Source organism: Metabacillus flavus (genome assembly GCF_018283675.1).
GTDB lineage: Bacteria > Bacillota > Bacilli > Bacillales > Bacillaceae > Metabacillus_B > Metabacillus_B flavus.
Window position 1 is genome coordinate 1,317,189 of record NZ_JAGVRK010000001.1, and the last position, 57,524, is coordinate 1,374,712.

57 protein-coding genes, 1 tRNA gene, 1 pseudogene and 1 riboswitch (2 of these 60 cut by a window edge) are annotated in these 57,524 nt (G+C 42.7%); of the genes and pseudogenes, 41 read left to right on the forward strand and 18 right to left on the reverse strand.

Features of this window, described 5'->3' with window-relative positions; all coding sequences use genetic code 11:
* A protein-coding gene (locus tag J9317_RS06835; protein ID WP_211557292.1) for a hypothetical protein crosses the window boundary here: on the reverse strand, positions 1 to 92 show its 5' portion. It extends 88 nt beyond the left edge of the window; the window shows 92 of its 180 coding nt (coding positions 1-92); its start codon is at positions 90 to 92; its stop codon lies off the left edge, out of view.
* Positions 93 to 497: 405 nt separating this feature from the next.
* Between J9317_RS06835 and ggt the strand changes: the two genes are divergently transcribed.
* From ggt to J9317_RS06850, 3 genes are all read left to right on the forward strand, one after another.
* The gene (gene ggt, locus J9317_RS06840; protein WP_211557294.1) at positions 498 to 2,240 is read left to right on the forward strand and encodes a gamma-glutamyltransferase; all 1,743 of its coding nucleotides are present in this window, start codon (positions 498 to 500) and stop codon (positions 2,238 to 2,240) included.
* A 624-nt stretch (positions 2,241 to 2,864) separates the two neighbouring features.
* Positions 2,865 to 4,292, forward strand: a complete 1,428-nt coding sequence (locus tag J9317_RS06845) for an alpha/beta hydrolase (protein ID WP_431190699.1) — start codon at positions 2,865 to 2,867, stop codon at positions 4,290 to 4,292.
* 147 nt (positions 4,293 to 4,439) lie between these two features.
* On the forward strand, positions 4,440 to 5,051 hold the full coding sequence (locus tag J9317_RS06850; protein WP_211557296.1) for a class I SAM-dependent methyltransferase: 612 nt from the start codon (positions 4,440 to 4,442) through the stop codon (positions 5,049 to 5,051).
* 300 nt (positions 5,052 to 5,351) lie between these two features.
* On the opposite strand, the gene J9317_RS06855 is transcribed toward J9317_RS06850, so the two are convergent.
* Genes J9317_RS06855 through J9317_RS06870 form a run of 4 tightly spaced genes read right to left on the reverse strand, consistent with a single transcriptional unit; the run spans position 5,352 to position 8,816 of the window.
* Complete coding sequence (locus J9317_RS06855; RefSeq protein WP_211557300.1) at positions 5,352 to 6,050, reverse strand: ABC transporter permease; 699 nt, start codon at positions 6,048 to 6,050, stop codon at positions 5,352 to 5,354.
* A 17-nt stretch (positions 6,051 to 6,067) separates the two neighbouring features.
* On the reverse strand, positions 6,068 to 6,982 hold the full coding sequence (locus J9317_RS06860; RefSeq protein ID WP_211562178.1) for an osmoprotectant ABC transporter substrate-binding protein: 915 nt from the start codon (positions 6,980 to 6,982) through the stop codon (positions 6,068 to 6,070).
* Between the two features lie 19 nt (positions 6,983 to 7,001).
* Positions 7,002 to 7,655, reverse strand: coding sequence for an ABC transporter permease (locus J9317_RS06865; RefSeq protein WP_035409113.1), 654 nt, complete (start codon positions 7,653 to 7,655; stop codon positions 7,002 to 7,004).
* Positions 7,656 to 7,673: 18 nt separating this feature from the next.
* Positions 7,674 to 8,816, reverse strand: a complete 1,143-nt coding sequence (locus tag J9317_RS06870; RefSeq protein ID WP_211557310.1) for a betaine/proline/choline family ABC transporter ATP-binding protein — start codon at positions 8,814 to 8,816, stop codon at positions 7,674 to 7,676.
* 548 nt (positions 8,817 to 9,364) lie between these two features.
* Between J9317_RS06870 and J9317_RS06875 the strand changes: the two genes are divergently transcribed.
* The gene (locus J9317_RS06875; protein ID WP_211557312.1) at positions 9,365 to 9,916 is read left to right on the forward strand and encodes a GbsR/MarR family transcriptional regulator; all 552 of its coding nucleotides are present in this window, start codon (positions 9,365 to 9,367) and stop codon (positions 9,914 to 9,916) included.
* A 95-nt stretch (positions 9,917 to 10,011) separates the two neighbouring features.
* Here the strand turns inward: J9317_RS06875 and J9317_RS06880 are convergent.
* A tRNA-Arg gene (locus tag J9317_RS06880) sits at positions 10,012 to 10,085 on the reverse strand.
* Between the two features lie 118 nt (positions 10,086 to 10,203).
* On the opposite strand from J9317_RS06880, the gene J9317_RS06885 reads away from it, so the two are divergent.
* From J9317_RS06885 to J9317_RS06920, 8 genes and pseudogenes are all read left to right on the forward strand, one after another.
* Entirely contained in the window at positions 10,204 to 10,830 is a 627-nt protein-coding gene (locus J9317_RS06885) for a metal-dependent hydrolase (RefSeq protein WP_211557313.1), read from the forward strand.
* 14 nt (positions 10,831 to 10,844) lie between these two features.
* Positions 10,845 to 11,288 (forward strand): GNAT family N-acetyltransferase, encoded by a 444-nt coding sequence (locus J9317_RS06890; protein ID WP_211557317.1) that lies wholly within the window; start codon positions 10,845 to 10,847, stop codon positions 11,286 to 11,288.
* Between the two features lie 221 nt (positions 11,289 to 11,509).
* Complete coding sequence (locus J9317_RS06895; RefSeq protein WP_211557319.1) at positions 11,510 to 12,157, forward strand: hypothetical protein; 648 nt, start codon at positions 11,510 to 11,512, stop codon at positions 12,155 to 12,157.
* A gap of 100 nt (positions 12,158 to 12,257) precedes the next feature.
* Positions 12,258 to 12,602 (forward strand): hypothetical protein, encoded by a 345-nt coding sequence (locus tag J9317_RS06900; RefSeq protein WP_211557321.1) that lies wholly within the window; start codon positions 12,258 to 12,260, stop codon positions 12,600 to 12,602.
* 198 nt (positions 12,603 to 12,800) lie between these two features.
* A complete protein-coding gene (locus J9317_RS06905; RefSeq protein WP_211557323.1) occupies positions 12,801 to 13,529 on the forward strand; it encodes an amino acid ABC transporter ATP-binding protein in 729 nt (242 codons plus the stop codon).
* A 21-nt stretch (positions 13,530 to 13,550) separates the two neighbouring features.
* On the forward strand, positions 13,551 to 14,354 hold the full coding sequence (locus tag J9317_RS06910; RefSeq protein WP_211557330.1) for a transporter substrate-binding domain-containing protein: 804 nt from the start codon (positions 13,551 to 13,553) through the stop codon (positions 14,352 to 14,354).
* A gap of 61 nt (positions 14,355 to 14,415) precedes the next feature.
* Positions 14,416 to 15,068: pseudogene (locus J9317_RS06915) on the forward strand (amino acid ABC transporter permease).
* Between the two features lie 14 nt (positions 15,069 to 15,082).
* Positions 15,083 to 15,796, forward strand: a complete 714-nt coding sequence (locus J9317_RS06920; RefSeq protein ID WP_211557332.1) for an amino acid ABC transporter permease — start codon at positions 15,083 to 15,085, stop codon at positions 15,794 to 15,796.
* 316 nt (positions 15,797 to 16,112) lie between these two features.
* On the opposite strand, the gene J9317_RS06925 is transcribed toward J9317_RS06920, so the two are convergent.
* The gene (locus J9317_RS06925; RefSeq protein ID WP_211557334.1) at positions 16,113 to 16,934 is read right to left on the reverse strand and encodes an MBL fold metallo-hydrolase; all 822 of its coding nucleotides are present in this window, start codon (positions 16,932 to 16,934) and stop codon (positions 16,113 to 16,115) included.
* 451 nt (positions 16,935 to 17,385) lie between these two features.
* On the opposite strand from J9317_RS06925, the gene J9317_RS06930 reads away from it, so the two are divergent.
* The gene (locus tag J9317_RS06930; RefSeq protein ID WP_211557336.1) at positions 17,386 to 19,518 is read left to right on the forward strand and encodes a YhgE/Pip domain-containing protein; all 2,133 of its coding nucleotides are present in this window, start codon (positions 17,386 to 17,388) and stop codon (positions 19,516 to 19,518) included.
* Between the two features lie 126 nt (positions 19,519 to 19,644).
* Here the strand turns inward: J9317_RS06930 and J9317_RS06935 are convergent, their stop codons facing one another.
* Both J9317_RS06935 and J9317_RS06940 read right to left on the reverse strand, forming a co-directional pair.
* Positions 19,645 to 20,097, reverse strand: coding sequence for a GNAT family N-acetyltransferase (locus J9317_RS06935; protein ID WP_211562179.1), 453 nt, complete (start codon positions 20,095 to 20,097; stop codon positions 19,645 to 19,647).
* Between the two features lie 78 nt (positions 20,098 to 20,175).
* Positions 20,176 to 20,697 carry a hypothetical protein gene (locus J9317_RS06940; RefSeq protein ID WP_211557337.1) on the reverse strand — a complete coding sequence of 174 codons (522 nt, stop codon included), beginning with the start codon at positions 20,695 to 20,697 and terminating at the stop codon, positions 20,176 to 20,178.
* A 292-nt stretch (positions 20,698 to 20,989) separates the two neighbouring features.
* Between J9317_RS06940 and J9317_RS06945 the strand changes: the two genes are divergently transcribed.
* The 14 genes from J9317_RS06945 (at position 20,990) to thiE (ending at position 36,545) form a co-directional block, all read left to right on the forward strand.
* On the forward strand, positions 20,990 to 23,221 hold the full coding sequence (locus tag J9317_RS06945) for a helix-turn-helix transcriptional regulator (RefSeq protein WP_211557339.1): 2,232 nt from the start codon (positions 20,990 to 20,992) through the stop codon (positions 23,219 to 23,221).
* Positions 23,222 to 23,469: 248 nt separating this feature from the next.
* Positions 23,470 to 24,441 (forward strand): ABC transporter permease, encoded by a 972-nt coding sequence (locus tag J9317_RS06950; RefSeq protein WP_249292034.1) that lies wholly within the window; start codon positions 23,470 to 23,472, stop codon positions 24,439 to 24,441.
* A 10-nt stretch (positions 24,442 to 24,451) separates the two neighbouring features.
* A complete protein-coding gene (locus J9317_RS06955; RefSeq protein ID WP_211557341.1) occupies positions 24,452 to 25,324 on the forward strand; it encodes a carbohydrate ABC transporter permease in 873 nt (290 codons plus the stop codon).
* Between the two features lie 58 nt (positions 25,325 to 25,382).
* A complete protein-coding gene (locus J9317_RS06960; RefSeq protein WP_211557342.1) occupies positions 25,383 to 26,957 on the forward strand; it encodes an extracellular solute-binding protein in 1,575 nt (524 codons plus the stop codon).
* 57 nt (positions 26,958 to 27,014) lie between these two features.
* Positions 27,015 to 27,626 (forward strand): YesL family protein, encoded by a 612-nt coding sequence (locus J9317_RS06965; RefSeq protein ID WP_211557343.1) that lies wholly within the window; start codon positions 27,015 to 27,017, stop codon positions 27,624 to 27,626.
* A 151-nt stretch (positions 27,627 to 27,777) separates the two neighbouring features.
* Positions 27,778 to 29,403 carry a M14 family metallopeptidase gene (locus J9317_RS06970; protein WP_211557345.1) on the forward strand — a complete coding sequence of 542 codons (1,626 nt, stop codon included), beginning with the start codon at positions 27,778 to 27,780 and terminating at the stop codon, positions 29,401 to 29,403.
* Between the two features lie 102 nt (positions 29,404 to 29,505).
* The gene (locus tag J9317_RS06975; protein ID WP_211557348.1) at positions 29,506 to 30,474 is read left to right on the forward strand and encodes a S8 family peptidase; all 969 of its coding nucleotides are present in this window, start codon (positions 29,506 to 29,508) and stop codon (positions 30,472 to 30,474) included.
* 163 nt (positions 30,475 to 30,637) lie between these two features.
* A complete protein-coding gene (locus J9317_RS06980) occupies positions 30,638 to 31,009 on the forward strand; it encodes a hypothetical protein (RefSeq protein ID WP_211557350.1) in 372 nt (123 codons plus the stop codon).
* A gap of 19 nt (positions 31,010 to 31,028) precedes the next feature.
* The gene (locus J9317_RS06985; RefSeq protein ID WP_211557352.1) at positions 31,029 to 31,406 is read left to right on the forward strand and encodes a hypothetical protein; all 378 of its coding nucleotides are present in this window, start codon (positions 31,029 to 31,031) and stop codon (positions 31,404 to 31,406) included.
* A gap of 267 nt (positions 31,407 to 31,673) precedes the next feature.
* The gene (gene rsgA, locus J9317_RS06990) at positions 31,674 to 32,729 is read left to right on the forward strand and encodes a ribosome small subunit-dependent GTPase A (protein WP_431190674.1); all 1,056 of its coding nucleotides are present in this window, start codon (positions 31,674 to 31,676) and stop codon (positions 32,727 to 32,729) included.
* Between the two features lie 1,012 nt (positions 32,730 to 33,741).
* A complete protein-coding gene (locus J9317_RS06995) occupies positions 33,742 to 34,029 on the forward strand; it encodes a DUF4282 domain-containing protein (protein WP_211557354.1) in 288 nt (95 codons plus the stop codon).
* Between the two features lie 251 nt (positions 34,030 to 34,280).
* The gene (thiM, locus tag J9317_RS07000; RefSeq protein ID WP_211557356.1) at positions 34,281 to 35,093 is read left to right on the forward strand and encodes a hydroxyethylthiazole kinase; all 813 of its coding nucleotides are present in this window, start codon (positions 34,281 to 34,283) and stop codon (positions 35,091 to 35,093) included.
* A gap of 1 nt (position 35,094) precedes the next feature.
* Entirely contained in the window at positions 35,095 to 35,901 is an 807-nt protein-coding gene (gene thiD / locus J9317_RS07005; RefSeq protein ID WP_211557358.1) for a bifunctional hydroxymethylpyrimidine kinase/phosphomethylpyrimidine kinase, read from the forward strand.
* The gene (gene thiE / locus J9317_RS07010) at positions 35,898 to 36,545 is read left to right on the forward strand and encodes a thiamine phosphate synthase (protein ID WP_211557360.1); all 648 of its coding nucleotides are present in this window, start codon (positions 35,898 to 35,900) and stop codon (positions 36,543 to 36,545) included. The genes thiD and thiE overlap by 4 nt, the downstream gene beginning before the upstream one ends.
* Positions 36,546 to 36,569: 24 nt before the next feature.
* Here thiE and J9317_RS07015 read toward each other — a convergent pair whose 3' ends face one another.
* Positions 36,570 to 37,247, reverse strand: coding sequence for a serine/threonine protein kinase (locus J9317_RS07015; RefSeq protein WP_249292036.1), 678 nt, complete (start codon positions 37,245 to 37,247; stop codon positions 36,570 to 36,572).
* A gap of 197 nt (positions 37,248 to 37,444) precedes the next feature.
* On the opposite strand from J9317_RS07015, the gene J9317_RS07020 reads away from it, so the two are divergent.
* From J9317_RS07020 to J9317_RS07035, 4 genes are all read left to right on the forward strand, one after another.
* Positions 37,445 to 37,768, forward strand: a complete 324-nt coding sequence (locus J9317_RS07020; protein ID WP_211557362.1) for a YnfA family protein — start codon at positions 37,445 to 37,447, stop codon at positions 37,766 to 37,768.
* 99 nt (positions 37,769 to 37,867) lie between these two features.
* Positions 37,868 to 38,047, forward strand: a complete 180-nt coding sequence (locus J9317_RS07025) for a hypothetical protein (RefSeq protein ID WP_211557364.1) — start codon at positions 37,868 to 37,870, stop codon at positions 38,045 to 38,047.
* 253 nt (positions 38,048 to 38,300) lie between these two features.
* The gene (locus tag J9317_RS07030) at positions 38,301 to 39,110 is read left to right on the forward strand and encodes a thermonuclease family protein (protein WP_249292037.1); all 810 of its coding nucleotides are present in this window, start codon (positions 38,301 to 38,303) and stop codon (positions 39,108 to 39,110) included.
* A gap of 460 nt (positions 39,111 to 39,570) precedes the next feature.
* Positions 39,571 to 40,230, forward strand: a complete 660-nt coding sequence (locus J9317_RS07035; RefSeq protein ID WP_211557366.1) for a YwaF family protein — start codon at positions 39,571 to 39,573, stop codon at positions 40,228 to 40,230.
* A 4-nt stretch (positions 40,231 to 40,234) separates the two neighbouring features.
* Here the strand turns inward: J9317_RS07035 and J9317_RS07040 are convergent, their stop codons facing one another.
* Positions 40,235 to 41,767 carry an FAD-dependent oxidoreductase gene (locus tag J9317_RS07040; RefSeq protein ID WP_211557368.1) on the reverse strand — a complete coding sequence of 511 codons (1,533 nt, stop codon included), beginning with the start codon at positions 41,765 to 41,767 and terminating at the stop codon, positions 40,235 to 40,237.
* 159 nt (positions 41,768 to 41,926) lie between these two features.
* Between J9317_RS07040 and J9317_RS07045 the strand changes: the two genes are divergently transcribed.
* Entirely contained in the window at positions 41,927 to 42,679 is a 753-nt protein-coding gene (locus J9317_RS07045) for a tryptophan-rich sensory protein (RefSeq protein WP_211557370.1), read from the forward strand.
* A 304-nt stretch (positions 42,680 to 42,983) separates the two neighbouring features.
* On the opposite strand, the gene aldA is transcribed toward J9317_RS07045, so the two are convergent.
* Positions 42,984 to 44,435, reverse strand: coding sequence for an aldehyde dehydrogenase (gene aldA, locus J9317_RS07050; protein ID WP_211557371.1), 1,452 nt, complete (start codon positions 44,433 to 44,435; stop codon positions 42,984 to 42,986).
* A 257-nt stretch (positions 44,436 to 44,692) separates the two neighbouring features.
* On the opposite strand from aldA, the gene J9317_RS07055 reads away from it, so the two are divergent.
* Positions 44,693 to 45,622, forward strand: coding sequence for a hypothetical protein (locus J9317_RS07055; RefSeq protein WP_211557373.1), 930 nt, complete (start codon positions 44,693 to 44,695; stop codon positions 45,620 to 45,622).
* 32 nt (positions 45,623 to 45,654) lie between these two features.
* Here J9317_RS07055 and J9317_RS07060 read toward each other — a convergent pair whose 3' ends face one another.
* Complete coding sequence (locus tag J9317_RS07060) at positions 45,655 to 45,984, reverse strand: hypothetical protein (protein WP_211557375.1); 330 nt, start codon at positions 45,982 to 45,984, stop codon at positions 45,655 to 45,657.
* A 230-nt stretch (positions 45,985 to 46,214) separates the two neighbouring features.
* Here J9317_RS07060 and J9317_RS07065 point away from each other — a divergent pair, with 230 nt between their 5' ends.
* Both J9317_RS07065 and J9317_RS07070 read left to right on the forward strand, forming a co-directional pair.
* Positions 46,215 to 46,943, forward strand: coding sequence for a Bax inhibitor-1/YccA family protein (locus tag J9317_RS07065; protein WP_211557377.1), 729 nt, complete (start codon positions 46,215 to 46,217; stop codon positions 46,941 to 46,943).
* Between the two features lie 83 nt (positions 46,944 to 47,026).
* Positions 47,027 to 47,185 (forward strand): transcriptional regulator SplA domain-containing protein, encoded by a 159-nt coding sequence (locus tag J9317_RS07070; protein WP_211557378.1) that lies wholly within the window; start codon positions 47,027 to 47,029, stop codon positions 47,183 to 47,185.
* Between the two features lie 33 nt (positions 47,186 to 47,218).
* Here the strand turns inward: J9317_RS07070 and J9317_RS07075 are convergent, their stop codons facing one another.
* A complete protein-coding gene (locus tag J9317_RS07075; RefSeq protein ID WP_211557380.1) occupies positions 47,219 to 47,857 on the reverse strand; it encodes an MOSC domain-containing protein in 639 nt (212 codons plus the stop codon).
* Positions 47,858 to 48,003: 146 nt separating this feature from the next.
* Positions 48,004 to 48,168, forward strand: a riboswitch (M-box (ykoK) riboswitch).
* Between the two features lie 212 nt (positions 48,169 to 48,380).
* On the opposite strand from J9317_RS07075, the gene mgtE reads away from it, so the two are divergent.
* A complete protein-coding gene (gene mgtE / locus J9317_RS07080) occupies positions 48,381 to 49,739 on the forward strand; it encodes a magnesium transporter (RefSeq protein ID WP_211557382.1) in 1,359 nt (452 codons plus the stop codon).
* 30 nt (positions 49,740 to 49,769) lie between these two features.
* Here the strand turns inward: mgtE and J9317_RS07085 are convergent, their stop codons facing one another.
* The gene (locus J9317_RS07085) at positions 49,770 to 49,970 is read right to left on the reverse strand and encodes an aspartyl-phosphate phosphatase Spo0E family protein (RefSeq protein WP_249292039.1); all 201 of its coding nucleotides are present in this window, start codon (positions 49,968 to 49,970) and stop codon (positions 49,770 to 49,772) included.
* 213 nt (positions 49,971 to 50,183) lie between these two features.
* Here J9317_RS07085 and J9317_RS07090 point away from each other — a divergent pair, with 213 nt between their 5' ends.
* On the forward strand, positions 50,184 to 51,884 hold the full coding sequence (locus tag J9317_RS07090; RefSeq protein ID WP_211557384.1) for a methyl-accepting chemotaxis protein: 1,701 nt from the start codon (positions 50,184 to 50,186) through the stop codon (positions 51,882 to 51,884).
* 586 nt (positions 51,885 to 52,470) lie between these two features.
* Here the strand turns inward: J9317_RS07090 and J9317_RS07095 are convergent.
* Positions 52,471 to 52,803 (reverse strand): MerR family transcriptional regulator, encoded by a 333-nt coding sequence (locus tag J9317_RS07095; RefSeq protein ID WP_211557385.1) that lies wholly within the window; start codon positions 52,801 to 52,803, stop codon positions 52,471 to 52,473.
* A gap of 196 nt (positions 52,804 to 52,999) precedes the next feature.
* Between J9317_RS07095 and J9317_RS21115 the strand changes: the two genes are divergently transcribed.
* Entirely contained in the window at positions 53,000 to 53,167 is a 168-nt protein-coding gene (locus J9317_RS21115; RefSeq protein WP_231889955.1) for a hypothetical protein, read from the forward strand.
* Here the strand turns inward: J9317_RS21115 and J9317_RS07100 are convergent.
* Positions 53,111 to 53,380: a hypothetical protein gene (locus J9317_RS07100; RefSeq protein ID WP_211557387.1), complete on the reverse strand. Its 270-nt coding sequence runs from the start codon at positions 53,378 to 53,380 to the stop codon at positions 53,111 to 53,113. The genes J9317_RS21115 and J9317_RS07100 overlap by 57 nt on opposite strands.
* 178 nt (positions 53,381 to 53,558) lie before the next feature.
* Here J9317_RS07100 and J9317_RS07105 point away from each other — a divergent pair, with 178 nt between their 5' ends.
* Complete coding sequence (locus tag J9317_RS07105) at positions 53,559 to 53,741, forward strand: Fur-regulated basic protein FbpA (RefSeq protein WP_211557389.1); 183 nt, start codon at positions 53,559 to 53,561, stop codon at positions 53,739 to 53,741.
* Positions 53,742 to 54,106: 365 nt separating this feature from the next.
* Complete coding sequence (locus J9317_RS07110) at positions 54,107 to 54,568, forward strand: MarR family winged helix-turn-helix transcriptional regulator (RefSeq protein WP_211557391.1); 462 nt, start codon at positions 54,107 to 54,109, stop codon at positions 54,566 to 54,568.
* 323 nt (positions 54,569 to 54,891) lie between these two features.
* On the opposite strand, the gene J9317_RS07115 is transcribed toward J9317_RS07110, so the two are convergent.
* Positions 54,892 to 55,734, reverse strand: coding sequence for a hypothetical protein (locus J9317_RS07115; protein WP_211557392.1), 843 nt, complete (start codon positions 55,732 to 55,734; stop codon positions 54,892 to 54,894).
* Positions 55,735 to 55,900: 166 nt separating this feature from the next.
* Here J9317_RS07115 and J9317_RS07120 point away from each other — a divergent pair, with 166 nt between their 5' ends.
* Positions 55,901 to 57,524 carry the 5' portion of a sensor domain-containing protein gene (locus J9317_RS07120; RefSeq protein WP_211557396.1) on the forward strand. Its footprint extends 68 nt past the window's final position, so only the first 1,624 of its 1,692 coding nucleotides appear in the window; its start codon is at positions 55,901 to 55,903; its stop codon lies off the right edge, out of view.

Below are 57,524 nucleotides of genomic sequence, written 5' to 3' on the forward strand. Positions count from 1 at the left end.
AAGCTGGTACAGCTGAACGTGTACAAGATGTTCCATTTTTTCCATTTAAACAGCTTCGTTTTTTTCTCCATATACCATTGAGCGATACTCATCGGCACACTCCACGTAAGGCCTTTTAACAGAATGCCTCACAGGTCATCCTTATAGGACTGCCTGACCCAAATGACACTAAGCAAAAGAAAGAAAAATAAATCAAACAGGATATTTGTACAAAGCAGTTCGAGTCGATAGTGCTGAAAAAACCAAAATACGAACAAATTGAATTATGTATGGCTATTTTTTTCATTTATTCACCAATTAAGCGTAAGAGTTTCATCCTTTAGCAAAGCCTATTTAATAAAACTAGTGTTTGTCTAATTTAGGAACTTATACATACGAGGCAGAGTCAAAGAGGGTATATACTCACAAAATTCAGAATATAAAGTCTTTTTGATTGAAATCTCTACCTCTTATTCATAAGGTTAAAAGGTAAATATTCGTATGAGGGAGGAAAAAAGATGGAAGATATTTTAAGGAAAAGCAAGTCCCTTTTCATTTGCTTTGCTTTACTTTTTGGTACTGCACCATTCACAGCTGCTGCAGCACCGTCTGGAAAAAACACTTCGCAGGTAGCGACAGGAAATAAAGGTATGGTTGCAGCAGCAACCCCTCAAGCTTCTAAAATCGGGGCAGATGTCTTAAAAGATGGGGGAAATGCAATCGATGCTGCAGTAGCCATTCAATTTGCCCTTAATACCACCGAACCGATGATGTCCGGAATCGGCGGGGGCGGATTCATGATGGTGTATGACGCAAGGACGAAGAAGACTTCTATAGTAGACAGCAGGGAACGTGCTCCAGCTGGGGCAAAGCCGGATATGTTTTTGGGCAAGGACGGTAAACCCATTCCATTTGCTGAAAGGCATACGCACGGAAATGCAGTAGGAGTGCCGGGAACGCTGAAAGGTCTTGAAGCGGCATTGGACCGCTGGGGAACTAAACCAATGAAAAAGCTCATCTCTCCTTCTGTGAAGCTTGCTGAGAAGGGCTTCCCGATTGACTCTGTTTTAGCAAAAGCCATCAGTGATAACAAAGAAAAGCTTCAGAAAACGGCGGCCGGAAGTGTATTTGTACCAAACGGCAGACCGCTTAAAGAAGGAGAAAAACTGAAGCAGAAAGACTTGGCGAAAACATTTAAAATGATTCAGAAAAACGGATCAGCTGCATTATATAAAGGGAAAATAGCAAGCGCCTTATCGGAAGAGGTTCAAAAGCGCGGAGGATCACTGACTGAAAAGGATTTAAAAAAGTACGGCATTACCTGGGACAAGCCAATCTGGGGAGATTACCAGGGCTATCAGATTGCAAGTATGCCGCCTCCAAGCTCAGGCGGAATATTCCTCCTGCAAATGCTTGAAACGCTTGACGGGTTTGACTTATCTCAATATCCTCAAAAATCATGGCAAAAATATCACCTCCTTGCAGAGGCTATGCATTTATCCTATGCAGACAGAGCCGTCTATGCAGGAGACCCGGAGTTTGTAAAAGTTCCAGCCAAAGGCTTGCTGGATCCTCAATACATCTCGGATAGACAAAAACAGATCTCATTAGATAATGTAAATTCATCTCCAAAAGCGGGAGATCCTTGGAAATATGAAAATGGACAGGCAAATTATGATCAGCAGCCAAAGCAGGATAAAAAAGCAGTGGGGCAGACCACCCACTTTACTGTAGCAGATCGATGGGGAAATGTTGTTTCATACACAACGACGATTGAACAAGTATTCGGCTCAGGGATTATGGTGCCGGGTTATGGATTTATGCTGAATAATGAGCTGACTGACTTTGATGCAATTCCAGGCGGCGCAAACGAAGTCCAGCCAAATAAGCGTCCATTGAGCAGTATGAGCCCGACCATCGTATTCAAAGATGGAAAGCCTGCGCTGTCTGTCGGCTCCCCGGGAGGACCGACCATCATCACCTCAGTGCTCCAAACCATCATTAATAAACTGGAATATGGAATGGAACTAAAGGCGGCAGTAGAGGAGCCGAGAATTTACACAAACAGCGTTACATCTTACAGCCAGGAGAATGGTGTCCCTAAGGAAATTCTTGCAAAGCTTAATGCTATGGGTCACAAATTCAACAAGCCTTCAGAAGAGATTGGAAATGTACAAAGCATTGAAATCAATGGACCTGAAGGAAGGTATAAAGGAGTCGCGGATTCCAGCAGGAATGGGGCTGCGATTGGGGTAGATTGATGGAGGAAGATGGAATTTTCTAAGCTGCCTCGTAATTTGAAATTGGATTGGTTTTGCTAAAAGCTGAAGGAGCGTGTGTTTGTAAAGAACGGGCAAATTTTTGTCGATAGCGGGCAGATTTGTGTCGATTACGGGCAAATTCGTGTCGATAACGGGCAATCACGTGTCGATTACAGCCAACTCGACTAAATGCGACAATATCATCCTGTAATAATCCTTTAATCTGCTGCTCCAGCAGGACAATTAGCAAAATCCATAATTTTGAAAGAAGTTATGTAATAGCCAAAACCCTCGGAATGCTTAAATGAAGCATCCCGGGGGTTTCATTTTTTTCAATCCACTCAGCAGGACTTAGTTTAAGACGACAATAAACAAATTTAACCGATCCGTTTCCTTTAAGAAGATGCTGTCAAATCCTCATGATTTTCAGTTTTGATTTAGGTGCCAAATACCCATGCGCAAGTAAAAAAATGGATATAGAATGAAAAGAAAATCGTAATTCTGTCAGGAGGAAGCGGATTGAAAAAGAAAATGGTAGCGCTTACGTTGGTGTCCTCTTTAGTTTTTACTGCTGGTCCTGTAATGAATGTGAATGCTGTTGCTCAAACAAAGGAAGAACAAGTGATGATAAAGGGTGCAGTGAATGTATCGGAAACTTATTTTGATGGGAAAAACGGCAGCTGGCTGACAACGAAGAATCCAAAGCAGTACGAGCAGGCTGTTTTGTATGGAAATCTAGGACTTGCCCCGTACAATTGGGGAAGTGCAGCAGGCGGAACGGGATGGCACCAAATGTATAAGCCTGCAGAAGTGACAGGTACTCAGGTAACGGGAATGTTTGATGACGCTAAATTTGTCATCCGTGTACCGGATCATTGGAATGGAAAACTAGTGACGGCAGGAATTCCAGCCACACGGAACGAAACGTCCACTGATTTGCTGTTTAGTGATTATGTTCTGGAAAAAGGATACGCTTTTGCAGCCATTGATAAAGGAACTCAAGGAGAAATTGATCTGGCAGATCCTTTTGCGAAGGTGAAAAATGCGCTGGTCAATGAAGATGACAGTGTCGCTGAATGGCATGTGCGCTTCAGACAAGTCACAAAGGCAGCTCAAAAATATTTGGCAGACAACTATCCGGACAAGCTCATCAAAGCAAGTGATAATAAGAACCCTGCGAGTGATTTAATTAAAAAAGACCATAAAGTGCCTACATATGCCATCGGAATTTCAAATGGAGGATATGTTGTAAGGTATGCCCTTGAGAACGACGGACCCGAAAAAACCGGAGAGCCCCGTCTTTTCGACGGCGGAGTAGATTGGGAGGGTGTTTTATGGACAGCAAAGGAGCCGAATTTAATCAGCTCGCTGACAACGGTGGTAAACAATGCAGATGAGGCACTTTACGGGCAGGGGGAAGAGAAGGAAAAAGCAATGAGGCAAATGTATAAAGCCGGGCTGCCTAAAGGCTCTGAAAAGCTTTGGACTTATCATGACCAGGTTTATTGGTTTGTGTCGCTGAATATATACCGTGACCATTTTGACCCGAATGCTCCCGGCAAAATTAATTGGAGAAACTATTTGAATTTTACGGCAGATTGGAAACGGGACCGCAGCTATGATTATATTTTCGAGGATTATGATTACAGCAGCCGGAAGAGAGAGGTTAAGGAAAACATCAGCAAAATTGCCAATACAGGAGATATTGAAGTGCCTCTAATCAGTTTTACAGGCTCTCTTGATTCCCTCATTTTCCCGGACATTCATGCAAAAGGATATGAAAAGATGGTGAGATGGCAGGACAAAGAAAAATTCCATCGTCTTTACACCATTGAAGGCGGCAATCACGTGGACAGCCTGGTTTGGAACAAGCAAACGGATCCGGAGCAAAAACTGCAGCCATTATTGCCGTATGCGCACCAATCCTTTGACCTGCTGATTGATTGGGTGGAAAATAAGAAAAACGCCCCTTCCAGCAGGAAAATTCCATTGCCAACAGACCCGGTCAAGGTAATTGATTTGAAAACAGGGAAGGAAACAGATCCTCGATAAAAATAGATGACAACAGCCTGGATTGCAAAAGAATCCGGGCTGTTATTTGTGGCTGGGTAAAGGCACTTAGTTTTGTTAAGGGGAAATATTGTGTAGTATAGGAGTATCGCAAAAAACGAGAATGTTAGCAGAGGAAGAAGGGAATACATGGAAGAAGATTACGAGCAGCTGATGAATATTCGGACAGGGATTCATTTAGAAGATATAAAGCAGAAAATGAATGTCCATTATAATCCCTATGAACCGACGCCCTACGCTGCTCTGGACATATTATTTCAGCAATATAAACTGAATAGCACTGATCAAATTGTAGATTTTGGGTGCGGGAAAGGAAGGCTTGTTTTTTACATCCATTACTTTTTTCAAGCAGCCGTGACGGGTGTTGAAATGAGTGAGGATCTTTACAATGAAGCAGTTGAAAATAAAGAATATTATTTGGAACAGGTTCCTGATGGGGGAGAGCAAATTCAATTCTGCTGCTGCCTTGCGGAAGAGTATGAAATTCATCCGCTGGATAACCGCTTTTATTTCTTTAATCCATTTTCCATCCAGGTTTTTTATAAAATTATTCGAAATATATTGCTCTCAATGGAGCAGTCAGATAGAGATGTGGAACTGGTATTATATTATCCTTCAGAAGAGTACATTATGTTTTTGGAAAACCAGACGATTTTTGAGTTGAAAGAAGAAATCCAGCTGCCTGGTTTATACGAAAATAACCCTTCAGAGAAGTTCTTGATTTATTGGATCCCATATTAAGAAGGGGAGGATTTTACTGCTGCTAAAGGTGGGGGCAGCCCTATAAGCTCCCTAAGCTTTTCTAAAAGCTCTGTTAAACTCGGCTGTTGATTTCCGTTGCGGGCGATCGCTTTCCGAGGGGCGGGCGGTGAGCCTCCTTTGCGCTTTGCGCCTGCGGGGTCTCACCTGTCCCGCTGCTCTTAGCACGGAGTCTCACGCCCTCCACTCCAATCAACAGGTGTTAATAATCAACATCCTTTTTAACTTAGCCTTTTTAAAAAAACGCTCAGCTGGGAAGCTGAGCGTTTTTGCTTATGGCGGTTAAGAAACTTTTGCCTCTGAGGATGCAGTTGCTGAACCGGTACTCCATATCTTTTTCTTTTTAGCCGGGGAAAGAACCTTTTCGAGCCAGCCTAAAAGCAAGTCAGCCAGAACAGCCATCAAAGCAGTCGGAATGGCTCCCGCCAATATGATTGCAGTCCCGTTTGTAGCATTCGTTCCTCGCACAATGATGTCACCGAGTCCGCCTGCGCCTACAAATGTTCCGATGGCGGTGATCCCGATTGCGATGACCAGTGCGGTACGAAGCCCCGCCATGATAACAGATAACGAAAGCGGTAATTCAACCATGGTCAGGATCTGAAGCTTTGTCATCCCCATTGCTTTCCCGGATTCTAAATATGCATTTTCGATGCTCACAATCCCTGTATATGTATTCCTGATAATCGGGAGAAGGGAATAGAAGAATAGAGATAGAATGACTGTATTGACTCCGAGACCCATTACAAGCATTAATACAGCAAGCATGGCAAGGGCCGGAATCGTTTGAATGACATTTGTTATGGAAAAAATCCACTTGCTGAGCTTTCTATATCGGGCAATGAAAATCCCAGTTGGTATACCAACAATGGCTGAGAAAAATACCCCGTAGGCAGACATTAGGAAGTGACGGTAAAATTCATGGAGCACATAGGCTCCATTCTGGGAATAATACGTCCAAAGCTGCTCCAGCACATTCATGTAAAACACCTCCAATTTCACTCAAAATAATTGTTCTTCTTAAGAAATTCCTCCGCTACAACAGATGGTTCTTTTAAATTCCCATCCACTTCATAGTTCAGTTCCTGCATAGTCTCCGTGTCAATCTTGCCAATCAGCTTGTTCACAATCCCTTCAAGCTCAGGATGTTCTTTCAGCACCTTTTTTGGTATGACAGGAGAGCAGTCGTAAGGAGGGAAATATTTTTTATCATCCTCTAAAATTTTTAGGTTATAGGCTTTAATTCTTCCATCGGTAGAGAAGGCGAGAACGATGTCCATTTTTTTGTTTTTGACGGCATCATAGACAAGTCCTATTTGCATGGGATAGGTTTGGCCAAACTCAATGCCATATGTATCAACAAATCCCTTATAGCCATCTCCCTTTCTCTTTAGCCAGGCGTTATCCACTCCAAGCTTATAGCTGTTCGCATCTTTCGTTAAATCGGATACCTTTTCCAGATTATTCTCTGCGGCCAGCTTATCCGTGACCGTAAAGGCATAAGTATTATCGAAACCAAAAGAGTCAAACCATTTGTATTCGAACCGCTTATCGAATTCATCCTGAACAACCTTTAAAGCTTTTTCAGGATCTTTAATTGCTTCCATTCCCAGGGTACTGGTCAGGTCTGTTCCGGAATAGCGTGTAGCGGATATGTCGACATCCCCGGACAGCATAGCTTGATGCTGAACATAATTGGATCCCAGATTTTTAATTAGCTCTGTATCTAAATCCGTATTTCGCTGAATTAATTGTGCAATCATGTTTGCAAGAATCTCAGATTCCGTGAGGTTTTGAGATCCGATTTTAATGGTTGTGTCTGAAGCTCCGCTTAAGCCGGGAAGAGAGCAGCCGGTTAAGATGATGGAGAAGGATAATAGAATGACCGTTATTACTCTTTTAGCTTTATTCATTTTCAAGACTGCCGCCTCCTCATGCAACTTCCTTCATCCCTTTGATTCCCTTAGGCGTTACTTTATCTTCGGTAATGGAAAGGATGTAATCAATTACTACAGCGAGTATCGTTACAGGCACCGCTCCGCCGATAATAAACTCAGGCTGATACAGGTTCAAACCTATGAATATATAATCTCCAAGTCCACCCCCGCCAATGAAGGATGCGAGTGTAGCCCAGCCAATCAGGTAAACGGTAGATGTCCGGATTCCAGCCATAATAATGGGAATAGACAATGGAATTTCAACGTACCTGATTTGTTCCCATACCGTCATGCCTACCCCTTTTCCAGACTCTAAAAGGTTCTTATTCACCCCGCGTACACCTGTATAAGTATTACGCAGGATTGGCAGGACGGAATAGAAAAACAGAGCCGCGATGGCTGGCACTTTTCCTATGCCAAGCAATGGAATAAAAAAGGCAAGGATCGCGAGACTGGGCAATGTCTGAATAATATTTACAAAACCGATAATTACGCCTGCGCCTTTTTTCATTCTTGTTAATGCCACGCCCATCGGGACAGCCACGATGATGCCGAATAGGACGGCAATTAATGAAATATAGAGATGCTCCCATGTTTTATAAAGCATTTCTACTCCGTTCGTTTGCAGAAATTCAATGATACCGTTCATGCGGAACCCTCCTTTCTATTAAGATGAAACAACATGGATTTCCTCATCACCCCAAATGGAGTCATAAACAATATCCACTAGGCTGGCTCTGGTCACAATTCCAACCAGGCGCTTATTTTCGTCCACAACAGGAACATATTTCATCCCTCTTTTTAATATTTTTCTTACCGTGTCCCGAACGAGTGTATCTTTCTGAACAGTAAATACTTCAGTGTTGAGAACATCACCGACGAAAGTTGCTGTTTTTCGGTTATAGTCAATGGATTCAACATCTATGTATCCTTTTAAAACACCGTTTTCCCCTACAACTAGCAAGGAATCTACGCGGTGCTGCCTCATAATTTGAATAGCATCAGAGAGTGTTTTGTCCGTCGTAACCGTAATCGGATTCGGATTCATCAGCTGCTCGACACGCTCTAGGTTCGGCCGTGCTTGAAGCAAACGTTCTTTTCCTATAAATTCTTCAACAAATTCATTCGCTGGATTTCTTAAAATTTCATCAGGCGAACCGACCTGGACAATTTCTCCATCGCGAAGGATCACAATCCTGTCAGCGAGCTTAATCGCTTCATCCATGTCATGGGTGACAAACACAATGGTTTTATGCAAGGTCTTCTGAAGCTTCTTGAATTCCTCCTGAAGAGCATCACGTGTAATGGGATCAAGCGCTCCGAAAGGTTCATCCATAAGGATCAATGGGGGATCAGCTGCAAGTGCCCGCAGCACGCCAATCCGCTGCTGCTGCCCTCCACTCAGTTCGTGAGGGTAGCGGTCTAAATATTCAGGTCCCATATCAACAAGCTTAAGAAGTTCTTCGGCCCGGGCTCGTTTTTTGTCTTCCGGCCATTTTAACAATTTTGGTACAAGGACAATATTCTGCTGGATAGTCATATGAGGGAATAATCCAATCTGCTGAATTACGTAACCGATTTCACGCCTGAGCTGAACCGGATCTTTATCCAGAATGTTTTCTCCTTCGATGAAGATGCTTCCTTTTGAAGGTTCAATCATTCGGTTGATCATTTTCATCGTTGTGGTTTTACCGCATCCGCTTGGTCCGATAAAGCAGATGAATTCGCCTTTTTCAATTTCAAGGTTTATTTCTTTTACTGCATGTTTTCCGCCTTTGTAGATTTTTGATAAATTAGTTAGTTTTAGCAAATGCCTGCACCTCCGTTTATTATCTGTTTTCTTTTTGATCTGTAGAAAAAATTAACCCTACACCGTTTATGTTTCTAGAGAGAAATAGCTTTGAAGAGAAAGCTCTGTTAAACTTAGCTGTTGATTGCAGCTAGCAGGCGTTCGCTTATCCTTGGGCGGGCGGTGAGCCTCCTCCTGGCTTCGCTACTGCGGGGTCTCACCTGTCCCGCTGCTCTTAGCTCGGAGTCACACGCTTTTCGCTCCAATCAACAGGTGTCATAAAATCAACACCATGCTTTAACGTAGCCCAAGAGAAAAAAGATTTTTAAGTATAATGAAACCTATTATAGAGTAAACTTTGTAAAATATAAAGTTTATGAACTTTATGTACAATTTTTATTGTATATTTTTGACGGTATTGGGTATATGATTTATACCCATACATAGGAAAAACTAAGCATAGTTTCCCGTTTTTTCGGCAAAATTCTAAATCTTTCAGTAATGATTATCGGAGAAAAATATGGTATTTTAAAAAATGAGTTCGTAATTGGATGAAGGGAAGAAGGATAATGAACGAGAGGGCTCTGAATAAAATCAAACACACTGAGGATCAGTTCATTGAAAGAACTGCTGAAAATATGGCTGCTTTTGGAGTATCCGGAACAGTTGGAAGAGTCTTAGGCATTATTTACCTGAATAAGGAACCATTAACATTAGATGAGCTATCCCAGGCTACCGGTATGAGCAAAACAAGAATGAGCCAGGTTGTGCGGGAAATGCTCGATTTAAATATTGCTGAAAAAGTTTTTGAAAAGGGTGCCCGCCGGGATAAATATAATGTGGAGCAGGATCATTATCAGACATTTATCTCTTTGTTTTCCGCCAATTGGAGTAAAATTGTCAGCAGAAATAAAATAACAGAAAAAAAAATCCGCAGAGAATTGCTGGAGGCTTTAGAGGAAGAAGGTCTTACGGAAGAGATTGAAGCCAGGCTGAACCTGCTTCTGACTGAGACGAAACGCTGGCTTGAATATTATCATTGGATGGATCACCTTATTGAATTTTTTGAAAGCGAAGAAATCTTTAAACATGTACCTAAACCAAATAGTGATAAAGACTGACTGATTTTTGCCGGAGCCAATTAACGGGTAAAGATTCTGGCAGCAAAAAAGCCTGGCATCCCTTATACAAGGGATGCCAGGCTTTTTTTGTTAGACGTCCCAGGCGAGATTCGAACTCACGGCCTACAGCTTAGGAGGCTGTCGCTCTATCCTGCTGAGCTACTGGGACACAGAACAATAGTATAATCGAAATTTCTTAGAACGTCAAAGAAAAAGCTACAGATGCGAGCGTATGTTTGCTATAATGATTGATGAACTACATAACAGCTAGAATAGGCGGATTGATGATGAGGGGAAGTTCACATGCCTTTATAGGCGGCGCAGCTGGAATGGCTGTCGCGTATACGCAGCAGGCAGATTCAATGACTGCTGCATCGTTAATAGGAATTGGGGTGCTTTCTGGGCTTGTACCTGATTTGGATGTAAATGGAAAGCTTTCAAACACCATTACCTCAAGGAAATGGATTTACGGGCTGCTGGCTCTAATTGGGGTGCTTTTGGCAAGCGACAGTGCATTTACTGAGAGAGGAACCGAGCAGTGGATCGGAATGATAATCGGTGCAGGGTTAATTGCTCTCCCAAGGATTTTTATGAAAAAAAGGACGATTCTTTTAATGACGGGCATTGTCGTAGCGGGTGCCGGTATCGTAACGAATGAAATCTGGATAATCATGATGGGCCTCTATATTTCAGCTGCATCCCGCCAGCCGCATCGGGGCATTACGCATTCACTGATCGGCCTCGTTTACTTTGGTTTTATTGGTTATTACCTGGAGCAGGATTTGCAGGTTCCCGGTGTTTTCTATGCATGTGCAGCAGGATATGCCAGTCATTTGATCGCTGACTTGAAAGTCCTTCCGGTAAACCGGAAAGGGGTAAAGTGGTTTCAGCCTTTTTCAAAGAAAGAATTTTAATGAGGTGACAGCTAGTGGGATGGGTAATTAAAAGCTTTAACGAATTGACAACCCGGGAACTTTATTCGATTTTAAAAGAGAGAACGCAGGTGTTTGTAGTAGAACAAAACTGTCCTTATCTTGAGGCAGACGGAAAAGATTTGGATTCCTGCCACTTATTTTATGAAATAGACGGAACTATAGCAGCGTACGCAAGACTGCTTCCTCCTGGAATTTCTTACGAAGAAGCATCTATAGGGCGGGTATTTGTGAAAGAAGAATACAGAGGACAAGGCTTAGCGGCAGAACTAATGAAAAAAGGATTAGAATTCGCCGAAAAAGTTCATAAAGAATTCTCCGTTAAAATACAGGCACAGGAGTACTTAAGAAACTTTTACGGATCCTTTGGATTTGAAGCTGTGACAGATACGTATTTGGAGGATGGGATTCCCCATCTTGATATGATTCTGAGAAAATGAGAGATGGTTTGATAATACTTACACAGATTGTTCTCCTGCAGGAATTCGTCTGGTCAGCTTTTTAAAAAGAGCTCTCTTTTGAAATTAATTGTTTAATATATGAAACCTTATGCTGCAGTGTTTCGACAAATTCAATGAAAGTTCTTCAATGATTTTCCTTTATTTCATTATTTTATGGTAACATTATTAATGCGATTTTAACTTGGGAGGTCTTATCCATCATGTTCAAGCAGATTATTACGTTAGCAGTAGCCAGCATGCTTATTTTCGCTGCAGGCTGCCAATCACAGGGAGCAAGCGAGAAAAAAGCAGAACCAGCAGCAGAGAATGAACAGAAACCTGAACAAAATGATCAAGCAGAAGAACCAGCTAAAGAGGAAACCCCGGATCAGGGTACAACAACCGAGGAAGAACCGGCTCCTGAACAGGAAGAGCCATCAGCACCTTCAGAGGGGGACACAGCTGCTGAAACGGACGAGCCCGCACAAGATGAGCCTGCAGAAGAACCAGCTCAAGAAGAAGATACACATTACGTTTCTCCTTTCGAAATGAGAGATGAAATTTCTATTGGTCTAACAAAAGAAGAAGCTGAGAGCGTCCTGCAAAACACACAGCCGGTTGAAGTTACAACTGAGGACGGCAAAGCTCTTCGCTACGATTATATGCCGCAGGATGGATATAAATCAGCTGCTGCAGATCCGGATGTAGAAGCTATTAAAGCGGGCAAACTTGAATCACAGGTATTCATTTACTATACTCCTGAAAATACGGTTGAACGTTTCCGTATCTATCATAAAACAGATGATGGCAAAGCAATTGAATACCGTGATGAGGGTAATGGAGAAGGAACAGAAACCATTCTGAATTAATAGAAGGCCGCAAATCCAAATGGATTTGCGGCTTTTTTTGGACATGTTTCACCCTTCAGCTGAATAGATTGATAAAAAGAAGAGAGGGAGAGAACCTCTTATGAGCCTGAAAAAAAGCTTTTTGCCGGCAGTGATGGCGGTTTGCATCATAGGAGCATCTGTTTATATGAGCTCCTGGGATGTCAGGAATGAAGAGACTCATAGTCCGGTTATGCTTAGCGGGGAAGAGACCATTTCCGTTCAAGGCAAGGCTGCCGGAGCAGCAGAAGATCCGTATGATTTGGAAAACAAGCTTGTAGGAACGAAGCAGGTAATGGATGATGGGATTGCCTATAAAGTGGAAACGTATCAGGAATTTGAAATCTTCAAAAGTGAAGACGGAAGTACAGTCAAAGAGATACCAACCTCCAACTTTAATTATTTGAGATATCGTATCGGAAAGTAGGACTTTGCATAATCTGCAAAGTCTTTTTTAGGGAGATTTCCTTACAGTTTATACAAAAAAATAAGAATTTTGTCAGTTAAGGCAGGAATTTAGGAAATTTAATGGAATTAATATTACCTAAGTCAGAAAATTCATATTTTTTAGTGCAGCAGATTTAAAACCCGAGCCGCATACATACAACCATAAGGGGGTGCAGGATTGATTTCTTTTCGCAAGGTTAATAAGCATTTTGGAGACTTCCAAGTACTGACCGATATCAATCTTGAGGTCGCTGAAGGAGAGGTAGTCGTCGTCGTTGGGCCTTCCGGTTCTGGCAAAAGCACGATGCTCAGGTGCATCAACCGTCTGGAAACTATTACAGATGGCGAGCTGGTTGTGAACAAGGAACCTGTTCATGACAAGAAGGTCAAAATTAATGAACTTCGAAAAAATATCGGGATGGTGTTTCAGCACTTCAATCTTTACCCGCACAGGACCGTTTTGGAGAACATTACGCTCGCTCCAAAAAAAGCACTCAAGGTTTCCGATGAAGAGGCGAAGAAAACGGCGATGTATTATTTGGAAAAGGTCGGCATTCCTGACAAGGCTGACTCTTACCCTGCTCAGCTGTCAGGGGGACAGCAGCAGCGGGTAGCGATTGCCAGAGGTCTTGCGATGAAGCCGAATATCATGCTGTTCGATGAACCGACTTCCGCATTGGATCCGGAAATGATCGGCGAGGTACTGGATGTCATGAAGACACTTGCCAAGGATGGCATGACGATGGTCGTGGTTACCCATGAAATGGGCTTTGCCCGAGAAGTAGCCAACCGGATTGTGTTCATGGATCATGGACACATTCTAGTAGACAGCAAGCCGGATGAGTTTTTTACAAATCCGAAAGAAGAACGCGCAAAAGTGTTCTTAAGCAGGATTTTAAATCATTAATACATACAGGGGGAATGTTAGATGAAAAAACAGGCTAGATGGATTCTTAGCGCTTTGCTGATTTTCGTACTTGCACTTGCAGCGGGCTGCGGAAGCAGCGGCTCATCAGGCTCGGAAAAGAAAAATACACTTGAGGCTATTAAAGACCGCGGCAAGCTGGTCGTCGGAGTAAAGTACGATACTAATCTATTCGGATATAAGGATCCTTCAAGCGGCGATGTTGAAGGATTTGATATTGATGTAGCGAAAGCTTTGGCAAAAAAGATCCTTGGGGATGAAAGCAAGATTGAGCTAAAAGAGGTTACATCGAAAACACGTGTGCAAATGCTTCAAAATGGTGATATAGATGCGATTATTGCGACCATGACCATTACGGAAGAACGTAAAAAAGAAGTGAACTTCTCAGATGTATATTTCGAAGCAGGACAGTCTCTTCTTGTGAAAAAAGGCAGTGATATTAAAAGTGTAGAAGATTTGAAAGGCAAGAAGGTTTTAGCAGTTAAAGGGTCTACTTCTGTAGCGAATGTTAAAGAGAAAGCTCCGGATGCAGAGGTTCTTGAATTTGAGAACTATGCAGAGGCGTTCACCGCACTGAAAGCCGGTCAAGGCGATACGCTGACTACAGATAATTCCATTCTTTATGGAATGGCTGCACAGGATTCCAATTATGAATTGGCAGGCGAGCCATTCACAGATGAGCCTTATGGAATCGCGATTGTCAAGGGTGACGATGAGTTCACGACGTATGTTAATGACTTCCTTAAGGAACTTAAGGACAGTGGTGAGTATGACAAGATCAAGCAAAAGTGGATCAAAGAAGAATAGAAGTGAAAGCGAGATGGGTGGGCTTCCTGCTCATCCATCTTCTGCTTGAAAGGAGACCTTCATGCTCGACTTCACCATACTGATAGATAATCTGGACGTTTATTTGCAAGGCTTCGGGAATACGGTAAAGACAAGTGTGATCGCTCTTATCTGCAGTTTTATTCTAGGGGTCATTATTGCCGTCATGAGAATATCCCCATTGAAAACCTTGAGTGCTGCGGGAACGGTCTACGTTGAATTTGTCCGGAACATTCCGCTGATTTTGATTGCTTTTTTCTTTTTTACGGCCTTCCGGCTTTGGGATTTAAATTGAATGGCTACCAATCGGGAACAGTAGCACTGACGATTTATACAGCTGCGTTCATAGCAGAGGCTGTCAGAGCAGGAATACAGTCCGTTTCTAAGGGGCAAATGGAAGCTGCTAGAGCTTCAGGACTTTCTTATATTCAGGCGATGAGGTACGTCATACTGCCGCAGGCAATCAAAATCGTCATTCCTCCCCTTGGAAATCAGTTTATTAATCTCGTTAAAAACTCATCCATTCTTGGTGTGATAACAGGACTGGATTTAATGTATTTCGGTGATTCAATTGCTTCAGAAACCTATGTTGTTTTTGATACCTACATTTTTGTAGCGATGTTTTATCTTGTGCTTACAATCCCGCTCAGTGTTTTTGTTGGATATTTGGAACGCCGGCTTGCGGTTAGCGGATAAGGAGGGAGCAACTTATGGATTTTATCGGAGCCTATTCAATCGGAAACATAAACTATTTGCTCGCAGGCCTTCTCAACACACTGCTAATGGCCTTGATCGCAATCATATTCAGTTTTATCATCGGCAGCGTGCTCGGCATCTTGAGATATGCTAAAGTTCCTGTTGTTTCACAGCTCGTTGTCGTTTGGGTTGAAACCATACGGAATCTGCCGCTGCTGCTCATTATTTTCTTTACGTATTTTGCGCTGCCGGAAGTAGGAATTAAGCTTGAGGTCATTGTTGCGGCCATTGTTGCTTTAATTGTTTTTGAATCAGCCATGCTGGCGGAAATTGTCAGAAGTGGATTAAATTCAATTGAAAAAGGGCAAATCGAAGCATCAAGGGCTTCCGGTTTATCATGGATGCAGACTATGTGGCATATCATTCTTCCTCAAGCACTGAGAAGAATGGTTCCTCCTATTGTGAGCCAGTTCATTTCTTTGTTAAAGGATACTTCTCTTGCGGTGGTTATAGCTATGCCAGAGCTTCTCCATAACGCTCAGATTATTAATGGAAAAAATGTTAACTACTTAATTCCAATTTTTCTTCTTACAGCACTATTGTATTTTGCAGTTAATTACACCTTGTCCATTGTGGCGAGGAGACTTGAAAATAAAGAGCGGTCCAGTAAAAAGACAACGGGGAAAACAATATTGCATCATAAAAAAGCAGGCGGGGAAGCAATGTAGGCTCAAAGAAGGGTTTTCTCTTTGGTGCTTTTTGCAGAAAGCTCTGTTAAACTTGGCTGTTGATTTCCGCTGCAGGCGTTCGCTTATCCCAGGCGGTGAGCCTGCGCCAGCGGAGTCTCACCTATCCCGCTGCTCCCGCAGTCTCACGCCTTCCCCTCCAACCAGCCTTACCAATTAGGGGTAAAGAATAATGTTAAAAAATATCCATAATCATTAATGGAAAACAAAAACCCGGAAATGCTCTGCTGCCAGCGTTTCCGGGTTTTCATATTATTGCACTTGGCAAGTCTTTTTGAGAGCCCTCTCCGTATTGATTTTATTTACTTGCGGGTACTGCTTTTTCTTCGAAATTCAGAGCCAGCTCCCGAAGTCCATCTGCAAGCTTTGCTCCTCTCATTGGCTTTCCATGACCGGTTATGGCAACTAATGGCTTTAGCTCTTCCAGAGTGAGTACAGAGTCCTTTGCTTCTTCCCATTGAAAAGTAAAATACTGAGGTGGACCGCTTACTTCCTGATCTTGGATCATGACGTGATAAAGAGATTCCTGTTTGACGGTAACGAATGCATCGCCTGCAATCAATACGCGGTCTTCCTCACGGAAAAGAGAAATGTGTCCGCGTGTATGGCCAGGAGTGTGAATCCAGCGCCACCCTCTTAAATGGGGAATCGATCCATCCAAAGGGAGTTCTCTTGCATGATATTCAAGATTGATTGCTTTGTTTGGATAAAATGCAGACAGTTTTGCCATTAATCCCTCAGGAAGAGTATTCCCTTCAGGATAATCCTCTTTTCCGGTTAAATAAGGAATTTCTAAAGGGTGGGCATAAACCGGTATGCTCCAATGCTCTACCAGTTCGATAATCGCCCCCACATGATCGAAGTGTCCGTGTGTCAGGATGATTGCTTTAGGTTTTACACCCACCGGAAGATGGCTTTCAGTGAATTCGATGATGGATTCAGCGGATCCTGTCATACCAGCATCCACAAGGAACCATGTATCATTTACAAACTGATCTTTAATGAGGCACACGTTCACAATCTGTATCGTTTTGCAAAAAACTCCGGGTGCGGCTTCTTCTTCATGACCGCTCGTGACGGAAGCAGCGGGAATATGTTTATAGTCTTTGCCGTATTCCAAGTAAGATCAGCTCCTTTGCTTTTCTTATTATGCTTATTAGCCGGTTTTGGCATGTATAAAAAAACCGGCACGCAATGCGCCCGGTCCTAAAATTCTTTCGATCTTTCTTTGTGAAGTTCGTCAAGCTTTGCCTCTATGCGGTCGAGCTGTTTTTTAGATCGAGAATTGGATTTGAAGAACCGCACGAAAATCGCCCCTGCGAAAAATAACAAGCCAAAACTAAAAATCTGAAACAAGAGATCCCCTAAATTAAAATGCATGCTTCCACCCCTTTTCCTTAGTATACACACTGGATTCTAAGACAAAAAGAGAGCAGGGAACTTTTCATTGCTGTCTTATGCAATTCCTCTTCCGCGCAGGATTATAAATCAGTTATGAAAGAAAATTGCCATGTGCGCATTCATCACTTGTTATCCGGCAAACTAACCATATACTAACTGCGGCGGTGAATATGATGAAAGCTATATTTTCTATTTATGGTAATGATCTTAAACGAATTGCATCCAATTGGGCAGCCTTGATTATGACGGCCGGACTTATTCTTCTTCCAAGCTTTTATGCCTGGTTCAACATTAAGGCATCATGGGATCCATATGGACATACGGACCAAATCAAAGTAGCCGTAACAAATTTAGATGAAGGTTCAGAATTTCAAGGAAAGGAAGTGAACCTTGGAGAGAGAATTCTTTCGACATTGCGAAAAAACGATGCCTTTCATTGGCAGTTCGTAAATAAGGAAAAAGCAATAAATGGGGTTCAGCACGGAGATTTTTATGCCAGAATGGAAATTCCTAAAGATTTTTCGGAAAAAATGGCCACAGTCGTTTCAGACCAGCCAGTTCAGCCTGAAATTATTTACTCGGTGAACGAAAAAATTAATCCAATCGCTCCTAAAATTACAAACAAAGGGGCAGAGACAATCATTGACCGGGTAAGCTCAAACTTTGTAAAAGAAGCAACAAAAGCCATTTTTAAAGAGTTCAACAAACTGGGCATCAAGCTTGAAGAAGAACTGCCAACCATTCAAAAGCTGGAATCTCTAATTTTTAAACTGGAGGGTGAATTTCCTGAGCTGAAAAAAATCCTTACTACAGCAGCAGAGGATGCGGATCAATCACAGCGGTTGGTGAATGATGCACAAAAACAGCTTCCCATCGCAGCAGATCTGTCTTCAAAAGGGCTGGAGGTAACGGAATCTGTTCAAGATGTTTTGAAAAAAAGCGAAAAAGTCTTCCAAGAGCTTCCGGAAGCGATAAAAAGTGATTTGGGCTCGCTGCAGGATCTTTTTACTTCATTGGAGGGCGGAGCAGATCAATGGAAGGATCGAGAGGCAGATCCTGCAGTACTGGAGGACGCGGGAAAAAGACTTTCTTCCGCAGCGTTATTGGCAGGTGCGCTTGCTGATATGCTAACCAGGCTAAACGAACAAGCAAACTCAACTTTACTTGATGTACCTATCAATCGGCTAAAGGAGATTCAATCAGAAAGCGAACAGGAAGAGGTACTTGTGAAAAAGCTTTCCGCTATTACAGATCAAGCGGGAAGAGAAAAGCAGGCAGAAGTGCTTAAAAACCGGTTAGCCGATACTCGTGCAAAAGCAGGAGAATTGAATAACACATTTGATTCGTCCATTCAGCCGAAAATTCAAGAAGCCCTGGATCAGGCACAAAAATCTGCAGACCAGGCTGATTCCATTTTGTTAGAGATCAACACAAACATACCGGACGTTAAGAAAATATTGAGTGATGCAGAGAAGGGTCTGTCGCTAGGCGAGAATAAAGTTGCGGAGTTTCAGAAAGAGCTGCCGCAGCTTGAAAAGAAAATTGGAAAACTAGCAGATGACATTCGAACCTTTAAAGAAACAAATAATATCAACAACCTCATTGAATTACTTCAAAACAACGCAGAAAAGGAAAGCAGTTTTTTCTCTAATCCTGTAAAGCTAAAGCAAGAGCGCATGTTTCCCATTCCGAATTACGGTTCTGCTCTGGCACCATTTTATACCGCCCTATCCTTATGGGTCGGCTGTGTTCTCCTCGTATCCCTGCTGTCAGTTGAAATACATGAAGAACACCATTACCGGAGCATGCACGTTTATTTTGGGCGTTTTTTAACGTTTTGGACAATTGGATTATTCCAGGCGCTGATTGTCGCAGCGGGAAATGTGTATATTCTTGGTGTATATGCGGTCCATCCCGGATGGCTCATTCTATTTTCGCTATTGATCAGTACCATATTCATGCTGATCGTTTACTCACTTGTTTCGGTTTTTGGAAATATTGGAAAAGCTTTCGCCATCATCATGCTGGTTCTGCAGCTTGCAGGGTCTGGAGGTACGTTTCCCATCCAGGTTACACCACCGTTCTTCCAAGCAATTAACCCGTTTCTTCCCTTCACTTATGCAATCAGTCTCCTTCGGGAGGCAATCGGAGGAATTCTCTGGGACATCGTCATAATGGATGCAGCCAGGATCATTATATATGGCGCAGCAGCCATTTTGTTCGGTGTATTTCTAAAAAAACCGATTAATAAGGCTTCAGAGGGATTTAGGAGAAAATTGGCGGAATCGAAATTGATTCATTGAGAGGGCGGGGGAACTGCCAGGTCAGTGTGGATGGGCAGAAAAGAATGAGGGATGGCTAAAAAGCCTTCATGATTAGAAACATTCAGAGTGACGATAAGTCTCAGGCCTGACAAATGGTACAGACGGTTATAAATCCATCGCCATCCGCACCATATCCTCACATTGAATTCCGTTTTCGTATATTTTCTCATCATAGTGGCGTATAAAAAAATCCCTGTCTACTCCGGTAATTCGAAATCCGCATTTTTGATAAAGGACGAGCTGGGAGATGCTTGAATTTCCTGTGCCGATTTCAAGTGTGACAGCACCTTCTATCCGAGCTTGTTCAATCGCATGCAGTACAAGCAATTTCCCAATACCACTTCCTTGGTGCGCTTCCGATACAGCTATGTTCCCAAGCTCGGCTGTACCGGATCTGGCGGGAAGCAAAACATACTCACCAATAACTGAATCATCCAGTAAAGCTATATAGCAGCTGCTTCGTTCAAGGTACTTCTTAATAAGATGTTCAGACGGATCAGCCTGTAATAGCAAATCCATTGGAGCATTTTCATGATTTTGCAGTTTTCGAATTTCTATAAGGATCACCAATTCTCTTTTTTTCTCAGGATACCACACGAAAGACAAAAAAAGGCTGCCTCATATTTAGAGGCAGTCTCAACCATTGTTCCAAATAATTTCTCCGCACTTATTGTCGCGATCCAAATCCACTTCAAACTGATGTTTCTTATAGAAATGAACGAGGCGGTCCACGTGATCCCAGTCTCGTTCTGCAATATCCCCGACAATGTATGGAATATTGTTTTGGCGTGCCTTTTGCTTCAAGTAGTTCATACAGATTGAGCCATATCCTTTGTTGGAAGGACCTTTAATATCGCCTATTTTAATGGTGTCGTCTGTTTTGTAGGTTGCCTGTATGGAAAAGTCCCACATGCCTTTGTAGGAAGTCTCGCAATCATTAATCATGATTTTGCAAGCATTCCCATCATCTACTGCGTGGACAATCACCCATTTATCCTCTTTCGTCTGGTCAATGCCGAGCACTTCGCCTCTGCCGTTCTTAGCGATATCCTTGATGTTTGCCTGCATTCTGAAAAGCTGCATCTCCAGCTCTTCTTTTTCCTCCAGTATCTCTTCTGCGTCCTTGTCCTGTTCAGGTCTGGTTTCCGCAAGAAGCATGGTATGCGCCTCCTCTTTTCCAAAATTAATAGTTATTCTTCATGGGAGCAGAGAGTTGTCTGAACCCATGCCGATTTATTTGCCGTTCGCTAACACACACAATTTGATATTTTACAAGAGATGGAGCAGGAATTCAAATCGCATGCAAAAAAGATTTTTATGCGGAAAACCTATACAGCATAAGCGATCAGGTCCATTTTTCCGGGTGAAGAGGATAAAAAATTGAAGGATTTGGAAGAAGAGGAATCGAAAATATAGAACAAAAGACAGAATGCAGAAGGGGGCAGCAGAGATGTGGAAAAATAAATTCTTCAGGACTCTTTTATATTCATTTTGCTTCATTATCTTAATCTATTCAGTTGGCGCTCTCGCTGTCTATTATTCGAAAAATATGGAAATCAGCAGGGTTGAGCGCAACAGCAGCCAAAAACTGCTTTTGCAGCAGGCACAGGAAATGATGGATCAGCGTATTCAAGTTGCCCTTAATGGTATGATTCAGCTGGAGACAAGTGAAGCCTTCAAGGATTATACGAGTCTCGCCCACTCTGATTTAAAGTATTACCACATGGGACGGGTTCTTCAGGAAATTCAGCGAAACAAAACAGCTTTTTCAAATTACGACTATGATATTGCCCTTATGCTGCAGGATGACAGCACCGTGATCACCTCCAATTACACAATGCCTGCCGATAATTTTTTCAGAGAGCTTTCTATGACGGATGAAGCAAAGCAGAAGTATGAAGCATTTGCAAAAAATCCGGGCTGGTCAAGCTATTTTGAAACGATTCCTCTATCGGGAGCGGAACATTCCGATACTCTCACACTTGTAAAAAAATATCGGGTCAGCACCGCTAAAACCGTTTTGTTCTTTCTTTCGTTTAAGAAAATGAATTTGCTGCCGGAAGCATTTGAAAATCAGAATGATGCACTGATGATCGTCTCCGGAGAAGAAGTGCTTTCGCTAGATCAAAAGAAGAAGAAAGGGACGGTTTTAAAGGGGAGCCTTACAAAAGAGATTAATCGTAAGAATGAGCAGGTTTCCGCTTATTCTAAATTTGAAAGGAACAACTATATGATCCATTCGATTGGATCGAAAAGCCTTAAGGATCTCAGCTACGTGTACATTACACCAAAAAATGCACCACAAACGGATCAGAATAGCCAGTGGCTTGCAGCTGCCCTTATTCCGGTTCTATTGCTTTTTGCGGGAATCCTGATGGCATGTGTTCTGATTTGGAATACGTATAAGCCGGTGCATAAAATGGTGGCAGCATTAAAAGAAGAGTATCCGATGAAAGCGGGGGAAGATGAATTTGTCTTTATACAGGAAACAGCTCAGCGGATGAAGGAAGTCAACCATGAACTGACAAGGGTAATCAAGTACAGCGAAGTGCCTCTTAAAATGAAATTTCTGTGGGATGTTCTTCACGGCATCGCTTCAGAAGAAGCTATTCAAAAAGGAATCGGCCAGTTTCGTTTATCCCATTATGGGGAGAAGACGGTTGTATCCATTATTGAATTTGATCACAGCAGTGTACGCTTGCTGAATGAGGGCAGAACAAAGCTTGGCATTCAGGCGGTTAAGCTTTTAAAGGATGTATTAGGGGAGGACATTCCTTGTGAAATGGTCGAGCTTGCCCCGGGTAAATTAGCTTTAATTACGGCAAGGCTTCCTGTTTCATCATTGAAAGATAAAATATACGCGGCTGTTACGATATTAGCCCATGAAATCAGTCAATACATAACCGTCTCTATCGGGAAGGAAGTAAAAAGCTTATATGAGCTTGATCAGTCATTTCAACAGGCGTCCGAGGTATTAGAGAACAGGCTTTCCGTGGAAAAAAAGCAGATTTTGAGCTGGGATGATTTATCTTTTAAACAAAAGCAATCCTTTTTCTATCCGTTAGAGGTCGAAAAAGAACTCATTCATTATTTTATCCAGGGAAAAAAGGAGGAAGCGTTCCAGATTCTAAACCGGATCCTTGAAGAAAATCTTGAAGAAAAGAATCTGGACAAAGCAGCCCTCTCTCAGTTTGTCTTTGCTATGGCCGGAACTGTTAACCGGATTGTTCAGTCATCGGCAAGGCTGCCGGGGGATGAGATGCTGCATTTGGAGCTGAGTGCCATTCGGGATCGGGAAACGCTGAAAGGTGAAATAGTGAAAACTTTCACAAGTGCGTCCGATCGAATCTCATCAGCACTGCCAGGTCCTTCGGCTGCGAGCCGGATTGTCCATTATATCCAAGAGCACTACAGCAAAGACCTTTCCCTTCAGGATTTATCTGAGCACTTTCAGCTTACCCCAAGCTATATCAGCACCATTTTTAAAGAGCATGCGGGGGAAAACTATAAAGAGTATTTAAATCGTTTTCGAATTGAGAAGGCGAAGGAACTTTTAGCAGACAAAAATATGAAGGTTAACGAAGCGGCCAGGATGGTTGGCTATAACAATGTAAATACATTTATCCGGATCTTTAAAAAATACGTAGGATTATCACCCGGGCAATATGAAAAATCAGAATGAAACAGGGCCTGGCTCCCTGTTAATTTTTGTTTTAAAAGAGCCTTTTAAACTTGTATGATGATTTCCGCTCCAATCAACATAGTCCTTAATCATATTCTTTTTATTAAATAAACCTCCATTTTTTTAACTTTTCCCTTTCTTTAAAAGAATTGAGTATCTCCTTAGAAAAATTGAGATAGAAGTGTAATCCCTCTTCCCTTTATGATAACAGTGTAGAAAACGCTTACAAAAAAGGGGGAGATGCACAATTGGAAACACCAGTTTTAGAAACTAAATCACCACAAGTAAAGACTGAACCCGCCAAAATATCCTTTCTCCTGTCAATAAGGAACAGCCTGATCCGCGATCGATATTTGTATCTGATGCTGATTCCATTTATTCTCTGGTACGTCATCTTTCAGTATAAGCCAATGGCAGGACTTCAAATTGCGTTTAAAGACTACAGCCTTTTTAAAGGAATTGCGGAAAGCCCCTGGGTCGGTTTTGAAAACTTTATCCGCTTTTTTGAGAGTGAGTACTTTATCCGGACTCTTACTAATACCGCACTAATCAGCTTATATGGTCTTGTTTTCGGATTTCCTGCACCGATTTTGCTTGCCCTTCTCATTAATGAAGTGAAAAACAAAGTTTTCAAAAATACGGTGCAGACGCTCACCTATTTGCCTCACTTTATATCCGTTGTGGTTATAACGGGAATCATCACCAACATGCTTGCTCCTACAAACGGTTTGGTTAATATTCTGATTGACAAGCTCGGCGGGGAAAAAACCTATTTTCTGACTGAATCCGAGTATTTTCGAACAATCTTTACAAGTATGAATATTTGGAAAGATGTAGGATTTAACGCAATCATTTATCTGGCAGCGATGGCTGGGATCAATCCAGCCCTTTATGAAGCTGCCAAGATGGATGGAGCAAACCGCTGGCGGCAAATGTCGCATGTAACCCTGCCGGGAATTCTTCCGACGATTATTATTTTGTTTCTTATCCAAATAGGTGCTTTCCTGGAAGTAGGATACGAAGCAATTATTCTTCTATATCAGCCGAGTACCTATGAAACCGCAGACGTTATTAACACCTATGTCTACAGAGCCGGACTTCAGGGCGGAGAATATGAGATTGGTGCTGCTGCGGGGCTATTTAACTCCATCGTCGGCTTGATTTTAGTAGTAACCGCCAACAAACTCAGCAAAAAATTCACAGAAAATAGTTTATGGTAGGTGTGGTGTGATGAAAAAGAGCAGAAGTGAACGATTGTCGGATGTTTTAATCTATGGATTTCTTGTTCTGTTAGCCATCGCGTGCATTTATCCATTTATCTATGTATTTTCAGCTTCTATTAGTTCAGCTCAGTCCGTCATATCTGGTGAAGTTATTTTATTTCCAAAGGATATTACATTCATTTCATACGCTAAGGTGCTTCAGGATCCGGCCATTTGGACCGCTTATGGGAACACCATTTTCTACACGGTAATTGGAACGGCTGTTAATTTGCTGTTAACCATATGCGGAGCCTATCCTTTATCGAAAAAACGGCTCCGCGGAAAAGCCTTTATTGCCTTTTTCATCGCGTTTACGATGTGGTTTCAGGCCGGCATTATCCCTACTTATTTAAATTTTAAAGAGCTTGGCCTGCTGGATACGAGAACCAGCATTATTATTGGATTTGCGATTTCTACCTTCCTGGTTTTTATTTTAAGAAGCTTCTTTCAATCAATTCCTGATTCATTAGAGGAATCAGCAAAGGTAGATGGAGCGAATGACCTTCAGATTTTGATGAAAATCTACTTGCCATTATCTAAGCCCGCGCTCGTAACAGTTGGCCTGTTTTACGCAGTAGCCCGCTGGAACGGTTATTTTTGGGCGATGGTTCTCCTAAATGATGAAAGCAAAATTCCGCTCCAGGTGATGCTTAAGAAACTGATTGTGGAAATGACGGTGAGTGAACAGGTTTTAGCTACTGCGGATGCGATGACTGAGTTTTCAAGGGAAACGATTATTTATGCCACCATTTTCGTCTCAATCCTGCCGATCATCATCATCTATCCGTTCCTGCAGAAATATTTCGTAAAAGGAACCATGCTTGGCGGAGTCAAAGAATAAACGGGTTTACTGATGGAATTCCATCATTTTTATAAGGAATATTAAAGGGGGAGAAACAATGGGAAAAGGGAGAAAACTATCACTCGTACTTGCTTCGGGAATGCTGGTTCTATCGGCTGCAGCCTGCAGCAATACAACGAGTGCGCCGAAAGAGAAAACAGAGCAAAATGGTGAAAGCAAGGAAACGAGCGGTCCTAAAGTAAGCGAAAAGCCGATGGAAATGACGATTCACCTTCATTATAATGATGGTCAGGTAATTTTCGATGACAATTGGAGCACATTTAAAAAAGCGGCTGAAGTGACGAATGTCTCTCTCAAAGGGGTCGCGCCTAAATCCTCTACAAAAAGCGAAGAAGCATTTAACCTTATGATTGCCTCCGGAAAAATACCGGACCTGGTTTTCGAGAAAAAAGAAAACCTAAACAAGTATGGAAAAGAGGGAGCTTTTATTCCCCTTGAGGATCTGATTAAAGAACACGCTCACCATATTCAGAGCTATCTTGATAAAATGCCTGAGATTATGAAGGTTTCAAAGGCTGCTGACGGCCACCTTTACTATCTTCCGTTTATTGCTGACGGGGAAGCGGCTGAAGGCTGGTTTATCCGTCAGGACTGGCTCGATAAGCTGGGCCTTAAAATGCCTCAAACGGTTGACGAATACTATGCAGTGTTAAAAGCATTTAAAGAAAAGGATCCAAACGGAAACGGCAAAGCAGATGAAGTTCCACTATTTACCCGTATTAATCAGCGCATTTTTGACCTGGCAAGTCTGTGGGGCGGGTACGGTGATTTCTATCTCCAGGGAGATAAGGTCGTATATGGGCCAATGGAAAAAGACTTTGGAAACGCCATGGAAAATCTGGCGAAGTGGTATAGTGAAGGGCTGATCGATCCGGAAATATTTACGCGCGGCGCTACATCACGCGATATTCTGTTTGGCAACAATACGGGAGGCTCTACTCATGACTGGTTCGCTAGCACGGTAACATACAATGATATTTCCAAAAAGCACACACCTGAATTTAATCTTGTTCCTATGGCGCCTCCTGAAAATTCAAAGGGCGAGCGAGTGGAACCTACAATCCGCTCACCATTTAATAATTACACTGGAGTCGCAATCGGCCATTCTGTTAAAGATCAGGTCGCAGCGATTAAGTATTTGGACTACTTCTTTACAGATGAAGGAAGAAGGCTTATGAATTACGGAGTAGAAGGGGAAACGTACACACTTGAAAACGGAGCACCTAAATTTACAAAAGAAGTACTTGGCAGTCCGGATGTCCCGGGAGCATTGCGAGCTGTAGGTGCCCAGATCATGTTTGCCTACCAGCAGGACTTTGAATATGAAAAACAGTGGATGGCTCCGCTCGCGCTTGAGGGAGTAGAGGACTACGTTAAAAACGATTACTTCCTGGAAGAAGTGCCTGCTCTTAACTTTACGGAAGAAGAAGAAAAAATCAAAAATGACATCGGTCTTCAAATCATGACTTATCGTGATGAGATGATTCAGAAATGGATGATGGGTGCTGAGCCTGTAGACTTTGAAAAATTCACGAAACGCCTGAAAGAAATGGGTGTTGATAAACTGATAAAAGTACATGAAGACGCGTACAAGCGATATACAAAAGGATAATGAGAATGGGGTCTGGCTGGAAATGGCCAGACCTGTTCAATTAAAGGAGGCTTTATTTTGACAACAGCACTTTATAGGGGAATGGAATGGACGATGAGGTTTGCTTATGTACAACTGCTGTGGATTGTATTTACGATAGCCGGATTGGGCATTTTTGGTGTCTTTCCCGCAACAGTGTGCATGTACACCGTGATGAGAAAATGGCTCCGGGGAGAATCTGAAGCTCCTATTTTGGAAACCTTTAAAAAGACTTGGAGAAGCGAATGGAAAAAGGCGAATCTGATCGGGTTATTCTTTTTACTGGCAGGCTTTGTCCTTTATTTTTATTTGAGATTTGCAATCAGTCTTGAAGGAATTGCAGGCATGGCTCTTTATTTGCTTCTTGCAATGGCAATTTTCATATATGGAATTACTTTTTTATTTGTATTCCCCGCATATGTCCACTTTCAGTCAGGAGTCCGGAAAGCCATTAAGCTGGCATTCATTCTTGCTCTTTCCTATCCTTTTCACTCTGTATCCATGCTTGCAGCTGTAGCAGGATTCTATTTTCTGGCAGGAGCACTGCCCGTATTGATGCTATTGATCAGCTTCAGCTTGCTTGGGTTTTCCATCATGGGGACAGCTAATCTTGCCTTTATCAGGGCGATGGAGAGGGCGGACATAGCTTAAAGCTTCTGCTAAGTGGCTTGTCTGAATAAATATTGCATTTCAAAATCTGTCTCCATGACCAAAGTCTCAACGAAAAATCACATATTTCATAATATTTAGATAATTATTTTATTTATATATAATGTACATATACACTGAGAGGAGTGGTGTCATGGAGAGAAGATGGGGTAAATTAGGAGTCGCTGCTGCAGCTGCCGGAATCATGATTGCAGGAGCGATGCCATCAGCACATGCAGAAGCGCCTTACTTTGGAAAGGAATACAGTCAGCCAAAACAGGTGCTCGATCTTTATCCAGAGCCAAAGCCTGAGGTTCTGACTCCGGCATTTTCCAGGAGCGGGGAAGCTTTTACTTCACAGGAAGAGCTGGAGGATTTTGTGGACGGTTTAAAAAAGGAAACAGATTTCTTATCCGTTAAGAAAATAGGAGAATCACAGGAAGGCCGTCCATTACTTGCCTTATATTTTTCAAAGGATCAAAAAATCTCTCCATCCGCTATTTCAAAAAAGCCTACTGTATGGCTTCAAGGGCAAATTCATGGAAACGAACCTGCGGCCGGCGAGGCAGTACTTGCAATGGCTAAAAAGCTTACAGGGGAATTTGGGAATGATGTGCTTAATCGAATCAATGTCATCATCGTGCCGCGAGTTAATCCAGATGGTTCTTTCCTTTTTACGAGACAGCTTGAAAATGGTCTAGATGGAAATCGCGACCACGTTAAACTTGAGTCACAAGAGGTACAAGCTATCCATAAGGAATTCAACCGTTTTATGCCGGAAGTAGTCATTGATGCTCATGAATATAGTGTAGGGCAGGAATTCAGCAAACTTGGGCTGTTAAAGTATCATGACTTGCTGTTGTTATCAGGAAAGAATCTAAATATTCCTGAAAAAATCAGAAAGATGTCCGATGACCTGTTTGTAGAAGATACAGAAGCTGCACTTGATCGAAAGGGCTTCTCAAATGAACCGTATTATACTTCTAAAGTGAACAGCAGCGGTGGCATTGAACTGGAAGAGGGCAGTACAGAAGCAAGAATAGGACGTAACGCATTTGGCTTGTCACCTGCGATATCCTTCTTGGTGGAAACAAGAGGAATCGGGATTGGACGCGAGAATTTTTCAAGACGAGTTGCAGCCCAGATTGCCACCCATGAAAACATCATTGCGCTAACAGCCGCAAATGCTGCGAAAGTAAAATTCGGGGTTGCAAAAGAGAGGCTGAACCTGGTTAAGAAAGGCTTGATTCCCCATGACCGGGATCAGATTGTGATTGATAGCGAGAATCAGTCAGTTACAGGAAAGAAGCTGGAAATGGTTGATACTGAAGCAGGCAAGGTAAAAGAGGTGCCGGTTCTTTATAAGAGCGCTTCGAATGCAAAGGCCACCCTTACGAGAGAACGGCCGACTGCCTATATTCTGGAGCCCGGTCAGGAGAAAGCCGCCGCAAAGCTTGAGAATCAGGGGTTAAGAGGGTTTACACTTAAAAAGGATAAGTTGCTTCAGGTTGAAACCATGACCGTAACAGATAAGACAGCTGCAGAAAAATATGAAGGAATCAGCCTTCATGAAATTAAGTCCGAAGTGAAAAAACAAAAGGTAAACATACCTAAAGGCAGTATCGTTTTCCTGACGGCTCAGCCTCAATCAAATCTTCTTTCTCTTACTCTTGAGCCTGAATCGGTTGACAGCTATGCAAGTTTCGGCTATGTTCCATCAGAAAAGGGAGAGCGTCTTCCTATCTATCGATTTATGGATGACATAAGAAGTTTGAAATAATAATGCTGGAAATCAATTCCTCTTTATGGTAAAATAAGAACAAGCGTTCGATAACTTGACCCTTTACTTCTGGATTTACCCATTTTAAAGGAGGACAAGAGCATGAGCAAAGTTCGTTTAATACCATTCAAATTAGAAGAGGTTTATGATTCGGCAAAAGAAGAAATTCCTTATGGAGTAAGAATGATTAATGCACCTGAAATCTGGGATCAGGGAATAAAAGGAGATGCGGCTGTAATTGCCATTTTGGATACAGGATGCGACGCCGCTCATCCAGATTTAAAAGATCGGATCATCGGCGGAAAAAGCTTTGTTGAAGGGGATGAAAATGATTACAGTGATTCTCATTTCCACGGAACGCATGTAGCCGGAACAATCGCCGCAAGTTTAAATGACCAAGGTGTAACCGGAGCCGCACCTGAAGTAAAGCTGCTGATTCTAAAAGTACTTGGAGATGATGGCAGCGGGTCCTATGAAGGCATTACAAATGCTGTTCGATATGCTTCAGAGTGGAAGGGCGAAAAAGGTGAAACCGTAAGAGTCATTTCGATGTCCCTTGGAGGACCGGAAGATGTACCGGAACTGCACGAAGCGATTAAAGAAGCGGTTGCAAACAATATTCTTGTTGTATGCGCAGCCGGCAATGAAGGAGATTCGAGAGAAAATACCGTTGAAAAGGCCTATCCCGGCTATTACAAAGAGGTCGTGCAGGTAGGGGCCATTGATGAGAAAAAACAGCTGGCGGAGTTTTCAAATACAAATGATGAAATTGATCTTGTTGCACCTGGGGTTAATATTATTTCCACCTATCCGGGAAACAAATATGCGAAACTGTCCGGTACTTCTATGGCCACCCCTCATGCATCGGCGGCCGCTGCTCTGCTTATTCAAAAAGAGGAAAAAGAATTTGGCAGGAAATTGACGGAGCCTGAAGTATACGCACAGTTATGTAAAAATACTGTATCAATTGGCCTTTCCAAAAAGGCAGAGGGAAATGGCCTTATCTTCCTGCGTGCTCAGGAAAATGATGAGCCTAAACAGAATGATAATGCTGTAGAAGCTGTAAATTAGTTGGGGACTCTCCTGAATCCGATCAGGGGGGTCTTTTTTTGTTTCGGTTAAGAAGGGAATGAAAAGAACCGACATAAGCAGTGTATGTTTTATTTGACGAATGGGAGGGGCGGCAATGGATTTGATTTGAAATAGAATGCGCCTGCACCAAAGAAATATTCTCATGGTTTATATTATTTGGGGATCCTTGATTCTTGGTTTGGCAGCTTATTGGATTACAGGAACAAGTACAGTCTTTTTATTAACACTGGGAGGATATGGCGGAGTCATCGGGGCCTTATTTACAATTCTAGTCATGAAAAAATGGCTTACTTATCAATTAAGTTATCTAGCCATCGTATTTATCCCCATTTTAGGTTCAATCATGATGGAAATGGAGCCATCCATTGTTTCATATTTAATGGTGTATTACATGATTGCTGTAAGTACCCTTTACCATAATTATAAACAGGTTTTGCTTGCAGGTATCCTGGGACTGCTGATGACAAACTATTTTTATTTTACACATGGCGGTACCATGTTTTCCAGGCGTTGAGGGAATTGCTCTTGTAAATTTGAATACGTTTATGATCCTGATTGTCGGAGCGCTGATTTTCCAAAGCACACAAGGGGAAAAAATGAGGGCAGAGGCTGAGAGCAGCCTGGACCGTGCGGAAGAATCAAGGAAAAATAGCCAGGCTTTGCTGGAACAGATTCAGCATGCCTTCGAAACCCTTACAAAGAACACACGTCTTTTAAAATCAGATTCTGATACGGTCGGGCAAATTTCAGATGATTTAACATCTGCTTTTAAAGAGTTGGCTGCAAGAGCAGAAACGCAGATCGAAAGCACAGCGAAGATTGACCAATCCTTAAAATTAATTAGGAATTCCTCGGAAAATATGCCTGTTACCGCCGCAAAGCCGCAAATCACTAATATTGGTATGATTTGAAACAAGGCGTCCGAATTTCCCTGCATCTCCGCTTCTCACCTCTGAATAATTAGGTTCCTTACAAAAAGAAGTGATTGGCAAACACTTCTATACTTCCGTATAATGGTATTCAAGAGCTGCAGGCTCAATCCCTATAAGGAGTGATGAAGTATGAGAAAATTTCCAATTGTAAACACCGTCATGGAGGGATTGGATCTGTAACTTGATCATCTCTCTATGACCTTCATTCATTAAACGTGAACGAAAAAAATAGGGAGGATTTGAACATTGAATTTATCTGAGTTGGGGATGACCCCATTTTTTGAAGAGGCATTTATGCCATTTAAGACTGATGGATTTGAAATTGGCCGAGTGGCACTTGAACATAAAAGGCTTTACCGGATTCTGACAGAGCGCGGAGAATTGCTTGCTGAGGTAGCAGGGAAGATGAGATTTGAAGCCGGGGGAAGGGAAGATTTCCCTGCTGTTGGAGACTGGGTGGTTATTCAGCCCCGCTATGAAGAAGGAAAGGCAACGATACACGCGATTCTTCCTAGGCAGAGCAAATTTTCACGAAAAGCAGCGGGTGTGGCCACGGAGGAACAAATAGTGGCTGCAAATGTTGATACACTCTTTATCGTGATGGCCCTTAACCATGATTATAATATCCGCAGACTGGAACGTTATTTAATCATGGCTTGGGAAAGCGGAGCCAATCCGGTGGTCGTTTTAAATAAAGCAGACTTATGCGAAGAGATGGATGAGAAGCTCGCTGAGGTTGAATCAGCAGCAATCGGTGTACCCATTCATGCAATTAGCGCTCTGGATGCCGAATCTGCTGAAATTCTCCGCAGCTATTGCACAGGCGGACGTACAGCAGCACTTGTCGGTTCATCCGGTGTAGGCAAATCTACGATTACCAATCAGCTGATTGGCAATGAACATTTAAAAACACAAGAAGCCAGAGAAGGCGATGACCGCGGAAGGCATACGACCACGTATCGTGAACTGATTGCTCTTCAAACAGGAGGCTGTCTGATCGACACGCCTGGAATGAGGGAATTGCAGCTTTGGAGTGCCGGGGATGGATTTCAGGGAACGTTTGAGGATGTAGAATCGTTAGCACAGAGCTGCCGCTTCACTGATTGCAGACATCAAAATGAGCCAGGCTGTGCTATACTGTCTGCATTAGAGGAAGGATCCCTGCAGTCAGACCGATACGGAAGCTATCAGAAGCTTCAAAAGGAACTCGCGTATTTAGCCCGTAAAGAGGATAAAAAAGCACAATCTGAAGAAAAAGCAAAATGGAAGCAAATCACAAAAAGCATGAGAAAATATAAATAATAACATAAAGGTAATGGATATCGATCCATTACCTTTTTTCTGCGTTGCGGCAGGACGCCGCGCACTTAGCAGAACATCCTAACTGGGAGCGCCCTCCGCTTTTCACATTGTCTAGCTCCGGGCGCTAGCCGTTCGGCCGCTTCGCTCTCTCGGTCGAGGGCCTGCACGATGCAGGCCCGTTCAGCGTTGCGACAGGACGTCGCGCACTTAGCTGAACTTCTGACTTGAGCGCCTCTCGGTCGAGAGCTCCACCGTCTCTCACGGAGGCCCGCACGACGCGGGTCAGATCTGCGTTGCGGCAGGACGCCGCGCACTTAGCAGAACCTCCTAACCGGGAGCGCCCTCCGCTTTTCGTGGTGTCCAGCTCCGGGCGCTAGCGCTTCGGCCGCTTCGCCGGCCCTGTCAAAGTCAAAGAACGACTTTGTCAGTTCCGGCTCCACCGTCTCTCAGCGCTGAGCAAGCGCCCTCCGCTTTTCTTAGTACCCTATATGATCATCAAAGAAGAATGCGATTACGATTACGAATACTAGTAGGATCGATGAAATATTCATATAGTGGGCGAACTTTGAGAAATAAAGTATTTTTGCTAGAAAATATAACAAGACAGATAGGATTGAACAGATCATGCACAGCCTTGAGGTTAGCCTCATAAAGTTCTCCTTTACCCCTTTTTATATCTATACCCATATTCTATTCGAAAATGGTTGCGCTTTTATGAACTTATTACAAAAGGGGAAGAAGGTTGTGGACTACATGATTCAGCGGAATTCAATGGGCCTCTATCGAACCAGTACGATTAGTTCTGACGGCCGATCTAAGAGAAAGGTCGTGGGTGATTCCCCTTAAAGTGAGTGAATTCAATAAAACTAGAAGATTATGGATTAGAACGGAAAAGTTTAAATAGGCCGGTTATTTTGCGAAGTTAAAACTTTGTGCCTATGACAAGGAATGTATTAGATACAGCTTGCATACCTATTGTTTGAAGAGAAATTCAAATGAGGGGTGACAGCAAGTGAAAGAGTTTCTTAGTTTCAACAAGATGATCACGCCAGCTATAATAACTATTATTTTTTACATTGGGAGCGGAATCAGTATCCTGACCGGTTTGGTCATGATGTTCAATTCAGGTGAATCAATGACCCCGGGACTGCAGATTCTGATGGGTTTGTTTACGCTGCTTCTCGGACCGTTTGCCATCCGTATTTATTGCGAGCTGCTGATTGTGATGTTCAAAATGAATGAATCTCTTGGAAGAATAGCTTCAGATCGGCTGCCTGTAGATGAAGAGAAGCATGTGTAAGGCTTGATTTTTAATGGGTTAAGGGATAAACTAACCTTAAAAAATACGGAACGGGAGCTTGTGGAAGCAGGCTGAGAGTACGGCTGATCCGCCGTAGACCGGGTGAACCTGTTGGATAATGCCAGCGCAGGGAGAATGTAATGATTTATCATGATTTTATGATAAAAGGCATTTCGCTTCTATGCGGGATGCCTTTTTATATAGGTGCCTGCCTGCTGTCTGCGGCTCTTTTCCGGAGAGGATGAAATAAAATGAATGCACAAAAAGCTGGAGCACTGCTGAGTAAAGTAAGAGAAGTGAATCCCCTTGTCCATAATATAACAAATATTGTAGTTGCTAATTTTACCGCCAATGGGCTTTTGGCGCTTGGTGCTTCACCGGTAATGGCTGATGCCAAAGAAGAAGTGGAAGAAATGGCTCGTATGGCAGGAGTGCTTGTCCTCAATATTGGCACGCTGACAGAGCGGACTGTGGAATCTATGATTCTTGCAGGCAAATCCGCTAATAAACATGGGGTACCTGTTGTGATGGATCCTGTTGCAGCAGGTGCAACAGAGTTTCGGACACGTTCTGCTAAACAGATTCTTGAAGAGGTAAAGGTTGCCATTGTCCGCGGAAATGCTGCTGAAATTGCGAATGCAGCCGGACAAAAGTGGGCAATAAAAGGAGTCGATTCAGGAGAAGCTGAAGGAGATTTAGAAGAGCTGGCACTTCATGCTGCAAGGAAACTGAACACGGTGGTTGCTGTGACGGGTAAGACTGATTATATTTCCGATGGGAAGCAGACAGTGAAGGTTTCAAATGGCCACTCCATACTGACAAAAGTTACAGGCACTGGATGCCTAGTGAGCTCAGTAGTAGGAGCCTTTCTTGCTGTTGAAAAAAATCCGGCTGCCGCAGCGGCAGCGGCTCTTGCTGTTTACGGAACGGCTGCAGAACTGGCAGCTGTAAAAACAGCGGATCAAGGGCCCGGCAGTTTCCAGGTGGAATTCTTAAACCAGCTGTCAAAGGTGACAGAGGAACAAGTGGCTTTGCAGGCTGTTATTGAAAAAGGGGGTTTATAAGATGGTGAAAAAAGCTTTAACCATTGCTGGTTCAGACAGCGGCGGAGGAGCAGGTATTCAGGCCGATCTGAAAACATTCCAGGAGCTCGGCGTGTTTGGGATGAGTGCCGTTACAGCTGTAACAGCCCAGAATACCCTTGGTGTGCATGGAGTATTTCCTTTATCTGCAGATGCTGTATCTGCACAGGCTGCTGCAATAGGGGAGGATCTCCCTCCGGATGCCGTAAAAACAGGGATGCTCTTTAATGCAGAGATCATTTTGGCGGCAGCTGAATCAATAGAAAAATTCGGCTGGAAGAATGTAGTTATTGACCCGGTTATGATCGCCAAAGGAGGAAGCGCACTTCTTCAAAGTGAGGCGGTTAAGGCAATGGTTGATCACCTCATCCCGCTGTCTGCAGTCATTACTCCTAATATTCCAGAAGCGGAAGCGATTACTGGAATTACGATTAAAAATGTGGAAGACAAAAAAGAAGCTTGCAGGATCATTCATAATTTGGGAGCTGCTTCGTGTCTGATTAAAGGAGGGCATGAAGAGAATGCAGAGGAGTCGGCTGATCTGCTTTACGATGGGAAGGTGTTTTCAATATTGAAAAGCAAGCGGATTGATACAAGACATACACATGGGACAGGCTGTACGTTTTCAGCTGCCTTGACGGCTGAGCTCGCTAAGGGCAGCACGATTGCTGAAGCTGCACAAACAGCAAAGCATTTTATTCAGGCAGCCATTGAGGAAACGCTTGAAATCGGAGAAGGCCATGGACCGACTAATCATTGGGCTTTTCAAAAAAGGATGAGGCAATTATGAAACGGGAAGGGATAAAAAAGCACTTGGCCCTTTATTTTATTGCAGGGTCACAGGATTGCCCGAAGAATATAGAGGAGATTTTAATCGAGGCTATTGAAGGAGGAATTACGCTTTTTCAATTTCGCGAAAAAGGCAAGGGTTCTCTCCATACATCCGATGAAATCGAACAGCTTGCTGTCCGTCTGCTGCAAATTTGCCGTACCTCCAATATCCCCTTTATCGTAAATGATGATGTGGAACTGGCATTAAAAATAGGGGCGGACGGAATTCATGTAGGACAGGATGATGCCAAAGCCGGTGATATCATTACACGCATAAACGGTATGATTCTCGGAGTATCCGTGCATAGCGCTGAAGAGGCGAAACGTGCTTTAGCCGATGGGGCAGATTACATTGGGGTAGGTCCTGTATTTCCGACTTCATCCAAGGAGGACGCGAAGGAAGCAAGAGGGACCGCTGTAATCGAGGAGATAAAGCAAGCTGGCATTGATATCCCAATGGTTGGAATCGGCGGGATAACTGCTGAGAATGCGAAAAGCGTTGTAATGGCTGGAGCGGATGGCGTATCGGTCATTTCAAGTATCAGCAGATCAGAACATCCCGCCGCTGCTGCCAGAGCTCTGAAGAAAGTGATAAACGGATAATGAAAGAAGAAGAAATGAAAACGCCTAGCTTTTTTTAGCCAGGCGTTTTGTTTCTTTGCTCTTTTTCTTTCTTTTGTAATATCCGTTAATCTTCAGGTATTTTTGATAGCCCTTACGAATCCGTTCAAGCATCCAGCGGGGAATCTTCCATTTTCTGAATCTTGATAGAGGAAGGTATATCCGGTAGTACGCTTTTTTGAAATCCTTCCATCTTGGACAGTCAAACTCTTCTAAAAAATCAGAGACGTCCACGATATAGCCTCTGCCATCCTTCATCATGACGTTTTTTCCATGAATATCAGTAGGGTTCAGACCTTTTTCCCGTGCATATTCAATAGCTTCATCTACATCATGTATGACTTTTTCAGGGATATACACTCCTTTTCTCAATGCCTCATAAAGAGTGAGTCCTTCCAGTTTTTTTAAGATTAGATATCGATTGCTAAATCCATACATGACCGAGTAAGCGGGGTGATTGCCGAGTATCTGGTATACTTGTTTTTCTTTTTCGGCGCCTTCCCGATTTTCTGCATAAAGCTTTACAATTTTTTCTGGAAGGGCTTCGTTTACGAAAACGGCCGCATAATTTCCACGGCCAAGCAGTCTCCAGCCTTCGGGTATGTTTTTTACATGAACCGGGTCGAGAGGGTCCACACTTTTCACGGAAACTTTTGCTGTTAATTCAAGATCGATATTGATCATATTTATCACCTCAGGGAACAATCAAATCCCGACTTAGCTTTCATTAATTTAAAGTATTCATAAACCTATCATACTCTTTTCCGGAGGTCCAGTCATCTACTTGAAAATAGGAAGATCTGGGAGAATCATAAGCTTGTATGATTCGTTCACTTGATATAATATCGGCTATAAATAATGTGCAGAAAGTATGTGGGTCTATGATAAAATCAATCATTTTATTTATATTAGCAGGTTTAGCGGAAATTGGAGGGGGCTATTTGATTTGGCTGTGGCTAAAAAACGGCCTCCCGATGTGGTACGGTATCATTGGCGGGGCAGTGCTGGTCGTATATGGCATATTGCCGGCCCTGCAGGATTTTCCTGATTTCGGCAGAGTGTATGCAGCGTACGGAGGATTATTTATCGTCCTCGCTTTGCTATGGGGATGGGGCGTAGATGGAAAAGCTCCTGATTTCTATGACACATTAGGAGCAGTTATCTGTCTAATGGGAGCGGGAATTATTCTATGGGCCCCCCGCTGAATAATATAATAATAGAAGCAGCAGGGATATTCGTCGCCTCCAACTGATAGAGTCTGAATACTCTATTAGGGAAAGGAGGGGATTTTATGAGCTCTCGAAATGGATGCCATTCTTGCAGTAAGCCAAGACTATATTTGGATGAATTGGCAGGTTCATCCTGTCATCGCAGCAGCAGAGAAGGAACGTCGGATCACGGCCGCAAACCCTGCGGAAACGGCCATAGCAGAAATGCAGAAGGGATGTCAGACCGCCGCAGGAACTGCGGATGCGGCCAGGTAAGCCCTGGAAGCTGCTCCCGTTATTGCTCGAATGTATGCCGGACACTCTTCCCTCTCAACTATACTCAATGCTTTAATGACTGTATTTCCTGCGAATAAGAGTTTTTGAAAACATCCCAAAGTCTATCCATAATGATGCCGCAGAATAGTTTTCTGCGGTTTTTTTTACTGAAATTCTGACCGTGAAATGTGCATATTGTTCTTTTAGCACCTATAATCGTATATAACTGCAATATAAAGGAGTCTTTATAAAGTTGAAAAAACATATTATGGTGATTATTTTACTTACTCATTTAATCTTGGCAGGATGTTCAGCGATGACGCAGCATTCCGATCAACCCGTTCAAACGCAGTCTTCATCTTACAATGAAACAAAACAGGAAAAACATGAAGATGAAAAGGGCACTGTTCGAGAGGAAGAAAAGGGAAATACAATTCAAGCTACGGTTCTTTCTGTTACAGATGGCGATACTTTGAAAGCAGAACTTAAAAATGGGACAACGGAAAAAGTCCGTCTTATATTAGTTGATACACCGGAAAGCAGAGGGAAATACCAAGGAAACCCTCAGCCATTTGCCAAAGAGGCATCCGTCTTTACAAAGGAGCAATTGGAAGGAAAGGAAATAGAGCTTGAATTAGGAGTAGAGGAAAGAGACCGGTTTGGCCGTTTGCTCGCATACATATGGATTGACGGCGAAATGTACAACGAACGCCTCTTAAAAGAAGGGCTTGCAAGGGTAGCTGTATACCCGCCTAATACAAAATATCTGGATCAATTTAAGGAAGTAGAAGCAAAGGCAAAAAAAGAAGAACGGAAAATATGGTCTCTTGAAAACTACGCCACTGATCGCGGATTTGAAGAGGAAGTGAATGATAAGGTGCCAGAGGAGCCATCCAAAGAAGAAAATCCTCAAGCAAATCAGCAATTCGACCCAAATGGTCCGGATAGGGATTGCGGTGATTTTGCAGGACATGAGGAAGCTCAGGCCTTTTTTGAAGCGGCAGGCCCGGGAGATCCGCATAGACTTGACCGGGATGGAGACGGATTGGCCTGTGACAAATAACGAGAAAGAGAAGGCATCGGCCAGCCTTCTCTTTTTGTGCTTCTTTAATAATAGAATTTGATCGTGCTGTAGCATTAATAGTTGATAAGGTATCGAATGAGAATCAGGGGAATAGACGGGTTTCGCTTAATGATTAGGAAAAAATTCAAGAGCTTTCAACGGGAGTGGTTATTACCAGCAGAGGGTTTCTGAACCTTAGAGTACCGATGAAACCTTTGGTGTTAGTGGAGATGATATCAGCTATTGCTCCAGCCTTTGGAGAAATCTAATTCATTGCTGCCATTCATTTTGATTTCCAGGGAAGGAGCTTCCAATTTCAGCGGTATTGCGGCGGGTGGAACAAAAAGGCTTTCTGATTGCCCGCACTTGCATTTAAGAAGGGAGCTTAAAAACTGGATGTCCACTCTTTTTGCATAAATTACCATTAAATAGCGGATGATGATTCAGAGGTGATGACATTATGGACAAGGCTTTTCATATTTTTTCTGAATCACACATTTTGGCGCTATTCGTGACTTTTATTGCCATGCCACTTGTTTTTATTCTCCGTACTCGTTTTACCGCAGCCCGGTATGTTATTGGATTTGTACTATTGTCGTCTGAAGTGCTTGAACAGCTATGGAAGCTATCGGCAGGGAGATGGTCTCTCTCAGCGGATCTCCCGCTTCATTTGAGTGATCTTGCTGTTCTCATTGCAATCATTATGACTTTTACGAATAACCGTGCACTTTTTCAATTTCTCTGGTATGCAGGAATTGCAAGTTCATTTCAAGCAATCATTAGCCCGGATCTTGGTCCCTGCACATTTCCGCATCCCATCTTTTTTACGTTTTTTGTATCCCATGCCGGAGTTATCATGGCATGCCTTCTTTTTGCTGCAAAGGGCTTCAGGCCATCCCTGCGATCTCTCTGGATCACAGCTTTGCTGGTCAATCTGTATGCAGCGGCTGTGTATTGGGTCAATCATCTTCTAAACTCAAACTACTTATACATAATGAAAAAACCAGAAGGGGGATCCCTTCTGGAAGTACTTGGCCCCTGGCCATGGTATTTGCTTTCTATGGAAGGAGTTATGCTGGTCAGTTTTTTTCTTTTATATCTGCCTTTCCGCAGTGATTGAAACCTTAATCAAGCTTGGTAAGCGGTTTTACAGCAGGACCTTCGAGAATCTCTCCATCTGTGTTGAATCTTGAACCATGACATGGACAGTCCCAGGACCTGTCTCCATTGTTCCACTCCAAATCGCATCCCATATGTGTGCATACAGGTTTCACCAGTGTAATGTTCCCGGCTGGATCCTTATAAGCACCTGCTTTCTGGCCGTTTACTTTTACTTTGGCTCCTTCATCAAGTCCTATGTCATCCAGCCCTTCATAAGATCTTTTCAGCTTACCTTTTACAAATTCCTTCGCTGTATCCGTATTCTGTTTAATAAACTGAACAGCAGCGGTTTTATTTCCCGGCCTCTGAGGAGAATAGAGCTCTTCATAAGGGTTCTTTTTACCAAGAATTGCATCGGAAACAACCTGGGCAGCAGCAGTGCCGTTCGTCATTCCCCATAGGCCATATCCGGTGGTTATAAATATATTGGGATGCTGTTTCGTTATAGGACCTGCATATGGAACGCCGTCTAATGTTTTTAAATCCTGTGAAGACCATCGGTAGCGGATTTTAGTCATATCTAATTGCTCCCGGCCAAATTCTTCCAGAGCTTCATAGCATTTCTCCGTTTCCTGCATTTGTCCTGTTTTATGATCTTCCCCGCCAATCAGCACAACTTGCTCTCCATCTTCTTCTGCTGATCGGAGTGATCGGACAGGTTCATCCGCACTTATATACATACCTTCAGGGAACGGGCGGGAGGTTTTTGCCGCCAGGATATAAGAACGCTCCGGCTCCAGTTTGGCAAATTGAAGTCCCGTAAAATCCGGAAATGGATAGTGGGATGATATGAGAACGTGCCGGCTGGTCAATTTATGTCCTTCTGCTGTTGTAATAGCGGGATTTTCGGACTTATCTATTTCGACAGCCCTGGTATGCTCGAAAACAAATCCTCCTGAGCTGACGAATTCCTTCAGCAGATCAGACAGGTATTCCACAGGATGAAATTGGGCCTGGTTTTTTATTCGAACTGCGGATTTGACTGGGAATGGAAGAGGGGTGCTTTCCATAAATTCAGCTGGAATACCAAGTTTTTTATAGGCTTCATATTCAGCCCTTACTTTTTTATCTCCGCTGGAGGAAGAGGCATACAAAAAAGCATCCTGTGTTTTCAGCTGACAGGAGATTCCTAAGCTTTGTACCGTTTCTTCAATAAATGATCTAGCTGCTTCATTCGCTTTATAGTATTCTTGCGCTTTTTCTTCGCCAATTCCCTTAATAAGAGATTCATAAATAAGCCCATGCTGTGATGTGATTTTAGCGGTAGTATGGCCGGTCGTTCCGCCGAGAGCTTTCCTTGCATCAATCAGAGCTGTATGTACTCCAGCTTTCTGCAGTAAATAGGCTGCAGTTATTCCTGTAATTCCGGCTCCGACAATTACGGCATCAACCTTCAGGGATTCTTCGAGGGGCGGAAAAGACAGCTCATTTTCAATAGGTCTCCATAAGGAAGAAGGATAGAGGGGCAGTTCCGTTTGCAAATGCTGATTTGGCATGCTTTACCTCCATATAAGTGTTTTACTGTTCTTTACCCTCAATTCTTTATCTGAATCTTCTTAAGGAGGGATGAATGTTTCGATAGGAGGGAAAAGATAGGAGACATGTTCTTGCTTAAAGAAGGATATGTATGAAGTAAAAGGAAAGGGATGATAAGAATGAGGACCTTTAAAACTTTCGCAGTAATTAATGTACTGGCTTACATCGTTATGGTGGGAATAAATTTTTTAGCAAATGCAGTTCCGATTAACGGCCAAACAACTGGAGAGGTTTCAGCAGGAGTGCCGGTTCTTTTTGAGCCGGCAAATTATGCGTTTTCCATTTGGGGACTTATATATCTCCTATTAGCTGTATGGGTTATCAGAGCATTTTTTGTAACAGCGGCAGAGAAATTGGTTTACACCGCAATAGGGTATCTCTTTGCTGTGAATGCACTGCTTAATGCATTATGGATCGTTCTCTTTCATTATGAACTATTCAATTTGACTATCCTTGTGATGTTCGGAATTCTTTACACTTTAATTAGAATCTATTCCATTATTGAAAAATCCGGACAGACGTCTCTATTGCTGAGAGTACCGATTTCTATTTACATGGGGTGGATTTCAGTTGCAGCGATCGTCAATGTATTTATCTTTTTTAAATCTAATGAAATCAGTTCTTTTTTAGGTTTGGGAGAATTGGGTTGGACAATGATTATGCTTATCGTTACTGCTTTGCTTGGAGCTTATATGATTCTTGTGAAAAATGATCTGGCGTATGGACTGGTGTTGATTTGGGCGGTCATTGCTATTGCTGTTAATCAGATGACTGCTGCGCCGGCAGTCGCAAAAACTGCGATGGTAGTTTGGATTTTCTTGGCCATATTGACAATTTTAAAAGGGAGCATGCTTTTGCTGAGGAAAAAATAATGTTTCCGCCTTCTCAGAGCAAAGCGCCTGAGGGTTTTTGCGGCTCCAAATAGCATATCAGGTTTTAATTATAGAAACTCTTCAAAACGCAGCCTTAAAAATAACGGGACTGAAGCAGCTTTCAAAGTTACTTCCTCTGTTTAAATTAGTTTGGTTTGGGCTGATTTCCGCTCCAATCAGCCTAACCATAATACCTATTTAAAAACACAACCCCCGGAATGACACTTTATAGCGTCCCGGGGGTTTCAAACTAAATACTTATAAACACATTTCCTTTAAGCAGGAGTTTTTTTAAGCCCCGTACTTATTTCAAATCTGTTTTATATTGCATGTACACAACCTGCGTAACCAGATAATCCTCTAAACCATGTTTGCCGTCCGCACCGCCAAGTCCCGACTGGCGCATACCCGCATGGTAGCCCTGAATGGCTTCGAAGTTTTCGCGGTTGACGAATGTCTCACCAAAACGAAGCTGATTCGATACATACATGGCTTCATTGTAATCATTCGTATAAACAGAGGAAGAAAGACCGTATATGGAGTCGTTCGCCTTCCGAATTGCATCATCCAAATCCGAGAAGGTGGCAACCGGTAATACAGGGCCAAACGTTTCTTCCTTCATAATATCCATATCATCTGTTACGTTAGTTAGGACCGTCGGACGTAAATAGAATCCGCCGGTTAATCCTTCTGGACGGTTGCCGCCTGCTGCTACTTTGGCACCAGCTTGGATTGCTTTCTCCAGAGCTTCTTCGACAGTTTTCAAACGATCTTCACTGACGAGCGGACCCATTTGGGCATCTCGGTCTTTTACTGCGTCGCCGACCTTCACTTTGTTGAAGGCTGCGGCTAATTTTTGAGTGAATTCCTCAGCTACTGATTCGTGGACATAAACTCTTTCGGCATTCGTACAAGCCTGGCCCGCGTTTGTGATGCGGGACGCAGTAATGTTTTCAACCGCAAGATCAAGGTCCGCATGCTTTGTGACGATAGCGGGTGCTTTTCCGCCAAGCTCAAGGTTGACCTTCGTAATGTTCTGAGCAGCGGCTTCCATAACTTTCGTTCCAGCACCTGTACTGCCGGTCATCGTAATCATGCCAACCTTCGGACTGCTTGCCAATGCATTTCCAATAGTGGATCCTGTTCCGGTAATCATGTTGAAAACACCTTTAGGAAGATCTAATTTATCGATGATCTTTGTAAGTTCAGCAGCTGTATTCGGTGTTTGCTGACTTGGCTTCAAAACGATTGAACAGCCTGCAATTAATGCAGTCGCAACTTTTCTGGCAAAAATAAAAACAGGAAAATTCCAAGGTACAATACCGCCGACAACACCTATCGGACGTTTGTGAAGAAAAATGTTTTCGTTAGGCCTGTCACTCTGAATAACTTCTCCTTCTATTCTTCTGGCCCATTCGGACATGTATCGGAAGTAGTCAATGGCAAGATCTACTTCAGCTGAAGACTGTTCGTAAGGTTTCCCTTGCTCCTCGGATAATAAGGTAATCATTTTCTCCCGGATCTTTTCAATCTCATCCCCGATTTGACGGACGATCTTCCCTCTTTTAAACGAAGGAACCTGCTCCCATTCCTTTTGGGCTGCATAAGCCGCTTCAATTGCTTTTTCCGCATCTTCCTTCGTCCCGTCAGGAATTCTTGAGATGACTTCTCCATTTGAAGGGTTGACAATATCAATCCAATCGCCTGAAGTTGAATCTGTGTACTCTCCATTTATATATAACTTGTGCTCTTGCATGAATATGGCCTCCTCTTTCTTTTTTATGACTAGTTAATAAGTTCCACAATCCCCTGCCGCTAAAACATCCAAAGTTTATGGGAAAAACAGGAAGTAGGGAGGGTGGATTATTTTAATAACAAGACTAAAAGATTATAAGGATACAGACTTATTCCTTATTTTTATAAAAAATTGAAAAAAATGGTTTTTAATAGGTTGATAGAAGGGTATAGTAACTATGACTTTAACTTACATATTCGGTATGGAGGAATGGGAAGATGAAAAGGAAGAAGATAGCGGGATTGGGATTGGGTTTTATGCTGGCACTTGGAGTTCTGCCGGCCCATGAAGTTCAGGCTTCTACAAGCAGCACAGCGGTACAGCAGGGTGAAAAGCTTGCCTATCAGCTGCGCGGTTTCAACAGATTAATTGATTCTGGAGACACATATGATGTAAACCAAGCCTATGACAGCTTTTCCAGACAGATTCAAACTGCGGAAAAAGCGATAGGAAAGGTTTCAGGGTCTTCTAAAAGAAGAGCACTTTCTTCTAAGTATGTAGCGCCAGCAAAGGTTGCAAGGGAGAGAGTGATTTACGAAGTTTCGCAATACCGGTTAATGAAAGTCATCGGAAAAGATGCCCTCGCCAACCGGGTAACTTATGTTGATAGCAATTTGAAAAAGCTCGATCGCTTGAAGAAGCGGGCTGTTGAAATTAAGAAGGCAGGCAAGTATAAAGCGCTTCCAGCAAAAATGTCGGGCTACCTTGCTGAGACGGAGAAGCTTCAAAGAACGAACCGCTTTGCTGTTCCTGATCTCCAGCTCAACCATACGCTGTCCAGTGACGAGTTTGATTCCTTTTTATTACTCAACCAGGATCGATATGCGAATGGTAAATCTCTCATGACCTTGAGCGAAAGATTAAGCTACATTTCGGAAATCAAATCAAAGGATATGCATTCTACCGGCTCATTCAGCATCTATTCAACTAAGTACGGCAATGCGCAGGAAATGATTGTAAAATTAGGATTTCAGCAGCACTCAGAATCAGGCATTCTGATTTACAAATATGCAAATACTCCTAAAGCGCAACGTGATTTATGGAGAAAAAACAGCAGTCAGAAAGACGTGCTTCTCCATGATACAATTGATTATGCAGGGGTCGGCCGCTACAACGATTACACCACTCACCTTTTCGTAAATATGTAATGGAAAAGCAGCCTGCCAATTGCGGGGCTGCTTTAATACTTGTTTTTTAACTCGAAAAGAGTCTGAGATAGCCATACTTGTTTCAAATCATTCGAAAAGACGAACTCCTTTGAAAGGAGAAGCTGCAGATCCAAATGGATTTTTCTCAGCTCCATTTTTGTCTTTAACAGTTGCAAATCTTCAAGTTTTAACCGGCTAAATGACTGGAGCAGAGACCGGAGCATCTGTAGCTGACTAAGAAGTATTATGAGATAATCTATATATAATGCCGTCAGCTTTTTCCTTTGAATGGTTAAAACAACTGCTTCAGCTACAGAGAACAGGCCTTCGATGATCATGCCGAGGGAGTTTTTTTCTTTCATATATTCACACTCCGTTAAGCTTGTTTATCTAGATTTATATGGTGAATGAATGAAAAAAGAAGAACAATCATCTGAAAAATTTGGATTTGTTCATTTTTTTAAAGGGTAAGCAGTATGTAAGGCATCAGGCTAGGACTAATATAATGAATAAGTGATACATATTATATGTGGACTGAAACTTTAATCATTTAAAAACGTATGTATTAAGACTAATAAAGGAGTGATCCGATATGAGAACAGCGAATCCGACATTAAAATCATTTGAAAAAGGAATGGGATATGCTGGCGGGCGCCGAATGACTCTCATGGGCGCTGTCCATAAGTCATTTTTGCTCCTGTTTATTCTTGTTGTTTCTGCTGGAACAACCTGGTATTTTGCAGCGCAGGGGGATAACGTGACGCCGATGATGCTGATCGGTGCAATCGGCGGACTGATTTTTGCGCTTATCACAAGCTTTACACCAAAAGCATCGCCAATAACGGCGCCGATCTATGCCGTGCTGGAGGGAATGTTTGTCGGAGGTATTTCAGCGTATTATTCAAGCTTGTATGAAGGAATTGTCATGCAGGCCGTATTGATTACCATGGGGATTTTTCTTGGCTTGCTGCTTGTCTACCGAAGCGGATTGATAAAAGTAACCAACAATTTCCGTCTTGGAGTAGCGGCAGCGACAATGGGCGTATTTATGGTCTATTTGATTTCATTTGTGCTGGGCCTTTTTGGAGTCAGCGTTCCATTTCTTCACGAATCCAGCACCATCGGGATTGTGATCTCGCTCGTAATTATAGTGATTGCCGCCCTTAACCTTGTCCTTGATTTTGACTTCATCGAGCATGGGGCAGCGAGGGGCTTGCCTAAGCATATGGAATGGTACGCAGGCTTTGCTCTCCTTGTTACGCTAGTCTGGCTTTATCTTGAAATCCTCCGGCTGCTTTCTAAAATCAGCTCCAGAAATTAATGATTGGAAACCTCTCTTATATAAGAGGGGTTTTTTTGATGAGGAATGGAATACTAAGGTAAACGGAAAGGGGGGAAGAGTATATGGATCATAAAGAGGATGAAAAACAATATTTGAACATTGATCACGCACAATTTGTACAGCATCCCAAAAACAAAGATGGTGTAGCCTTGTTTTTGAAGGAGTCTTATCACCTGCTGTCTTCGGAGGATTTGGAAAAGTTATCAAGTGAAGAAGAGTAAAACAGCAGCTCATTCGGGCTGCTGTTTTACCTCTTAAGTCCGCTCTAATAAATTTTCGAATTTCTTTTTCCAGTCGTCAGCCAGAGTTTGGATTTGCAAAATACTCTGGATTGCATCCGTATCTTTACGGTTGTGGAAGAAAGTGTGGTGGATATCCGCCACCGTGATAGACGTCACTCGATTCACGAGCTCGATTTTATCTGTCTTTCGAATCGTTCCGGGTTTAAGAATCCTAAAGAAATACCCAGTATATCCAGTGTTAATGATCTTCGCTAACAGCTGATCAATACCAGTGTGCCGATTTATCGTTGCACAAGGATAACGACCTTGAGAAACCTCGGCCAGAACTGATCCAATCTGAATTTGATCACCTATGCAGATTTCGTTCTCCTGCATTCCGGTTACAGTTAAATTTTCACCGAAAGCCGATTGCTTTAGCGGTTTTCCAAATTCTGATTGCCATCTTTGATAATGCTCAAATGGATATACGCAAAGAACACGATCCGGACCTCCGTGATAATCATGATTCGCTACATCATCCCCTGCTACGGTTCCTGCTGAAACCTCAAGCTCATTAACCGTTTCTTTATTTATTCCTGATTGAAAATGCTTCCCCTTATGGTCTTTCATCTGCTTTGGCATTCCTTTGCTCAAATATTCAATTTTCATCATTTATGCTTCCTTTCGTTAGAGAAAAAATAGGCGATTCCAAGCAGGCCGCAAATCGTTTATGGAGCATATACTGGCAAGGAATCAATTGTTTTCGAATTTGATTGACAGGTTTCAGGAATTTCTGTAATCTCAATGTGTGAACTGAATAAGTTCTTCGTTAGGTGAGGCTCCTGTGTGGAGATAAGCTGCTGCCCAAAAATGTCCAAAGACGCCAATGGGTCAACAGGAATCATCGACTTAAGGTGATTTTTAACGCAGCTGGACATCGTCCTATGCTGCACAGTGCTAAAGCTCTACGATGGAAGAATGGAATGCTTGTTTTCGCACGCCTTCATTCTTGGTGTGTTTTTTTAATTCCTATAATAGCATGATGATAGAAAAATTGGGAGGTGCTGGCATGGAGATTCCCCGATCGGGAGAGACGCAGGTAAAAGATTCAGAAAGTCATAGTATACACTCCGCGGATGGAAACCAGCCGGCGCTTCCAGTGATGGCCTCCGCGGATTAATGAGGAGGACCATCCATGGTAAAAAACATGACGTACGACGAGATTCTTCTTCGGATTATTCTCCTGCTTCGGGACGGGAAACGGAAAGATTTTCGTGACTTAATAGAAGAACTGCAGCCATATGATATGGCGAGTATATTCAAAGAAATGCCTGAAAAACATTACGCCCGTTTCCTGTCTTTCATGAATGTTGACAATATTACAGCACTTATGCAAGAGCTTGAGCGTCCATATCAGTTAGCCCTTTTCAATAAGATAGGGAAAATGAAGGGCGTCCAGGTAATGAATAAAATGGATAACGATGACTTGGCACAGCTTTTGGAGGAGCTTGATCCTGAGCTGAAGAATCAGCTTCTTTCAAGCATGGAACAGGAAGAGTCAGAAGCGGTTCAAGCCTTGATGAACTATCCTTCTGAAACTGCGGGACGGATCATGACGAACCGGTTTGTATGGATTCCGCACCACTTTACGGTTTGGGATGCTGTGGTTAAACTCAAAGCCTTCGCAGAAATTGCTGAAACAATCAACTACTTGTATGTTATCAACGAGGAAAAGCAGCTGGTCGGGGTTATCTCGTACAGGGATTTGATACTAGGCGAACGTGAAGAGCGTATAGAAGACATTATGTACACAAGGGTAATTTCCATTAAAGCAGATGCCGATCAGGAAGAGGTGGCACGGTTAATTGAACGCTATGACTTCCTTGCTTTGCCTGTGGTTGAGGAAAACAACGTATTAGTTGGAATCGTAACAGTCGATGACGTAATTGATATCGTGATTCAAGAAGCAAATGAAGATTATGAAAAATTTGCTGCTTCCGGTAAATCCATCGATTTTGAAACAAAGGCGCTTATAGCTGCTTACCGAAGGCTGCCTTGGCTGATTTTACTCTTATTTATCGGACTTGTCTCAGGAAGTATCATCAGTTTTTTTGAAGGAACACTGAACGAGGTAGTCGCACTGGCCTTTTTTATGCCGATGATTGCAGGAATGACCGGGAACACGGGAACCCAGTCATTGGCTGTAGTAGTCCGCGGACTGGGACAAAATGATCTTGATTCCAAAATGATTGTCCGGCTTATTTTCAGGGAGCTCAGGGTAGGATTAATGATTGGGGTTGTGTGCGGGATACTGATCACTGGAATTGCTGTGGTATGGCAGGGAAATCCTCTTCTTGGTCTGGTAGTTGGATCATCTCTATTCTTTACTCTCATAATAGGTACAATGGCTGGTACGATGATTCCGATCTTGCTTCACAAGCTGAACGTTGATCCTGCTATTGCCTCCGGACCGCTTATTACTACTTTGAATGACATTTTGTCGCTGCTTATTTATTTTGGAATTGCGACATCCTTTATACAGCACTTGCAGTAAAAGAAATAGCTGATTCAGCAGAAAGCTGAATCAGCTATTTTTATTAGGAGAATATTTTATTTCATCATGAGACCGGATCATGCCCTGTCTGGCCGGATGTGTGCTCATATTGAGCAGCTTGTCTAAGTGCTGGCTTACTTTCACCGTTTCCTCTGCAGTATACCCATGTTTACCGGCTACTTCTACCATTCTCTGACGATATTTTTCCACAACCGATTCATATATATTCAAGGCACTCACCCCTCTTTAGTAATTTAGAGTTCTTCTATTCATTATATCGAAAGAGTAATAGAAAGCGTAATAGATAAACGGGAAAAAAGTTAGACAAAAAAGTACAAATTTTGACAAACCTTTCGAAAATTTGCAGAAAATACACAAAAATTATTCCTTTTTGAACTTTCTAATAGTAATATGGGAGGAGGCATATTGTAACGGGGGGCAATTATGAAAAAAATACAGAAGAAAGTAAGAAGTGTTCGTTTCATTTTAGTAAAAGGCTTTGGAATTCTTATTGGTTTAAGCGTATTGCTGGCCGTATTGAACTTTGCCAGCATTTATAAAACAAAATTAGATACAGAGCGAATTGTAAAAACAGAAACAGCAGCACTCATTCTTGACGAAAAGCTTTCATATAATCTTGCGCAGCAGGCATCGGCCATCCGCGCCTATTTCCTGTATGACAATACTTCCTATAAAGATGAATATGAAAACCTGAAGAAAGATGGAGCTGCCATTCAAAAGGATTTGCTTGCAATAAGTGATTCACCAAAGATAAGAGAGCTTATTAAGAAAACAGAAAATTGGCAAGGAATGATTGAAAAAGAAGTCATCACACCTTATGAAGGCGGTTATCGAATTCAGGCCGTTCAGAATTTATCCAAAGAACCGCAGGAGATTTCCAAACAGCTCATAAAAGACTATCAGTCAATCGCAGAGGAACGTGAAAAGCAAATTATGAATTCAGGGGTTCAAATTATCCGCAGCGGAGAAATAACGGCTGCGCTGATCCTCGTTTTCTCTCTGCTTATGGCTGCAGGGGGACTATTAATTGCCTTTAGAACATCTCGTATGATTGCGAAGCCTATATCTCAGCTAACGAAAAAAATGAATGAGATTGCTTCGGGAATCCTAAAAAAGGAAACCCTCTCATCCAATAGCAAAAATGAACTTGGAACATTGATCGACTCAGCAAATGCCATGAATATGACCCTGCTGAATCTTGTCGGGGAAATCAAATCAGCGGCTGGTGATATTGCAGATCAGAGTGAAAAACTTCAAATTTCATCCATCCAGGTGAAGGAAGGAAACGAACAAATCGCATCAACCATGCAAGAGCTGACACTTGGAGCTGAGAGCCAGGCAAGTACTGCAGCTGATATGGCGGAAAATATGGGGCACTTCCTGGAAAAAATTAATGAAGCGGCTGCATCGGGAGAACTTTCTTCTAAATCTGCAGAAGAAGTGATGTCGGAAACAAGTGAAGGCAGCCGGTTAATGGAACGATCAATCGATGAAATGAATCGAATACATGATATTATGAAGGGTTCTGTAACGAAAGTAGCGGGGCTTGATGAGCAATCCAAGAAAATTTCAAAATTAATGGAAGTAATCCAATCTGTTGCGGATCAAACAAATTTACTTGCGTTAAATGCTGCGATTGAAGCTGCGCGTGCAGGTGAACATGGCAGAGGATTTGCTGTTGTAGCAGACGAAGTAAGAAAGCTCGCTGAACAAGTATCCTTTTCAGTTGGGGATATAGATGTGATTGTAAGCAGTGTCAGATCGGAAACAGGTGCTGTGGCAGGAGACTTAGAAGCTGGTTATGAACAGGCACTTAAAGGCAAGGATGCGATTGAAAAGACAGGTCGTACCTTTGAAACCATCCGTTCCAAGGTTGAGGAAGTATCGTCCGGTATAACCCTTATCTCCGACCGACTTGATGATTTGCTTGATAGAGGTAAAAACATGGATGATGCCATTTCGAACATAGCCAGTGTCTCGCAAGAAGCCGCCGCAGGAGTAGAACAAACTGCCGCTGCAGCAGAGCAGGCAAATGGAACAATGGAAATGGTCAGAGAAAATTCCATTCATTTGACAGGACTATCAGAAAAACTGGCTTTGTCAGTAAATCAATTTAAGAGCTGAGAAAGAGGGCTGTTCCCATGAGGAACAGCCCTTCTTACTGTTCATGAACACAAAACGCCGCGCTCTTAGCAGAACATCCTTACTAGAAGCGCCCCTCGGTCAGAAGCTTCATCAGCTTTCAGAGGCCCGCACGAGGCGGGTCAGTTCTGCGTTGCGGCAGGACGCCGCGCCCTTAGCAGAACATCCTTACTGGAATCCGCTTCCGCTTTTCGTGGTGTCTAGCTCCAGCGGCTAGTCCTTCGGCTGCTTCGCTGGCCCTGTCAAAGTCAAAGAGCGACTTTGTCAGTTCCAGCTCCACCATCTCTCAGAGGCCCGCACGAGGCGGGTCAGTTCTGCGTTGCGGCAGGACGCCGCGCCCTTAGCAGAACATCCTTGCTGGAATCCGCTTCCGCTTTTCATGGTGTCTAGCTCCAGCGGCTAGTCCTTCGGCTGCTTCACTGGCTCTGTCAAAGTCAAAGGGCGACTTTGTCAGTTCCAGTTCCACCAGCTCTCAGAGGCCCGCACGAGGCGGGTCAGTTCTGCGTTGCGGCAGGACGCCGCGCCCTTAGCAGAACATCCTTACTGGAATCCGCTTCCGCTTTTCGGGTTACCCATCATGTTTATATTGAAAATGGGCGTTTAGTTGGCCTTGGAGCATTTTTTTGCGGAGCTGGGAGGGGTTTTTGAGTTTTTCTTCTTTTTTCCTTATATCCTTTAATATTTCCGTTGTTTGGACGCCCTCTTCACGCAGGTCGGCTATATTCATAAGCCTTTCTACGTCGGAGAAGGAGTATTTTCTTGTTCCTTTTGAGCTTCGCTCAGGAGCAATCAGCTGGCGTTCTTCATAATACCGTATCTGTCTTACAGATAGGCCTGTAAGCTCGCTTACTGTCCCGATTGAGATGACTTTTTTATCTTTGTAAGACCGCTCTTCTTGCAATGGACTCACTCCTTGAGGAAACAACTCTTTCCTACACTATACTCAACATTGGAAAGAATTTCTCTGATTATGTGAGATTATATAACATTCACTGCAGCTGAAGCGAATTATATGTCAGATTTCATATCAAAAAGGAGGTATGGAACTTAAACCCACGATAATATAAGGATACCAGCAATTAAAAGGAGGAAGAATAATGGAACCTGGCAAAGCGCTTAAGCTTGCCCATAAACTGATTGAACTGGATTTGAAAAGGGATCAGCTGCTTGAGGAATTATTGAGAACAGCTGGAAAGGACACTTACGAATTATTGCGCTTCGTCCAGAATGGTCAAATTAAGAAGATTAGAAGACAAACACCTTAACCGGACAATTTCCTGGAATGCCGCCAACCATTCCTTCAAGAGGGATGGATTAAATAAGATGGTCACTTCCTGAAATTCCGTCTCATGATGAACATATAATGAAAGCCCTGCTGATTCAGCAGATAGCATCATAAGCTGTGTCTCGTCAGGTTCATTTTCAATAATAAAATAGAATTTTTTCAGCTGATCAAAAGCAATTAGCTGTGTCTGCATAGTTGATCCTTCCTTCTGAATAGGATAGGACCATTGTTGACGGCTTTCATAAATCCCATACTTTTAAACAATCTTAATATCCAGTGATGCAATTTTTACAATGGATTAACCGTCTGCTTACAATCATTGGGTAATGTAGGAGTAAGATAAAAGAAAAAGATGGAGAGGGGAAAGTGTGATGAGCAACCTATTAAAATTCGCTCTTGAGGAACAAAGGAATTATTACTCCCAAAAGCTGCTTGCAATAGGGGTTTACAACAACGATGTACTTCAGAAGATGACTATTTCGGAGCTGAAAAACGAATATGTGTACTTTTATCACAGCATTCCGGCAATCAAGCGAAAGCCTGCGACACCATAAGGAATTTGCCCTGAACAGGCAGGTTCCTTTTTTGTTCTTCGGAAACAAATAGGTTGGTAGGTAATGCTGCACCGTTTCAAAACCATTTGCTCAATCTGAGTCCTGAAAATCATTAGCTTCTTAATTAGGTCCTCAATGATAATTAATCAATCCCTCCATTCTTACTCCATTATGCGAGAGGATTTTCTCTTCAATTGCAGTGTTTCAGCGAACGTATTTTTAATCCCTGCAAATTCCCTATACAAACCGAGCATATAGTCTTAAAAGAATTTTTTGAAAAATCGTTCTTTAATTATTGCTTTCTTCATAGTAAAATAAAGATAAAATTTGAGAATTTTGAGAATATTTAAGAGGGCGATGAATCTATGAGATTTTCCTACACTCAAGAAGAGACTGATCGTGCATTGGCCCTTTTCAGGGTTTTTGCTAAAGCGTTTAAGAGTATTTCGGAGCATTCGATTAGAGATAGCAAGGAACATGGGTTTAATCCAACGGAGTTTGCAGTTCTGGAATTACTGTATACGAAAGGCCCGCAGAAGCTTCAGCAGATTGGGTCGAGACTGCTTCTTGTGAGCGGAAATGTTACGTATGTAATTGATAAACTTGAGAAGAATGAGTACATTGTCAGACAGCAGGATCCGCGCGATAAACGTTCTATTTACGCGAAGCTGACGGACAAAGGAGAGGCCTACCTTGATGAGATCTACCCGATTCATGCTTTAAGAATTACTCGGGCTTTTTCGGGATTATCAAGTGAGGAGCAGGAGCAGCTGAATCAGCTCCTGAAAAAAGCGGGACTGCACAGCCAGCACCTGCTTTTCAGGTAAGAGATTTTTAAGGGGCTGTCTAAAAAGCCCTGATGAAAGGGTATGTCCAAGTTGAAACGTCAAGAACACTCGCTGTAAGAGTGTTCTTGAGGTTTTTATTTTTGGCTCATTTATGATTTTTAACTGTGTGTATTGAATAACAATGGGTTAGGATTATTGGAACGAAGGAATCCTGCCGCAGCAGCGGGACATGCAATACCCCCGGAGGCGCTGCTGCTCGAGGAGCTGGCCACACTCTAAGACTAAGCCGAGCATGCTGAACAGAAATCAGCCATATTCCCACCCTTTTCTTACAGCAGAGTTCATGAAAACAGATATAAAAACTACTTTCTTAGCAATTCCTCATTGAAATTCGGGAAAAAAACTCTTTTCAGCAAGCTGCTGCAGCTTATGAAAAACAAATGGATGGCCGCAAGGGATATTGCTTCAATAGAGTTGTGGATAATCAGAAGATGTAGGGTGAAGAGTATACTGTCAGCCAGTAAAATAATAAAAAAGTACAGGATCTTCCAAATGAATTTGCGGGAGAAGGCAGCGGCCGTATACAGTACCGATATGCCAATACTATAAATTGCGTTTGCGAAGGTATGATCCCTGCTGCTTTCGGCAAAAAGACCTGTCTGAAAAATAACAGTTGGCTGCAAGGCGTACAGAAGCCAAGTGACTGTGATGGAAATTGTGATCATACATATGTATTTGGTGAAGATGATGACGATCCGATCCTCTTTTTTTAAGAGACTGTACCATGCTTTAGAGATATAAAATAAGACTGGAATAAATAAAAATGTATAGGATGTCCTCCACCAATTAAGCTCATAAACATCCAATTTGAGAAATAGGACCTCCACCAATGAAAAAGAAAGAGCGAACACAATCACATATCGGGCCTTGATTTTATATATGGAACCAAAAGCGGCTGCTATTGGTACGGAAAGTCCCTGGCTGAAGATTGACCCAAATGTGCTGTCGATAAAAGAATCATGGAAAACATTTGGTTTGTAAAGATAACAGTTATATACAACATAAACGATGAGTTCAAATAAATAGGCAAGACCAGAATTAAAGAGCCATAGGGGAAGAAAACTTCTTTTGTCTTTGATCAAGCAAACGGCAAATAATCCAATTGAAAAGACCAAAAGGAGAAGATACCAGAACATATTAGGCATATCGCAAGTCTCCCGATAAAAGACGTTACTATTAGTGTGAGCAATAAATGCTATTTTAAACAAAATACTCCCTTTAAGGAAGAATAAGACTTTTTACCCTTCATACCTGCAGGATTTTGACGATAAAGAGAATATAATCTGTTTTTTAGAAAGGAGGGAGAGCCTTGTGAATCCAAAGTCTCCTGAGTTCGAAGCAGAAGCCGGCAATCCTGTTCAGGAACGGGATCATTCCTTGGAATCTCTATATAAATATCATCCGGATGCAATTTTGCGAATCGATTGCACCGGCAGGATTTTATTTGCCAATGATTCTGCATCGGAATTGTTTAAACGGCCGCAAGATGGATTTTCAGGCAGCCATTACTCCTCCATTCTGACTGAGAGCGAATGGGAGAAGGAAGAAATGATCCTTTCCCGCCCGGATGAAGTCAATCTTCCCTGTACAAGGGAAATCATTCTGCAGGGGGAAAGAGTCTGTAAAATAACATCTGTCCCTATTCTATTGGACGGAACCCTTGAAGGCTTCTTCCTTAACTTCCGTGATGTTACCGATATGAAACGGGCGGAAGAGAAGATTGCCCATTCTTCCTATTACGATGAATTGACGATGCTTCCGAATGACCGGATGGTAATGGAGAAGCTGGAATATATCACTTCGGAGAAAATTGAGCGCACCGCAATCATTAAGGTCAATATTGACCGGTTTAAATACATCAATGAAATGTTTGGCAAGAAAACAGGCGATACCATTATTCGTGAAATTGGCCGGGAGCTGCGGAAGCTTGTGCCGAAGCAATTTTTTGTTGGCCGGTTTTTCAATGATGAATTTGTGGTGATTGCAGATCGTCTTCAAGATACGGACTTCTTTTATACAGTCGCTGGTGAGATGGCAAAGGGTTTTAAGAAGCGGTATATCGTTGATGAACAGGAATACCGTGTCCAGGTTAGCTTTGGTGTGGCCATTTATCCTGATCACGGCACAAACCCGGATATGCTTTTGAAAAAAAGTGACCTTGCTTTAAAAATCAGCAAAGAATCAGCACTCGGCAGATATAGTGAAGAGAAGAGCCAGGAAATTGAAAGGCGCTATTTTTTGCAGAAAGAGCTCATGCATGCTCTAAAACGGAATGAGTTCCTTCTATATTATCAGCCTCAGTTTGATACAAGAACGAACCAGATTACGGGAATGGAGGTTCTTCTAAGGTGGAATCATCCAACACTCGGAATCATTTCGCCGGCAGAGTTCATCCCGATTGCGGAAGAAACAGGTCTGATCATTGAAATTGGGAAATGGAGCATGCAGGAGGCCTGCCGTCAGCTGCGGCATTGGCAGGAAACCAAGTCTCCAGGCTTACGGCTGAGTATGAATTTATCCGTCAAACAATTCTATCAGCCTGATTTGGTGCCGATGGTTACCAATGTCCTTCGTGATAACAGCATTATTCCGGACCATTTTGAGCTTGAGTTTACAGAAAGCCTTTCTATGCATAATAGTGAGACCTTTATACGGACCATCCGTGATCTGAAAAACATTAAAATCCATTTGAGTATTGATGATTTTGGCACCGGCTATAGTTCGCTAAGCTACTTAACACAGCTTCCTCTGGACAAAATTAAAATTGACCGCAGCTTTGTCCATAATATGCTGAGCAGCAAGCAGGATGAAATCGTAATTAAGGCGATTATCGGTTTGGCTGAAAATTTGGGATTACAAATGATTGCGGAAGGGGTCGAGTCAGAAATGCAGGCTGCCTTTTTAGAAGCCCATGGCTGCCACCATATGCAGGGGT

Bases quoted from the DNA above. Each gene is read 5' to 3' on its own strand.
- J9317_RS07105 (WP_211557389.1), top strand. From the start codon at position 53,559: ATGAGCAACCTATTAAAATTCGCTCTTGAGGAACAAAGGAATTATTAC.
- J9317_RS06920 (WP_211557332.1), top strand. From the start codon at position 15,083: ATGGATTTTATCGGAGCCTATTCAATCGGAAACATAAACTATTTGCTC.
- J9317_RS07025 (WP_211557364.1), top strand. From the start codon at position 37,868: ATGGATGCCATTCTTGCAGTAAGCCAAGACTATATTTGGATGAATTGG.
- J9317_RS07045 (WP_211557370.1), top strand. From the start codon at position 41,927: ATGAGGACCTTTAAAACTTTCGCAGTAATTAATGTACTGGCTTACATC.
- J9317_RS07100 (WP_211557387.1), bottom strand. From the start codon at position 53,380: ATGCAGACACAGCTAATTGCTTTTGATCAGCTGAAAAAATTCTATTTT.
- J9317_RS07070 (WP_211557378.1), top strand. From the start codon at position 47,027: ATGGATCATAAAGAGGATGAAAAACAATATTTGAACATTGATCACGCA.
- J9317_RS07110 (WP_211557391.1), top strand. From the start codon at position 54,107: ATGAGATTTTCCTACACTCAAGAAGAGACTGATCGTGCATTGGCCCTT.
- J9317_RS06970 (WP_211557345.1), top strand. From the start codon at position 27,778: ATGGAGAGAAGATGGGGTAAATTAGGAGTCGCTGCTGCAGCTGCCGGA.
- J9317_RS06865 (WP_035409113.1), bottom strand. From the start codon at position 7,655: ATGAACGGTATCATTGAATTTCTGCAAACGAACGGAGTAGAAATGCTT.
- J9317_RS06860 (WP_211562178.1), bottom strand. From the start codon at position 6,982: ATGAATAAAGCTAAAAGAGTAATAACGGTCATTCTATTATCCTTCTCC.
- ggt (WP_211557294.1), top strand. From the start codon at position 498: ATGGAAGATATTTTAAGGAAAAGCAAGTCCCTTTTCATTTGCTTTGCT.
- thiE (WP_211557360.1), top strand. From the start codon at position 35,898: ATGAAACGGGAAGGGATAAAAAAGCACTTGGCCCTTTATTTTATTGCA.
- J9317_RS07060 (WP_211557375.1), bottom strand. From the start codon at position 45,984: ATGAAAGAAAAAAACTCCCTCGGCATGATCATCGAAGGCCTGTTCTCT.
- J9317_RS07075 (WP_211557380.1), bottom strand. From the start codon at position 47,857: ATGATGAAAATTGAATATTTGAGCAAAGGAATGCCAAAGCAGATGAAA.
- J9317_RS06855 (WP_211557300.1), bottom strand. From the start codon at position 6,050: ATGAATGTGCTGGAGCAGCTTTGGACGTATTATTCCCAGAATGGAGCC.
- J9317_RS06980 (WP_211557350.1), top strand. From the start codon at position 30,638: ATGGTTTATATTATTTGGGGATCCTTGATTCTTGGTTTGGCAGCTTAT.
- J9317_RS07020 (WP_211557362.1), top strand. From the start codon at position 37,445: ATGATAAAATCAATCATTTTATTTATATTAGCAGGTTTAGCGGAAATT.
- J9317_RS07090 (WP_211557384.1), top strand. From the start codon at position 50,184: ATGAAAAAAATACAGAAGAAAGTAAGAAGTGTTCGTTTCATTTTAGTA.
- J9317_RS07065 (WP_211557377.1), top strand. From the start codon at position 46,215: ATGAGAACAGCGAATCCGACATTAAAATCATTTGAAAAAGGAATGGGA.
- J9317_RS07055 (WP_211557373.1), top strand. From the start codon at position 44,693: ATGAAAAGGAAGAAGATAGCGGGATTGGGATTGGGTTTTATGCTGGCA.
- J9317_RS06930 (WP_211557336.1), top strand. From the start codon at position 17,386: ATGATGAAAGCTATATTTTCTATTTATGGTAATGATCTTAAACGAATT.
- J9317_RS06875 (WP_211557312.1), top strand. From the start codon at position 9,365: ATGAACGAGAGGGCTCTGAATAAAATCAAACACACTGAGGATCAGTTC.
- J9317_RS07035 (WP_211557366.1), top strand. From the start codon at position 39,571: ATGGACAAGGCTTTTCATATTTTTTCTGAATCACACATTTTGGCGCTA.
- J9317_RS07015 (WP_249292036.1), bottom strand. From the start codon at position 37,247: ATGATCAATATCGATCTTGAATTAACAGCAAAAGTTTCCGTGAAAAGT.
- J9317_RS07115 (WP_211557392.1), bottom strand. From the start codon at position 55,734: ATGCCTAATATGTTCTGGTATCTTCTCCTTTTGGTCTTTTCAATTGGA.
- J9317_RS06895 (WP_211557319.1), top strand. From the start codon at position 11,510: ATGTTCAAGCAGATTATTACGTTAGCAGTAGCCAGCATGCTTATTTTC.
- thiD (WP_211557358.1), top strand. From the start codon at position 35,095: ATGGTGAAAAAAGCTTTAACCATTGCTGGTTCAGACAGCGGCGGAGGA.
- J9317_RS21115 (WP_231889955.1), top strand. From the start codon at position 53,000: ATGGAACCTGGCAAAGCGCTTAAGCTTGCCCATAAACTGATTGAACTG.
- J9317_RS06960 (WP_211557342.1), top strand. From the start codon at position 25,383: ATGGGAAAAGGGAGAAAACTATCACTCGTACTTGCTTCGGGAATGCTG.
- mgtE (WP_211557382.1), top strand. From the start codon at position 48,381: ATGGTAAAAAACATGACGTACGACGAGATTCTTCTTCGGATTATTCTC.
- J9317_RS06945 (WP_211557339.1), top strand. From the start codon at position 20,990: ATGTGGAAAAATAAATTCTTCAGGACTCTTTTATATTCATTTTGCTTC.
- J9317_RS06940 (WP_211557337.1), bottom strand. From the start codon at position 20,697: ATGCTTCTTGCGGAAACCAGACCTGAACAGGACAAGGACGCAGAAGAG.
- J9317_RS06910 (WP_211557330.1), top strand. From the start codon at position 13,551: ATGAAAAAACAGGCTAGATGGATTCTTAGCGCTTTGCTGATTTTCGTA.
- J9317_RS06850 (WP_211557296.1), top strand. From the start codon at position 4,440: ATGGAAGAAGATTACGAGCAGCTGATGAATATTCGGACAGGGATTCAT.
- J9317_RS06975 (WP_211557348.1), top strand. From the start codon at position 29,506: ATGAGCAAAGTTCGTTTAATACCATTCAAATTAGAAGAGGTTTATGAT.
- J9317_RS06885 (WP_211557313.1), top strand. From the start codon at position 10,204: ATGAGGGGAAGTTCACATGCCTTTATAGGCGGCGCAGCTGGAATGGCT.
- J9317_RS06955 (WP_211557341.1), top strand. From the start codon at position 24,452: ATGAAAAAGAGCAGAAGTGAACGATTGTCGGATGTTTTAATCTATGGA.
- J9317_RS07040 (WP_211557368.1), bottom strand. From the start codon at position 41,767: ATGCCAAATCAGCATTTGCAAACGGAACTGCCCCTCTATCCTTCTTCC.
- J9317_RS06900 (WP_211557321.1), top strand. From the start codon at position 12,258: ATGAGCCTGAAAAAAAGCTTTTTGCCGGCAGTGATGGCGGTTTGCATC.
- J9317_RS06845 (WP_431190699.1), top strand. From the start codon at position 2,865: ATGATAAAGGGTGCAGTGAATGTATCGGAAACTTATTTTGATGGGAAA.
- thiM (WP_211557356.1), top strand. From the start codon at position 34,281: ATGAATGCACAAAAAGCTGGAGCACTGCTGAGTAAAGTAAGAGAAGTG.
- aldA (WP_211557371.1), bottom strand. From the start codon at position 44,435: ATGCAAGAGCACAAGTTATATATAAATGGAGAGTACACAGATTCAACT.